We start from the raw sequence: 56029 nt of genomic DNA on the forward strand, positions 1-56029 counted from the left end.
CGAGCGCCGGGTGCTTGCCGAAGCGGTGCGGCTGTTCGTGGAAGAGCGGGTGCTGATGAACGGCAACCGCACGGTGATCTTCAGGGGCTGATCCAGCCCAGCGCCCGCAAATCTGCAATCCGGCTGCGGCTGACCGGGGCGGTGAGACCCCCAGCCAGCACAAGGTGCAGATCGCGGCCTGCGCGGCGCTGGCCCGTCACCGCGCTTGTCGCCACCCACCAGCTGCGATGCACCTGCGCGCCGCTGCCCTCGGGCATGAGCGCGGCGGCCTCGGTGAGCGGCATGAGCACCAGTACGCTCTTCGTCTCGGCGATGACGCGGACATAGTGGTCCTCTGCGCTGAGCGCGAGGATCGCAGGGAAGCCCGGCTCCAAGCGCTGGTGTAGCGCCGAAGCGGCCACCCCGGGGACGGGGGGTGCGGGAGAGGGCGGATCGGGCCGCGCCACAGAATCCACCGGCTCGGGCATGGGCGCGGGCTTGGGCGCGTGTTCGGCGCGGGCATAGAGCACGAAGAACAGCGCGAAGAACCCGGCGGCCACCACCAGCGCCTGCACCCACACCGCGCTGAACTGCGCGCCGAACATCGCGGCCCGACCGCCCACCAGCCCGAGCACACCATAGGCCACCGCCAGACCCACAAAGGGCACCGCCAGCGCATGGCCCCAATAGTCGGCAAGCCCCAGCAGCCGCGCCACCGCGATCCCGACCCGCGCGAGCACGAGATAGACCAGCCATGCCGCCAGAAATCCGGCAAGCCACAGCGCCAGCCGTGCGCCCAGCGCGACCTCGCCAACGGGGATGAAATCGAACACCGCCACCAGCACCGCGATCAGCGCCACCACGCCGGCCTCGGCCATCAGACGCTCGGCCCCGGATAGTCGCCGCGCGACCATTCACGAAGCCCGGCCGACCATCCGCGCATCGCCGCGACAGCCCGCGAATGGGGGCCTTGCGGGCAGGCGGAAGGGCTGGCTTTTCATGGCCATTCCTTAAATCGCAAAGGTCCCAGGAGGCAAGCATGAGCCAGCAGATGACCCACCCTACCACCGCCCCCACCCGTCCGCCGATCAGCCTTGCGGCAACGGCGGCGATCACCATCGGCATAACCGCCGCGCTGACGGTGGCCTCGATGCTGTTCGGTGGCTTCGGTTCGGGCAGTCCTGCCATGGCGCAGACCCGCGTCTTGTCGCTGCCGATCATGATCCATCTGGCAAGCGTGGTGCCTGCCTTCCTGCTCGGGCCGGTGGTGCTGTGGCGGCGCAAGGGCGATGCCACGCACCGGCTGCTGGGGCGGATCTGGGTCTGCCTGATGCTGGTGACCGCGATCAGTTCGGCCTTCATCCGCACGCCGGGGGCGGGGATTGCCGGGACTGGGTTCAGCTTCATCCACGCCTTCACGATCTGGACGCTGGTGAATGTGCCGCTGGCGGTGCGCGCGGCCCGGCGCGGGGAGATTGCGCGGCACCGCGGGATGATGACCGGGCTCTATGCCGGGCTGGTGATCGCAGGCGCTTTCTCCTTCCTGCCGGGCCGGTTGCTGGGCACCTTCGCGTTCGGCGCGCCGTGATGCATTTCGGCAGGTGCTCTCCGGCCGCTTTGATGGCATCCTCGCGCCCATGATCGTCCAGCGCCTCGACCATGTGAACATCATCACCGATCGGCTCGCCGAAACCGCGCGGTTCTATGCCGAGCTGCTCGATCTCGAGGAGCGCGACGCCCCGCCGCCGCTGACGCCGCAGAACGCGCGCTGGATGTATGATGCGGGCGGGCAGGCGATCCTGCATCTCAACGCGCTGGATTGCCCCCGCGCTTTTGAGCGCACGGTGTCACCGGGGGCGGAGACGGGCGCGATCCATCACGTGGCCCTGCGCTGCGCGGACTTCGCGGTGGTGAAGGCCCGGCTCGATGCGCGCGGAGCCGATTACGAGGTCAATGAGATTGCCGCGATCGGCCTCACGCAGATCTTTACGGCCGACCCGAACAACGTGCTGCTCGAGCTAAATTTCTTCGCCAGCTAGCGCGACAGTCGCTGGCCTGCACCTCGGTGCCGATGGCGGAGCGGCGCAGGCCAGCCCGGCGAACGCGGCGGGACCGCCTCGGTTCATCCGATGCGCCGCTTTGCCTGAGGCGCTAGCGGCGGGCGATCTTCTTTCCCGCCTCCAGCGCCTTGTCCTCGTTGGCACGCTTGATGACATAGGCGCGGATCGCTTCGATCTCGGCTTTCGACAAGGAACCGGCAAAACTCGCCATCCCGTTGTCCTTCAGCATCCCGCCATGGACCACCGCGGCCCAGGCCTGCGGGCTTTCGAGCGAGCCGGCGCGGCGCAGATCGGGCAGCACGGTCGAGCCGACCGCACCCGGCGCATGGCACACCGCGCAGTAACGGCCATATTTGGCCTTCCCCAGCGCGATCACCTCCGCCGAGGCGGTGCTCGGCGGCGGATCGAGCGGCAGCTCGGCCAGCGCCGGCTCGGGCGGCAGCTCGGCCTGCCCGCCGAGCTTGAACACCAGAAGCCGGCTGATGTTGCGCACCGGCGCCTTGCGCGCGATCAGATCGCCATCGACGCTCAGCGCATAGGCCCCGCCCCACCCGGCCAGCACCGCGACATATTGCTCGCCATTGACGCTGTAGGTGATCGGCGGTGCGACGATCCCGGTCTGCGCGGCGAAGCTCCACAACTTCTTGCCCGTGGCCGCGTCATAGGCGTTGAACTCGCTCCCCGCGGTGCCCTGGAAAACCAGGCCCCCGCCGGTCGCCAGCAGCCCGCCGTTCCAAGGCCCGGGATGCTCAACCGTCCAGCGCGCCTGCTGCGCCACCGGATCCCACGCCACCAGCATCCCGCGCAAGGATCCTGCGACCTGCCTGCGGAAGCCCTCATCCGGCGGCACGTCGCCCGCACCCAGGTTGAAACCGACATTGAAGCCGCGTGCGGTATCGGGCTTCCAGTCGGCTTCGGGCGCATAGAGCATCCCCGCCTCGAAGGCCGGAATATAGACGAGGTTCTCGCGCGGGTTGTAGGCCATCGGGTGCCAGTTGTGGCCGCCGAGCGCACCCGGTGTCACCAGCGCGGGCTGACCGGTCTTGTCGACGCGGGTCTGGGGGTTCTCGATCGGGCGGCCCGTCTTGGGATCGATGCCCGTCGCCCAGTTGACGCTGACATAGGGCTTGGCGCTGATGAACGCGCCCGTCTCGCGGTCGATCACGTAGAAAAAGCCGTTCTTGGGCGCCTGCATCAGCACCTTGCGGCGTTTCCCGTCGATCTCCATGTCGGCGAGGATGATGTGCTGGGTAGCGGTGAAGTCCCAGGTCTCGCCCGGCGTGGTCTGGTAGTGCCAGACATATTCGCCGGTCTTGGGCCGGATCGCGACGATGCTGGAAAGGTAGAGATTGTCCCCCTCCCCGCCGCTGCCGTCCTTGGCCGGCGAACGGTAGGCGCGGTTCCAGGGCGAACCATTGCCGACCCCGATGTAGAGCAGATCAAGCTCGGGGTCGTAGGCCATCGAATCCCACACCGTGCCGCCGCCGCCGATCGAATCGGATGCGCCCAGGACATCCATGTTCCACGTTTCGGCAGCCTTGCGGAGATAGGCCGGCGCATCCTTGGCATCGCCGCCCTCGGGCACGGTGTAGAAGCGCCACAGTTCCTTGCCGGTCTCGGCATCATAGGCCGCGACATAGCCGCGCACCCCGAACTCCGCGCCGCCATTGCCGATGATCACCTTGCCGTCGATCACCCGCGGCGCGCCGGTGATGGTGTAGCTCTTGGACTGATCGACCGTGACCTTCTCCCAGGCCACCTCGCCGGTTTCGCGGTCGAGCGCGATCAGGCGGCCATCGAGCGTGCCCAGGAACAGCTTGTCGCCCCATGCCGCCAGCCCGCGGTTGACGACGTCGCAGCACGCCTTGACCGCGGTTTCGCCCGGCACCTCGGGATCATATTCCCACAAGCGCTGGCCGGTTGCCGCGTCGAAGGCCTTCACCTTGCTCCACGCGGTGGTGAGATAGAGCTTGCCGTCGATCACCAGCGGGGTCGCTTCCTGCCCGCGCGCCGTGTCCATGTCGGCAAACCAGGCAAGGCCCAGATCGCCCACGGTCTCGCGATTGATGGCGTCGAGCGGGGAATAACGCTGTTCGGAATAGGTACGGCCATGACTGATCCAGTTGGCGCTGTCGCCATCCGCGCCCACCAGCATCGCGGCAGTAATGCCGCCCTCGGCCTCGCCGCTTGCGAAAATCTGGCTGCAATTGGCCAGCATCCCGACCGACAACAACAAGGCGGCACTGCCCGCCCAGCGCATGAGGTTCATGGATCCCGCTCTCCCGGTTGCATGGCCGGACTGTTCGGCCCTGTTTTCTTTTGCAACCCAATCTGCCGCGTCATTCGCGGCTTGTCCATGCCCAGGCGCCTTGCCTATCAAGAGTGGCAAAGGGCCGTACAGGAGCGTGTTCGATGTGCGATGAAGGCAAACTGGCCGAATGGGCCAAACAGGCGGTGAGCCGCCGCCAGTTCGGCGCGCTGACGGGCGCGGCCGTGCTGGCGACCTATGCGGCGGGCGGCACGGCTGCCGAAGGGCAGGGCACTGCCGAACTGAGCGAACGCGGCGTCACCTTCGCCACCCAGGACGGGACGATCGACGGGTTCATGGTGCAGCCCGCCCGCGGCAGGCATCCCGCAGTGATCCTGTGGCCCGACATAGCCGGCCTGCGTGAATCCAAGCGCGGCATCGCCCGCAAGCTGGCTCAGGCAGGCTATGCCGTGCTCGTGGTGAACCCCTATTACCGCGATGTCGCGGGCGAGCAGTTCGCCGATTTCGCGGCCTTCATCAGCAGCGGCGGCTTCCAGAAGGTCGGCCCATGGCGCGGCAAGCTCGATGCCGAGGCGGTGATGCGCGATACGGAGGCGATTGTCGGCTGGCTCGATCAGCAGCCGGGCATCGACACCGCGCGCGGGATCGGCACGCAGGGCTATTGCATGGGCGGGCCCTTCACGGTGTGGAGCGCAGCGGCCGTGCCTTCGCGCATCAAGGCGGCGGCGAGCTTCCACGGCGGCGGACTGGTGCGTCCCGGCAATCCGATGAGCCCGCACGCGCTGCTCGGCAAGGTCAAGGCCTCGCTGCTGGTCGCCGTGGCCCAGGACGATGACGCCAAGGCTCCGGCTGACAAGACCACCTTTGCCGAGTCCGCCAGGGCCGCGGGGGTTGCCGCCGAAGTCAAGGTCTATGCCGGTGATCACGGCTGGATGGTGTCCGACAGCCCGGCATGGAACGCGGCCGCTGCCGCCAGCGGCGAGGCCGATCTGCTGGCGCTCTACGAGCGCGCCCTCGGGTAGATCGCTTCCCCAATAGCATGGGCGGGGAATGGGCTGCCGCCCATGTCCTGCGCCCCGCCCCTTGCGCGCGATTGCACGGCCCGTCTGCAGGCTGTGTTGGTGCGCGCCTGCGGGGGCCGGATTTTTCGCTCCAGGACAGTGTCTCAAGTGTCTCCAACAGACAGCTTGAATGGCGCGAAGCTGAACGAACGGAGCTGCGCTGGCGCTGGCGCTAGCGCGCCTTGGCCCGCTCGTTGGCTGCGCCGAAGCGCCCATGCTTGCGGAAGCGCAGCATCCACTTGTCGAGAAACAGGCCGAGCGGCTTGGCCTCGATCCCAAGGTCGGCCAGCGTTCGCGCGCCTTCGGCGACGACATTGCCCGCCTTCAGCAGGGTCCATTGGTCACGGCTCATCGGGGTGCCGGGCAGGGCGGCAAAGATGGCCGACAGGCCGTCAGGCACGGCGAGGAAGATGCGCTTGCGCCCTTGCGCCGCGGCGATGCGCCGGTGGAGCTCCATCATCGTCAGCTGCTCCGGCCCGCCCAGCTCATAGGTCTGGCCGCCATGCGCTTCGGGATGCTCCAGCGCCACCGCAACCGCTTCAGCCACATCATCGGCATAGACCGGCTGGAGCTTGGCTTGCGCCCCGAAAACCGGGAGCACCGGCAAAAGCGCGATCATGGAACCGAAGAGGTTCAGGAAGTTGTCGTCCTTGCCGAACACGATCGAAGGCCGCAGGATCGTGGCCGTGGGGAAGGCGGCGAGCACGCGCGCCTCGCCCAGCGCCTTGGCCCGGGCATAGGCGGTGGGCGAAGCGGCATTGGCGCCGATCGCGCTGACATGCACCAGCGCCTTGACCCCATTGGCGCTGGCGATCCGTCCGATCGTGCCGGGCGCCTCGCCCATCAGCGCGTCGAGCTTGCCGCCGAAGGCGCCGACCAGGTTGACCGCGTGGCTCGCGCCCGCGAGCGCGGCGGCGACATGGCTCTCGCGGGTGATGTCGCAGGGCAGAAATTGCAGCTGGCCGAGATTGGCGAGCGGCTTGAGCGCTAGGCCCGACTGCGGATTGCGGCTGGCGATTCGCAGCCTTGCGCCGCGCTGAAGCAGGCTCTGAGCGACATAGTTGCCGATATAGCCGCTGCCGCCGAAGATCGTGACAAGTTGGCCGGAAAGCGGAGAGGGGGTGGGCATGGGTCAGGTGCTCTTGCTGGCTGTCCGTGGATCTGCGCTGCGCCATGCGGCAATGCGCGCCTGCGGGCAAGACCCGCGATGCGGCCAAATGGCGAATGGGGGATTTGAGGGCGCACGCAGACGTGGTGCCGAAATCGTGCAAGGTTTGCGTTGACACATGCCCCCCGCCCTCGCTAAAGGCGCGCCCCTACCCAGCTTCCCGGCAGCGATGACCGGCCGGCTATGTGCCCAGATGGCGGAATTGGTAGACGCACCGTCTTCAGGTGGCGGCGCTCGCAAGGGCGTGGAGGTTCGAGTCCTCTTCTGGGCACCAACACACTGTAAGATCCTGATCTTACTGAAAAATCATGAGAAAAGCCCGCCGACTGCACCACAAGAGTGCTACACAGGTCGACGATCTCATATTCAAGATCAGCAAGCGGAAAGGCTCGTCTCTGTGGCAGGTGCGCAAGCGCTGGCCGACCGACGTTGCCCCCATTCTCAAGGGCGAGTTCACCCGATCCACCGGCGAAAGCGATCGCAAGCTCGCCGAGGCGAAGCTACCGATCATCTCGGCGGAATATGTCGCGCTGGTGGAGGACGCCCGGCGACAGCAATATCGCCAACCTGGTCGACGAGGCGGGCAAGCCCTCTCGCACCGTCAATGACCTGATCGACGCCTTCGAGGAAGCCGAGAGCGAGCGTTGGGCCCTGTGCACGGTGCGGGCCAAGGAGCCCGTCAATCGGCTCCTCGATCCGGATTTCGACGATCCGCGACAGGCCGCTCACGCATTCTGGGAACGTGCCATGGAAATCAATTTCTTGGCTCAGTTGCGCGCGGCGTGAAACCTGTTGCCGTCGACGCTTGCCCGGGGGCAAGGGCACTGACTGCAAACTATATCAGCGGCCGCCCGCTGACGATGGTCGGCGGCTCAGTTTGCCACTCAACCAAACATGCCGCCATTGGTTTCGCCTATAGCCCAGCAGTCGCGCATCGCGATCGCGGCATCAGGGTCTTTTTCTGGCCCCGCGGGCAGTCGTGCCAGCCATGACGGATGGCACGGTATCGTTTGGTGCTGAACTCAATCGCGCCGCGACTTTTGACGCCGTAGTCGACGCCGCCTTCGCAGGCATGATCGCCAATCGGTTTCTCATTCTCTCGCACGGCGAGGTCAGTCAACACATGGGTCAGAAGGCGGAAGACCCTGATCGTTGGTTCACCGCAATGGCAAAGTTGCGGCGGCGCTATCCGCTGGACTCTTCCACTAGCATCGCGCACTTAGATTGTTGACAATTTAGTCATCATAGCTGATGGACGGGCAAAGCCATTCCGATCAACGAGGGTGGAACCTGGGAGGCGATTCATGAAGGCAAGTGCTTGGGCAGCGACCTTTGTGTCACTGATGGCGGGTGCGAGTGGGACGGCATTGGCGCAAACCGCGCCAGTCGAGGACGGTGTCACAGGAGCTGAGGCCGAGGCGAAGGTTAATGAAGGCGAAATCGTCGTGACCGCACGGCGTCGTGAAGAGCGCCTTCGTGATGTCCCCGTGTCAGCAACCGTCATCGATGCCCAATCGCTGATCGACCGTGGTTCGATAACGACCGTTCAGGCCATACTACAGAATGCGCCCGGTGTGCGGTTCTTCAACACCACAAGCCAGCTCAATTCTGAAACTTCGATCCGCGCCTCAAGTACGGCGCGCGGCACCAATGCCGAACCCTCGGTCGGTCTGTTTCGTAACGGCGTCTATATTGGCGGGGGTTTTCTAGGCGGACGCAACGCCACCGGTATCGACCTGTTTGATATCGGCCGGGTCGAGGTCCTGCGCGGTCCACAGGGCGCGTTATATGGCCGGAACGCGGTCGGTGGTGCGGTGAATTTTGTGACGGCTGAGCCCGCAATGCGCCGGGAGGGTTTCATCGATCTCAACTATGGCTTCGAAACCAACGCGATTCGCGCACAGGCAGTCTGGAATGAGCCGCTTACCGACACGCTCGCTGTGCGCGTGGGCGTTGACCGGATCGACCAGGATAAGGGCTTTTTCTACAATCCCAACAACGACATCTATTTCGATCGTCACAAGAGCACCGTGGTGCGCGGACAAATCCGCTACGCCACCGACAATCTGGACATTCGCTATCTTGGTGAATTCCAAGACGCCGAAATACCAGCCGTGACGTTTCGCGCCTTCGTTCGCCCAGGCGCAACGCCTGCTTTCCCGCTCGGGTATGTGCAGGACCCCTATGAATACCCTTGGAATACGCGGCCACGGGCGTTCCAGGATGTGCAGATGCATATCCTGTCGGCCGAAATCGACCTTGGCTTTGCGACGCTCACCAGCGTGTCAAGCTATCGCAGGCGCACCTCCTTTTTCCAGTTCGATCAGGACACGCTCGATCCAGCCACATTGGCGCAGCTCAATGCCCAAGGCCAGAATCGCGGCGCCAATCCGAATTTGTCGAGATCGGATTTCGATCGCACCCGCAACTGGTATCAGAACCTTTATCTTACAGGCAAGAAAAGCGGTGGTTTCAACTGGTTGCTGGGCTTGGAGTATCTCGACCAGAATACCAATTACGAGCAGTTGACCGGCACCGCGCTCAACGAGCCAATTCCCGGCACACGCACCGATGGCAAGCTCGAATACAACTCGATCGCGGCTTATGGTTCGGTGAGTTATGATTTCACCGACTGGTTCACCCTTGACGCCGAGCTGCGATACACGCGCGACGAGAAGGCGATTGATTCTGCGCAGTTCGATCGGATCACTGGCGCACTCGGACCGAGCCGGTTCATTCTCGACGACAGATTTGAAAACGATAACCTTGTCTGGGGCGCGACGCTTGGTTTCAAGCCCGGCGATGATTGGCTGCTGTTCGGAAAGGTGGGCACGGGATATCGCGTCGGTGGCTTCAACTTCAATCTCGGCGATCCGCGTCAACCGGTTCCGATCCCCGAATCCTATGGCAACGAGACAACGATCACCTATGAGATAGGTGCAAAGGGTAACATAGCCCCATGGCTTTACGTCAATCTTGCGGCCTATCGCACGAATTTTGACGATATCATCGTCGGCGCAGTGAATGGCTGCTCGCCGGGCTTTCCCGCCTGTCCGACTGCGTCCGTGCCCTTTCTGCTGAATGCAGGCACGGCACGGGCATGGGGGCTCGAGGCCGAGGCCGCCGCAAGCTGGAGGATGGGCAATGTCAAGGCCCGTTTGACCCTGTCCGGGTCGAGGCAGGACGGCAAGATCACGAGCGGACCATATGATGGCGCGCAACTTCCCCAGGTTCCCAACTGGATCGCAGCTGGAACATTCAATCTTCGCGCACCGGTGGCCGAAGGTACGACCTTGTTCCTCAATGCCAACTATCAGGGGGCTTGGGGCGGGGTGAACGAACTCACACCGGCCGGAACGCCCTTGCGCCAACCCGCCACCCGCGGCCCTTATCAATCGCCGATCGATACGATTTCGCTGCTTGACCTTCGGGCCGGCGCCGAATTCGAAAACCTTACCGTGGCGCTGTTTGCGAACAATGCCCTGCAATATCGATATGTCGTGTACGAACTCGTAAGCACGCAGCGGCTGAACCCGCGGCGCTTGATCGGTCTGGATGCGCGCTATCGCTTTTGACCGTCAACGCTGTGCGTACCAGCAGCCGAGGGCGCTAGCCTGGTGTGAAAGCGAACATAATGCCAAAAAAACCATTGCAGAAAGGTTTGCCATGCGCGGATTTGGCCGATTAAGCGACGAAGGGACCTGAACCTTGTGCGGCGAGACGAGATCGAAGCCCGGTTGTCCGGCGGCAAGCGCATTCGGGCAGGAACCATGACCCTTGCCGTTTCACACTTCGCCGCGCCTCGCCAAGGTCTCGGCAATCCGGACCGGGGTCACGTATTCGGGCTGCCGGCGCCGTGAATTCGATCCACAGCCGCAGCGCTGATTGTCTTGGCCCGAACATGAAGTCGTCTTTGCTCCAGCTCTTGAAAGCCACAAGATCATGACCGGAACCGCCAATAGTGCCTCTTCCACTACGCCGAAGCGGCGTGTTTCGGCTGAAGAAGTCGCAGAACAGGTCATGCGGTTGCTCGAATCCCGCGTCTTGCTGCCGGGTGATCGGTTGCGAGAACAGGATCTGGCGGATCGTTTCAAGGTCAGTCGCGGCCCGGTACGTGAGGCGCTGCGGATCCTGGAAGCGAGGTCGGTGGTTCACATCGAGCCGATGAAGGGCGCGACGATCACGCGGCTGTCCGATGACGAGGCCTTGGATGCCGTTGCCGCGAGCGCTGCACTTTTCGGCGTGGCGTGCCGTCTGGCCGCCATTCGATGCGCCGAGGCTGATCTCGCCAAGATCGATGAAAAGATCGCGAAACTGGAAGCCATGGTGAACGAGGGATACTCGCCGCGCGAGTTTTTCCTGCAAACGCTCAGAATCGGCCGAGCGGTAGGACAGGCAGCGCGCAGCCCTCGGTTGATGCGGATGGTGGAGGACATTCGTTTTGGCGCGCCGGACTATTTCGGGCCGCTGGGCTTTACCAGCGACAAGCTGCGTCAAGAAGCCTTGAACAGCTGGAAAGCGATGCGCACGGCTTTGGCTGAGCGCGACGCGGCAAGTGCGGAAGCACTCGGCCGCAAGGTTCATGATGACGCGCTTGCGGCTGCGCTTCTGGTCGTCGCGTGATGCTGCCGCTGCTTGGCCTTGGGAGCGCGCTGGCACTCATGGTGGCAGGCCCCGCGGGCTGGCCCGTACGCCATGCGGACCCAACCAATAGCGACCACGTCGAAGGCCTTGCGCCAGACCATCTGGAGCCTGCCTGGTTCCATGGTCCCGATGTACCGATCGGCACCTTCGTCGCAATCGACGGTGAACTGCTTTTGACGCACAGCTACAACACCGACACCAAGCCGGACGGGGCCTATCGCGGCTGCCATCTCTGGGCGCTCGACGCCAAGACCGGGGCAGTGCGCTGGTGTAGCGGCAAAGTCGGTGCTGCACTCACCTCGCTGGCTGTCGATGGCAGGGGCGGCATCTTTGTTGCCGACACAAAGCGGCTCTTCCGGTTCGATCGGACGGGAAAGCTTGTCTGGCGGCGCTCCATCCCGTCGGAGACTTCTGCCCTGACATGGAGCCTCGATGGCGGCCTTTTGGTGGCCGACTATGCTGGCAACGTGCGGATCTATGACCCGGCGACGGGGCGATTGCGCACAAGGCCCTTCACTTTGCCAGCAGCACCCTATCCACGCGGGCCGATCACACCGGCCGAGGCGCCTGGACAACTCGAGGCGGGGGTTGGCGCTGACTATCTGCCCCGTCTGATCGATAACTTTTTCGGTTACGGCATCGTCATCAAGGATGTTCCGGCGGTGGTGCCGCAAAGCGGCCGGATCTTCATTGCCGGCAATAGCCGCGATGGCAGAACCGGCTCGCTCTATGGTCTCGACCTCGATCAGCGGAGCCGTTTGCGCATCGCCTGCGAGACCGAGATCGGCGCCAACAGCGATACAAGTCCCGCTATATCGGCGGACGGCACCTCGCTGTACATCGCAGCGGCCGGCGAACTGTTCGCAATCGACACTGCCAGTTGCAAGATCCGATGGCGCCTCAGGCGCGATGGCGTGGCAGCGGCCTCGCCGCTGGTTTTTCCCGATGGACGCATCGTGTTAATGGCGGGCGGGAATGTGTCGGCCTTTCAGGACCGCGGGACGACGGGAGAACTGTTGTGGCAGCGCACGGGCGACGAAATCGCCGCTGCGGAAGGCTTTGCGCAAGGCGTCTTCGACAGTGTCGCTATCGGCGCAGCATCGCGGCGAGTCTATGTCACCGCGACCTATGGGCCGAGGCTGGAAGGTATCCCCTTCCCGCAGGCGCACCGCCTGATCGTGCTCGATGCTGCTAACGGCAGGCTTGTTTCCACTGCGCCGCTCGGTGCGGAGAGCGACTCCACTCCCTCCATCTCGCACGACGGATGGGTCTATGTGCCGACAAAGAGCCTCGCCCATGCGCACTGGATCAGCGAACGCAAGCTGGGCCGCCTGCCCGAGCAGTTTCGGCAGCTTCCGCTGCCCCGTCCGCGCAACGGGGTCTATGCTTTCCGGCCAGTATGGAAGGAAAGCAGGTGATCGACCGACGAACGCTGCTTGGCGGGCTTGCTGCGTCGCTCGCCATGCCCGCGTGGGCGAGGAATGAGAATGGTGGTCGTGCCCGCGCGGCGTTTGAAGCGGCTCTCTTCGCATTCTCGATCGGGGAAATGGCACGCCTTGCGGCAGCTGCTCCTGCGCGCAACCGGTTTGGTCACCGCCGAAAGCTGAGCGATCACAGCAATCGTGGGGTCACGATGCCGAACAATGATACGCTCTACTCGTCCTGCTGGCTCGATCTTGCTGGCGGTGCGCATGCCGATGTCGATGTCCCGGTCAATGCCGGGCGCTACGTCAGCGCGGCGCTTATGGGCATGGATAGCGACGTCTTGGCGGTCGAAAGCTCGACCGGCCGTTCGGCCGCGACCGGGCGGTTGCGGATCGTGGGGCCCGACTGGCGCGGCACACCGCCATCGGATCGCCGCCTGCTGCGCCTGCCCGGTTGCGACGCTTGGCTGCTGGTACGGGTAGGAGTTGACGGGGCCGAAGACCTCGCCGCGGCGCAGGCCGTGCAGGCGCAGATTGGCCTTAATGTCGTGGGTGCGGGCCAGATCCCCTCTCCCCTGCTCGGCACCCAGAATACCACGCAAGGCTTGCGCGCTGTGGTCAACGCGGTGCTGTCGCGCACGGCGGCAAATGCGCCGATGCTGCGTCGCGCCCGGCATCATCGCCGCTTCGGCATCGGCACCGCGATTGCGCCCAGGCCCGACGCCGAGACTGCCTGGTCGCAGGCGGTGACCATGCTCGATGCTGCGCATATCGGCGACATTACCGCTCATGGCCGGATCGCGAATGGTTGGCATTGGCCCGATCGGACCATCGCACGCTTTGGCGCCAACGAGCGGTTCCGCGCAGCTGTGGCATTATCCGGACTCGGGGCTTTGCCGGAAACTGAAGCGATTTACCTCACCGCCATGAAGGATGCGACGGGCGCCCCGCTTGCGCCCGGGCGAGGCTATCGTATCGACTTTGCCACGCCGCCACCGGTCGATGCATTCTGGTCGCTCAGTGCCTATCGCGGCGAGCCAGATGGTCGTTACTTCTTTGTCGCGAATCCGCTGCACCGTTTTGCCGTCGGAAGCACTACGCCAGGGTTGCGCAATGGCGGCACAGTGATCGTCGCGCCGACGCAACCGGCCAGCGGCGGCGGGGTTTGGCTTCCCATCGTCGATGGCCCGTTCCGCTTGGTCCTGCGCGCTTATCGCCCACAAGCGACGCTGCTTGATCGACGCTGGCGCCCTCCTGTGATCACTCCGCTCGATTGAGAAGCCTAGGGTGCAAACGCAATCATCCTCTTGAAAATCAGCGTACGCGTCGATTTAAGGAGCCTGCGCTGAAGCAGGAGGTGACGAATTCCCCAGCTTCCCCCCAGCTCGGATTAGAGCCGAGCGGTTGTTTTGCACATCGACGCGGTTGAAGCTCTCGACACAGCCATTCTGCATCGGCCTGCGCGGTGCGATGTAATGCCGCTCCACTCCGATCTCGCCGCACCACATGAACCGATCAGAACGCGGGCGATTGAAACAGCGCAGGATCAACCTCACCATTCACCCGCGTTTCGCGCCAGAACACCGAATTGGCGATGATCCCGTCATACAGCAAAGTCACGCGTCTGGCCTGCACCCAGCCATTGGCGAGCCGGACGAAATCGCCATAGAACCGCTCGTGAAAGCCGCGCGGGGTGGTAAAGGCCATGTAGGTGACAAACCCGCTTTCCCGATCGAAACCGAACAGGGTCTGCGCGCCCTTGGGATCGACGATCCGTACGATATCGCTCTGCCGCCCGGCAATCTCGCGCGGCGGCGCGTGGTGGAGGGCAAAGCCATCTTCCAAGGCGCTGCGAATGATCCCAAAGCCAAAATTGCTGGCCCAATAGGCATCAGCCTCTGCGCGCGGCATGATGCCGCGTTCGGTCCAGGTGGTCTGGCCGTCATAGCCGACCTCGAAGATCACCTTCTCGCCCGCCTTGGCGATGATCCGCACTTTCCCGGAGGCCTCGTGCGCAGCGGTGCGTCCTTCCTCGAAGGTGCGCCACATGCGGTAGTCGTCAGCCACAAAACGCACTGCGCCGGTGGCGGGATCGTAGAAGGTCGCGGTGCCGGCAAGTTCGAGCGTCACCGGATCGAGCCATACCGCGCCGCCATGCGCCGCAACCGCGCGTTCGACGATGGCGCGCGGGGTGGGTTCGACGGTCTCAGCCAAGAGAGGTGCGCCTGCCACACAAAAGGCGATGATCATCGCCTTGAGGATGCTGCGCATGATGACCCTCCAGCGCACAATTTGTCCGGACTGCTTTTCAACCACGCCGCCATGCGATAGGCAAGCGCAATGCGCGCCCTTTGTATCACCGCCTTCGCCTCGCTTATCGCCCTGCCCCATGCGGTGCACGCCGAAGATCGTCTTGCGCCTGGCATCTGGACCAATACCGAGGATGCCTATTTCGCCGAGGAGGAAGGGCGCGAACGCCCCGAACCGGTGCTGATCGAGGTTGGCGCTGATCGACGTTGGCGGCCGATCGACGCTTACGGCATGGCGCGGGGCGACTGGCAGGAGGGCGCAATCCCCGGTCTGTCTGTGCGCAAGGACGGGGCGGGCTGGCAGATCGGCACCAGCGAAATCCGCCGCGCGCGGCCCTTCTCCTGCTGGGTTTCGGTCCGCAAATTCGCGGCGAAACCCGACGGCACGCCCGACTGGACCTTTGCGGGCAACCTGACGAGCTTCGATCAGGGTGGGCGCATAACCATTTCCGGCAAGGGAGAGGCGCCTGATGTCTCGATCCGCCTGCGCAACGTCACCTGGGCGAAGGGCAGCCGCAACAAGCCCGCGCTGGTGCTCTATGTCCACAAGGACGACCCCGAGCGTGCCGAAAGCTACAGCTGGGCCTCGCCCGATGCCTCGCTGGTGGGAATCAACCTGCGCTGGATGCAGGGCAGCTGCACCCGTACGGGAGACTAAGCGTCGGCCCGCTTCCACGCTGCGCCGCCAACCCAGTCCCCGGCGACCGCGCGGAACTCCTCGCAAGTGATCGTGGCCCAGACCCCGGCAGCAAAATAAGGATCGGCCTCCAACCGCGCGCGCGCCTCACCCGCGTTATCCGCCTTGATGACCAGCAGCGAACCCACGGTGCGCTCGCCTTCCTTCAGCGGTCCGGCGACGGCGTAATCGTCGATATGCGCCTCGACATGAGCCAGATGCGCCGCGAGCGCCGCCTCCCGCAGCGCTGCGCTGTCCTCAACATCGCGGCAGCAAAAAGCAAACAGCTTCATCCGCCGACCTCGACACATTCGACCAGCTCGCCCGCCGCGCCGATGGCGGTGGCCACGCGGCGACTTTCGTAAAGCGCCCCTTCGCGTCTGGCGGGTGGCGTAATCCACTCCGCAGTGCAGGCATCAAGATCGCGCACCGCCAGCGTCACCAGCGCATTGCCCGGCGGCAGCATGTCCGCGTGCCGCGCCCGGGGCGTCGCCGCGGCGGGGTAATCATCGACCTCGATGATCGGCATGCGCGCGTGCTTTATCATGGTAATGGTGGTCTGGGTGTCAGGTGGCAGGGCGAAGGCCTTGTTGATCATCGAATAGGGCAAGGTGTAGTCGACACCGCGTTCCAGCCCGAGCCTTTCAGAATACCAGGCTATCGCCGCCTGACGGTCGGGCGCGGCGAGCACCGCGATGAAGATCCGGTCGACCGGCGAGCCAGCGCGGGGCAGATCGGTATCGGCCAAGTCGGCCAGCACCTGATTGAGATAGACCATCTCGCGCCCCGGCCCCAGGGCCTGCATCGGGATGAAAGCGGGGGCAACATTTTCGAGCTTCTTCGGCGGGCCGACAATGGTGAAGAGATCGGGCGGCAAGGCCTCGGGCCAGCGCCACACATCCTCGACCGTGGTTTCGAAGGCGGCCCAGCCATAGGTGGTGGTGGGTTGGAAGGCGGGGTGATCGGGCTGTTCGACCAGCCGGAACCAACAAGGCGCACCGCTTGTCGGGCGCAATACCGCGTAAGGCGAGCCCGCATTGCCCGGGCAGCCCCAGCTCGCCGCGAGGCCTTCCGGCAGCATTCCGCGCTCGATCAGATCGAGGCCCAGCACGCCCTGATAGGCAGCAAGCGCGCGGGAGAGATCGGAGACGGTCGACAGCCCGCTCATGATGGTGCCGTGAGCGATGCTCATGACTTGAACTCCGGCTTGCGTTTCTCGACGAAGGCCGCTGTCCCTTCGGCAAAGTCCGCGCTTTTGAAGGCGGCTGCGAAGATCGCCAGAGTCTCGGCGTCGTCGGCCACCTGCCCGTCGAGCACGCGGCGCACGAAGCCTTTGATCGCCCGTGCGCTGCTGCCCGAGGCGGCGACGATCTGCGCGGTCAGCGTGTCGCTGCTTTCCGCGACGAGTTCGACCAGCCCGATCCGCTGTGCCTCGGCGGCGGGGAGCAGTTCGCCGGTGTAAAGCATCCGCTTTGCCTGCCCCGGGCCGACCAGATCGACCAGCAGCTTCACGTCGTGTAGCGGATAGACAAGGCCCAGCCTTGCCGGCGTGATCCCGAAGCGCGCCGCCGGGGTAGCCACCCGGATATCGCAGGCCATGGCAATTCCGCATCCCCCGCCCACGCAATCGCCCTCGACAAAGGCGATGGTCGGGATGTCGGCACGGGCGAGTTCATATTGCGCGCGGTTGATCGCCTTCTGGTTGGCGGCGCGCCAATCGGCGTCATCCTTGTTGGCGAGCAGTTCGCGAATGTCTGCTCCCGCACAAAAGGCCGCGCCCGGCTGCGCCGCGCGCACTTCCAGCACCCTGGCTGCCGGATCGGCCACCGCCTCGGCGACCAGCCCGGGCAGCGCCTCCCACATCGCCATGTCGAAGGCATTGCGCTTGTCCGCGCGGTCGATCAGCAGGCGCGCCACCGCGCCTTCGCGGGTCAGGCGCAAGGTCATGCCGGGTGCAGCGTCATGAAGTGATCGGCGATCGCCTTGCGGGTGGTGACCCAGACACCCTCGTGCGCGCGAACGTGGCGGAAGAACTCCTCAAGCGCCCAGATCCGCCCGGGCCGCCCGATGATGCGCAGGTGCAGGCCAAGGCTCATCATCTTCGGATTGCCCTCTTCGCCCTCGCGATAGATCTGATCAAAGTTCGCTTTCGCATAGTCAAGCCACTGGTGCGGGGTCAGCGCCGGATCGGTCCACATCTTCATGTCATTGCTGTCGAGCTGATAGGGCACGATGCACATCGGCTTGCCGGGGACCGTGTTTCGATCCCAATACGGCACGTCGCCGGAGTAATCGTCCATGTGATAGGTAAAGCCCTCCTCGAACAGCAGCCGTCGGGTGTTGTCGGTGAGCAGGTAGCGCGACAGCCAGCCATAGGGCCGCACGCCGCAGGTGCGCTCGATGCTGGTGACGGCCTTGCGGATGAAGTCGCGCTCCGTCTCCTCGTCCATCTTGAACTGGTGAACCCAGCGCCAGCCGTGGCTGACGGGTTCATGGCCCAGATCGACAATCGCCTCGGCGATTTCAGGATGGTTCTCCAGGCTCATCGCTGCCACGGTCCAGCTGGCCATGATGTCGTAGCGCTTCAGCAATTTGACGATCCGCGGCGCGCCCGCCTTTATGCCATAAAGATAGTTGGATTCATTGGAATAATTCCGCATCTTCGACTTGACGAAGACGCCCAGCTCGTCAACCGGCTCCATCCCGCGGTCGCCGCGGGCGATGGTCATCTCGCTGCCTTCCTCGACATTGACGACGACGGATAGCGCCATCTTCGCGCCGCCGGGCCAATCGATGCGTTCTTCAGTAAGCGCCATCAGTGCATCTCCTCCCCGCCCGAGACGTTGAGCGCCTCGCCCGTGACGTAGAACGCCGCGTCGCTCGCCAGCCACAGGCAGGCAGCAGCGGTGTCCGAGGGCAGGCCCGGGCGGCCCATCGGGTTCTTGGCGGCCATATTGGCGAGGTAATCTTCGACAGTGGCAAAGCCGAGCAGCTTGCTGAAATAGGCGTTCTGCTGCGCGCCGAGGCCGGTGGTGACGTGATTGGGGCAGACGGCATTGACGGTAATGCCATGCTTGCCAAGCTCCAGAGCGCTCGCGCGGGTCAGCCCGACCATGCCATGCTTGGACGAGACATAGGCGGGCAAGTGAGGAAAGCCCGTCTTGGCCGCCTGCGAGGCGATGTTGATGATCCGTCCGCCCTTGCCGGCCTCGACCATCGCCCGCGCCGCTGCCTGCGTGCAATAAAACGCCCCCGACAGGTTGACGGCAATGACCTGATCCCATTCGTCGGCCGTATCGACCTCGAGCAGCGGCTTCATCTTGAAGCCGATCCCGGCATTGTTCACGAGGATGTCGAGCCCGCCGAAGCGTTCAACCGCCTGCGCCACCAGCGCGCGGCACTGGTCGACCTTCGACACGTCGCAGGCGATCAGCGCAACCTCGGCTCCGCGGGTACGCAGCTCTTCAGCGACGGATTCGGCCTCGGCATCGATCAGGTAGTCGGAAACCACGCAGTTCGCGCCCTCATCGGCAAAGGCCTGCAGGATACCCTGCCCCAACCCCCTTTGCTTGCCCGACCCGGTGACCACGATGGTCTTGCCCGCAAACGCGCCCGCCATCTTACAGATCCTCGGTCAGGATGAATTGCGGCGCGTCGGCAAAGCCCTGGAAGGGTGCCGCGGCAGCCTGGAAATCCGTGGTCGAGATGTCGGCAATGAAGGCATCCATGCCGGTGATGTCGATGATCTCGATATACTGATAGGCGGGGGTGGCGGCATCATCGCCGAACACGCCCGTGGCCTTGTGGACGGTGAAGGAGGTGACCGAGCCAAGGCCGTTCACAGTCGGAATGTCGCGGGTCTTTGCCCATTCCTCGTATTCGGCAATGCTGGCATCGGGCTTCAGATTGAACAGGCAGATGATGCGCATCGGTCAGGCTCCCTGGCTGGGCGGGCGATAGGCCCGCAGATTCTCGTCGAGTTGGCGCGCGAGCGCGAACAGGCTGCTTTCTGCGCCGGCGTTGCCCACCAGTTGAACCCCGATCGGCAACCCGTCGGCGGTCCATCCCGCCGGTATGCTGATGGCTGGAAGACCGGCGATATTCGCAAGGCAGGTGAAATCGGCCTGTGCAGGCGGTTCAGGATCGCTGTGCGGGAATGGCGGATTGGGCACGGTCGGCAGAATCAGGAAGCCATGCTCCGCGACCAGCGCCAGCACTTCGGCACGCGTGCGGGCGAGGATCGCGCGATCCTCGGCCCAGTCGGCAAGGCTGCGGCGTGGACCGTAGCCGAGCAACTTCGCCAGCTTGTCGGAGGTAGCAACCCCGCGCAGGTGCGCCGCCATCGCGCGCGACACGCCGATGAACCCGGCAAAGCGGATGCGCGATTGCGGGTGCGTCAGTGCAACTGACGCGGGCGGCACCGGCAGCGCAGCGCGCGCCGCGGCGAAAGAGCGGGCGACTTCCGGATGCAGATCAACCCCATGCCTATCCAAGGTCGCACCCGTTCCCTCCAGCGGATCATCACCGAAGTCCGAGATCACCCGCGCCACCTCCTCCAGCACGTCAAGATCGCGCGCCAGTGGACCAATGGCATCAAGCGAAAGGTCGGCCGGCTCCAGCCCCTCTTGACTGACGCTTGCGGTGGCGGGCTTGAAGCCATAGACGCCGCAATGGCTTGCCGGGATGCGCACCGAGCCCATGGTGTCGGTGCCCAATGCTGCGTCGCACAGCCCCGCCGCCACCGCCGCCCCGCTGCCGCCGGAGGATCCGCCGGGCGAATAGCCCAGGCGGTGCGGATTTTGAACCGGGCCGAAATGGGGGTTGTTGCTCTTGGCGCCGAGCGCCCCTTCCTCCATGTTGAGCACGCCGATGATCGCTGCTCCGGCCTGCCTGAGCAGCGCCACCGTGTCAGCGTCACGCTCTGCCAGACGGTTCTTGAAGGCAGCAAGCCCGGCGTGCCAAGGCATCCCAGCAACCGCGATATTGGCCTTGACCCCGATGGTCATTCCGGCAAGCGGCCCCTCGCCGAAGGTAGCCGAGCGATCGAAGTCGCTGAAGGCGTTGACCGGGGCGTTGGCCTGTTCGAGGGCGTCGAAATCGATCATCCGCGCTCTCGCAGCCCGCGTTTGTCGATCAGCCGCAAGGGCTTCTGGCGGGTGTCGATCTCGGTCGCAGCGGCGGTTGCGCCCGGCTCCACCAGCGCCACCTCGACCTCCACGCCAAGCCCGCGGCGTAGCAGTTCGGCAAGCTCGCGCGGATCGCTTCCGCCCCTGCTTTCGAGCGTTACGGTCATGTGGTCTCTCTGGTTCGCATCGCGTTCCAGATAGCAGACGTATTCGCCTGTCAGATCGGGTCGGTTCTCGATGATGGCCCCGATCGCATGGGGAAAGACATTGATCCCGCGCAGTTTGACCATATTGTCACTGCGGCCCTTGAACCCGGCGATGCGCTTGAACACGATCTCCCCGCGACCGTCCAGTTCGTGGGTGATGTCGTGGGTGTTGAAGCGGATGCAGGGGGCAACGTCGTCCTTGTAGAGGCAGGTCACAACCATATCGCCGGTCTCGCCCCGCGCCACTGGCTGGCCGGTGTCGATATCGAGCAATTCGAGATATTGCGCGTCTTCCCAGACATACATGCCGTCACGCTCCGGCCCCTCGCCTGCGATGCTGCCGGTATCGCCCACACCATACCAGTCATAGGCCTTCGCACCGTGCCATGCGGCCTCGGTCGAAGCGCGATCTTCGGTGCCGAGATGGCCGATGATCATGCGGATGTCGATCTTGTCGAACAGCCCTTCGGCTTCGGCAGTCTCGGCCAGTTTCCTGATGTAGTCGACGAAGCCGACGATCACGGTGACGCCAAATTCCGCCATCAGGCGCACCTGATTGACCGAGCGGGTCTCGATTCCCGTCCCCGCCGAGAGGAACACCGAATTGGTGAAGTGCGTAACCGCCTCGCGGATATAGTGCCCGCCGTTGATCATCCCGTGTCCATAGACCGAGTGGACGACATCGGTCGGCTGGAGCCCCATCCAGCGATACATGCGACCCACTAGCAGATTGCCGACCTCGCGTCCCTTGGGGCCGAAGATCAGCGTCTGCGGCTTGCCGGTGGTGCCGCTGGTGGTGTGGAAGATGCTCGGCGCGCGGGTCTCGGGCGCGCCCATGCCGTGAAAATCGCCAAAGGGGGGATGCTCGGCAATCGAGGCCATCAGGTCGCTCTTATCATAGACAGGGAGCTTGGTGATGTCCTCCAGCCCGCGAATGTCGCCCGGCTCGATCCCTTTGGCGCCCCACAGGCGCTGGTAGAACGGCACCTGCCAGCCGCGCACCATCAGCCGCCGGAACTGCGCGTCCTGAAGCGCGTACAATTCATCGCGGCTCATGCCCGCATAGCGCGCGGTGAAGGCTTCGCCGATGGGGTAATCGGCGAGGATCTGCTGGTGGTCGAAGGCTTCGAAATAGGTCGGATAGGTCATCAGGGATTCGCCATGTACAAAAGGGGATCATCGAAGATGCGCGGATCGGCGGCGGGGCCGGCCAGCCTGCGGCACAAATCATACTTGGCGGCGGACTGGGCGGGGCTCATTGGCGCGGCAGGACTGCCGAGATTGGCGGGGATCACGCGCTCGATCACGCCGCCATCACGCCGGGTGACGACCAGCCGCTGCGGCGCCATCGCATTGCTGTCGGGGTTGCCATCGTGGCTCACCACAATCTTGCTGGCCAGCGCCACCAACTCGGGCGCATGGAGCGCGTCGCGATTGAACAAATCGGGGTCGATCACCCCGTCGCGGAGCATCAACGGCGCGAGGATTGCGAGACACAGCCGGGCATAGGCAGGGGTCATGTCGGCACGATAGGGCCGCCCGACGAGCCGCTCGATCAGCGGGGGCGCGTAAAGTTCGATGCGCGCCACATCGCAGAGCCGCAGGCCTTCGCGGTAAAGCGCCTCGAGTTCGCCGAGCGCGCCGTGGCTCGCCCGGCCCGAAGGGAACGGCTTGATCGCGACCTCGCTGATTCGCCAGACCTTGCCGAGATCGGCGGTATAGCGTGACAGGTCGAGCGGCTCGATCAGGCGGGAATAGCCGAAAGCCCCTTCGAGCACGTCATGCGGGCCGCTCATCCCGCTCTCGACCAGCGCCACCGCCGTGATCGCTGCGCGCGCGGCATTGGCGATCTGGAGGGGCAGCGCGATCGATGCCTCGACATGGGCCTGCATCGTTCCGCTGGCGAAGGAATAGGCAAGGCCCATCACATCGGCAAACCGGTCGGCGGGAATATGGGCAAGCCGCGCTGCCGCCAAGGCCGCGCCGATCACCCCTGCTGTTGCCGGGCGGAAAAAGGCCATTGGCCCGGTTGCCGCCAGGCCCAGCCCGCTGGCAATATCGACCCCGACAGCGATGGCGGCAAGAACGTGGTCTTCCTCAGCCCCGCCCTTGTCATGCGCCTGCGCCATCACCGCCGCACTCACCACCGAGAGCGCGTGAACGACCGCGCCTTCGTGAACGGGGTCCCATTCGAGGCAATGGATCGCAAATCCGTTGAAGAAGGCCGCTGCCGCCGCAGGCGCCTTCCCGCCGCACAGCAAGCGCGCACGGGGATCGGTGCCAAAGGCCCGGGCAGCGCTTTTCAGCTTCTGCGCCTCGGGTGACTGCGCTCCCGCAACGCCGCCAGCCAAGGTGTCGGCGATCAGCCGCAGGGTGTCGGCGCGCACAGGCGCGGGAAGCCGGTGGTCGGCCGCGGCGAAATCGAGCATCGCGCTGGTCGCGTTCACCCGGTCCAAGCCTCCAGCAGGGCGTCGATCGCCGCGCCGTCATCGCTCTCCAGCGCCAGCCGAACCGCGCGTTCCGCCTCGCCCGCGGCCAGACTGCCCCAGCGCGCGAGCGTGTGCATCTTGGCGACGATGTGTTCCTCGCTTACTGGCCGCTCGGGATCACCCAGCGTGTCGTGCAGCTCCAGCCCATTGACCCGCGCACCGAAATGGCCGGGGTAACGGGCGGTGAAGCCCGGATCCTCGGCGACGCGCACCAGCGCGCGCAAAGGCGCAAGCGCGGCAATGGCCTGTGGGGTGAAGTCTTCCGGCTCGGCCTTGCGCCCGTCCGCCACCACCGCGACGGCGTGCTGGAGCGAGAACTTCGCCTCTAGTTCGTTTTGGGGATCGGCCCGGTCGCAGAAGGTCAGCGCATCGGCGTAGGTTTCGACCTTGAAAGGTGGATCAAGTCGGCCCTGGGCACGCAGCTCCATCGCCGCGTCGATGGCGGGATGGGCATGGCGGCAGGCAGCGAAGGGCTTGAAGCTGACTTGATGGATCAGCCATCCGCCATCGCGGCCCGCAATCTCGCCGGGCGTCTGTGTCATCGCCGCAAACAGGCCTTGCGGCCCTTCCAGCAATGCCAAAGCTCCGGTCGCGCCATGATGCACGTGGATAGCCGCATCGCGACCCGTGCGCACCGCGTGATGGATGTGCCACTGCTTGGTCAGCACTCCGGGTGCGTGACGCATGTGCCAAAGCCCACCCGCGACCGATCCGGCATTGGCGAGCGCGTGGGCATAATCGACTGCGGCAAAACCAATCAGTGAGCCGACCGCCGCCGCCGCGCCGAAACCCCCCATGGTCGCGGTCGGGTGCCATCGCGCATAGTGATGCGCATCGCAGGCTGCGCCGATCGCGATCATGGCCTCGTAGCCGCGCACGGCGGCATCGAGCCGCGCATCCATATCCCGCGATGCCATGCTCAGGGCCGCGGGCCACACCACCGGACCGGGGTGGAGCAGTGCCGTGCGGTGGACATCGTCCATCTCCAGCACGTTGCCAAGGTAGCTCGCCCGCTCCCAGCCGTGGGGAGAAATCTTCGCTCCTAGCGCCGCTGCTTGGCTCTGCCGCGCGCCCGCAACGCAGGCCAGCCAGTCGAGCAGATGCAGCCGCGCACGCTGGCGCTCGCCTTTTGTCACCGGGCGCGCTAACCTTTTGCCAAGTTGGGTCAGCAGTGGTTCGCTCATCGCGCACCGCCTGCCAGACCATTGGAGAATTGGAGCTTATCGTGGCCACTGAAGCCCAAGAGGCAAAGCCGCAGCGCATCCCGCGCTACCTGCAGTTGGCAGGCGAATTGCGTCAAGCGATCATGCAGGGCGAGTTTGCGAGCGGGCGGCAGTTTCCGACCGAAACCGTGCTTTGCCGCAAATACGACGTCAGCCGCTACACCATCCGCGAGGCGCTGCGGCGGCTGGAAGCGGAGGGGCTGATCCAGCGCCGGCGCGGGTCGGGCACGACGGTCCAGCCTGCGGCCGCCCGCGGCGGCGCGCTGCACCAGCCGCTGTCCAATGTCGGCGAGCTGCTGCAATATGCGCAAGGCAGCAAGGTGACCTATGCCTTCGTGGGCCGCGGCAATCTGCCCGGCGACATTGCGGTGCAACTCGCCGAACCGACGCAGGGTGAATGGATTGCCTTCAGCGGCGTGCGCCGTCACGCGGGCGATGTGCTGCCGATCGCAGTGACCGACGCCTATTTCCACGAACATCTCGGGGATGCTGTGGCTGCGCTCGATCTCGGGGCAGGCACGCTGTTCAGCCAGATCGAACAGCTTGCCGGTGTCCAGATCGGCAAGGTCACGCAGGACATTCAGGCGATCGCCGCCGACGCGCGGATCGCCCGCGAGCTGGAGGTCGAGGAAGGCAGCCCGGTGTTGCGCATCCTGCGGTGCTATTTCGATCCCAATGGCCGGATCTTCGAGATCTCGGTGAGCTACCACCCGGGTGACCGTTTCGCCTACGCAATGCATATCGACGTCGAGGCTTAGGCCGCAGGTCATTCGCTGCCTTTCCCCAGCCCCGGTACCCGGCCCGGCGCCCAGTCCTCACCGGCAAAGCGGATGGCAGGGGCGATATGCCGGCCCCCGCCCTCGCCCGCGACCAGCAGGCCGCGCTCGGCGATGTGGGGCGCATCAAGCGCTTCACGGAAATCGAGCACGGGGGCGAAAGCGACGTCCTTGTCTGCGAACCATTCCACCCATTCCGCGCGGGTGCGGGTGACAAAAGTTTCCCGCAGGAAAGCCATGAGCTCGCCTTGCTGGCCGGCAGGGGCATCGGCGAGGGGATAGAGGTCCATCCGGCCCAGTGCCTCAAGCAGGTTGCGCGCGAACTTCAACTCGCGCCCGCCGAGCACGACATGGGCGTCATCGGCGGTGCGATAGACCTGATAGAACGCCGCCCCGCCGAGGCTGCGCTGTTCCGACGAGCGCGGGGCCGGCCCACCTGCAATCGCGCTGCCGGCGGTGTGCACGCACCATGGCAGCAGGCTGTCGAACATCGCGCAGTCGATATAGGCGCCCTCGCCGGACCGCTCGCGCCCGACCAGCGCCATCAGCACCGCCGAAAGCCCGGTCAGGCCCGCGGCCAGATCGGCGCTCGGCGCACCCGGCACCACCGGCGTGCCGTCCGGCCCGTCATTGACCGAGAGAAATCCGGCGAGCGCCTGTACCGCCATGTCGTGCGCGGGATGATGCGAAAGCGCGCCATGCTGGCCGAAGGCGGAGATCGAGCAATAGACAATATCCGGCCGGATCGCCTTGACGCTTTCGTAATCGAATCCCAGCCGCGCCATCACCCCGGGACGGAAGCTTTCGACGAAGACATCGGCTCCGGCGACCAGTTCGCGCAAGGACGCCTTGCCCGCCTCGCTCTTGAGATCGAGCACCACGCTTTTCTTGCCGCGGTTGAGATTGGCGAACCACACCGAATGCTGCGCGCCGTCATAGGTGTCGAACGGCGCTTGGGCGCGCGCCGGATCGCCCGCCTCCGGCTCGACCTTGATGACCTCGGCACCCTGATCGGCCATCATCACGGTCAGCATCGGTCCGGGCAGGAACTGCGAGAGATCGATCACCCGAATGCCGCTGAGCTTGCCCATCGCGCTGCCTTGGCCCTCCGTTTCGCGCTTCAAACGATACCGCCCGCGCGCAGGCGGGCGATCTCGTCAGGATCGTATCCGAGCCCGGCGAGAATATCCTCGCTATCGGCCCCTAACAGCGGCGCGGCCCGATTGGGCAGGCGTTTGCCGTCAAATTTGATGGGGCTTTTGAGAACCTGCAATTCCGGCGCATCGGGATGCGCGATGGTATCGCGCATCCCGATCTCCTCGAGCCAGGGATTGTCGAGCGCCGCGCCCAGTTTGTAGACGGGGGCAACCGGCACATGCCCGCCGAGCAGCTCCTGCCAATAGGCCATCGGGTGCTTGACGAATTCCTCGTCGAGCACGCTGGTCAGCAGGTCGCGATGCGCCAGCCGGTCGGCATTGGTCGCAAAGCGCGGATCGGCAAGGAGGTCTTCGCGCCCGATGCGGGTGACGAGGATGTCCCAGAACTTGGGCAACTGACACATCACGAACATCCAGCCGTCCGCGGCGCGGAACATCTGGCTGGGAGTGGCGGTGGGGTGCGCGCTGCGCGGCGTGCGTTGCGTCTCGTCGCGATTGTTCATGTACCACAGCGCGGGATAGCTCGTCTGATGCACCGCCGCTGAGAGCAGGTCGGTATCGACATCGCGCCCCAAGCCGCTGCGCTGCGCATCGAGCAGCGCACCCAGCAAGCCGATGCAAAATATCGTGCCGGTGATGAAATCGACCATCGACAGGCCCATCCGCTGCGGTTCGCCGCCGGGTTCTCCGGTCAACTCACAATAGCCCGCCTCGGCCTGCATCAGATAGTCGTAACCCGGCCACTTGGCGCGCGCATTGTCCCGCCCGTAGGCGGACAGATGGGCGCAGACAATCGCCGGATTGATCTTGCCAAGCGCAGCGTAATCAAGCCCCAGCCGCGCGGGCAGATCGCCGCGCAGATTGTTGGCAGCCGCATGGCTCGATGCAACCAGCCGATGCAATACTTCCTGGCCTGCGTCGGTGCCGAGATCGAGCGTGAGCGACCGCTTGTTGAGGTTGAAGGCCTGGAAATAGACGCTTTCACCCGGCCGCAGGAAATGCGGTCCGACCGCGCGCGCGGTGTCGCCGCCACCGTGCCGCTGGCCATCGGGCCCGGCCTTGCCGGGAGGCTCGATCTTGATGACCTCGGCGCCCATCTGGGCGAGGAACATCGTGCCGTATGGCCCGGCGCCATATTGCTCGGCACTGATGATCCGGAAGCCCCGGAGCGGAAGGTCTCTTGCCGGTTCCATCGCGCGCTTCCTGCTCAGGCCGGATTTTCCTTGAGGTGCTGCTTGGCGATGATAATCCGCTGCATCTCGTTGGTGCCTTCACCGATGCACATCAGCAGGCTGTCGCGATAATAGCGTTCGATGTCATATTCCTTGGAATAGGAATAGCCGCCGTAGATGCGCATCGCTTCCTGACTGTTTTCGACCGCGGCTTCGCTGGCAAAATACTTGGCCATCCCCGCCTCCTTGTCACAGCGCTCGCCCCGGTCGTAGGCCTCCGAGGCATCGAGGGTCAGCAAGCGGGCGGCACGCGCACGGGTGACCATCTCACCGAGCTTCAACTGGATTGCCTGATGCTCGGCAATCGGCTTACCCATGGTGTAGCGTTGCTGGGCGTATTCGGTGGCGAGGCGCAGGCTGCCTTCAGCCAGTCCGACCCCGCGCGCGGCGACATTGATGCGGCCGAGTTCGAGGCCGCCGGTCGCCTGGAAAAACCCCTGCCCCTCGACACCGCCGATCAGCTGGTCGGCGGGGATCCGGTAGTCTTGCATGATGAGTTCGGCACTGTCGATCGACTTGTAGCCGAGCTTGTCGAACTTCTTGCCGGTGGTAAGCCCCTCGCGCTTGTCGGCGATGAACAGGCTCATGCCCTTGTAGCGCGGTTCGGCAGCCGGATCGGTCTTGGCCAGCAGCGCGAAACATTGGCCGTTCAGCGCATTGGAAATCCAGGTCTTGGTGCCATTGAGGATATAGTCCCCGTTCTCATCCTTGCGCGCCACGGTACGGATCGCCTGAAGGTCGGTGCCGGCATTCGGCTCGGTCAGCGCCAGCCCACCCCGAATCTCCCCGGTGGCAAACTTGGGGAGCCACTTGGCCTTCTGCTGCGCCGTGCCGAACCGCTCGACCGCAGCGGCCATAATGAGATGCGAATTGAAGATCCCGGTGATCGCCATCCAATAGCTGGAAATGCGCATCACGATCTTGGCATAGGTCGTCGCGGGCAGGCCGAGACCGCCATATTCCCGCCCGATGGTCGCACCGAAAAGGCCCATCTCGGCCATCTGTTCGACCAGTTCCGCAGGCCACAGATCATTGTGATCGTGATGCTTTATCACCGGAATGACCTCGCGTTCGAGCCAGCGGTCGATTGCGTCCATGAAGGCGCGCTCCTCGTCCGGATCGATGCTGCGGGTCTGGTTCGCGATAGCTGCGGCAGTGGCCATGAGTATGATCCTTGCGGTCTGTCTGATTAGTTGTCGAGCGCGCCAAAACCGCGCTTCCACACCAGCACGGTGCGTTTGAAATGAGCGACGATATCCCCGTGCTGGTTCTTGGCGATGGTCTTGATGGTGACGATCCCCTGTTCCGGCCGGCTCTTGCTCTCGCGCTTTTCGAGCACCTCGCTCTCGCAATAGAGCGTGTCCCCGACGAACAACGGCTTCGTCATGCGCACCTCGTCCCAGCCGAGATTGGCGATCGCCTTGCCGCTGGTATCGGACACGCTCATCCCGGTCATCAGTGCGATCGTGAGCGGGCTCACCACCAGCGGCTTGCCGAATTCGGTGTGCTTGGACAGCTCGTAATCGAAATGCGCCGGATGGGTGTTCATCGTCAGCAGCGTGAACCACACATTGTCGGCATCGGTGATGGTGCGGCCGGGGCGATGTTCATAGATGTGGCCTACGACAAAATCCTCGAAATAGCGCCCCTGCACCTCGCGAAAGCGGCCAGGGGATACTTCTATGTAAGAATCACGCATTGCTAAGCTCCTCGTGGCGCGCCAGCAGCGCGCGATAACGGATGATGAATGGCGCTTCGAGCATCCGGCCACGGAACCGGATCGCGCGCCCGCCGCCAGCCTCATAGGCGGCCAGCGCCTCGCGCGCTTCAGCAAGCTCGTCCTGCGAGGGCAGGAATGCGGCGTGGATGGCAGGCAGCTGCGCGGGATGGATCGCCGCCTTGGCAAAAAAGCCGATCGCGCGGGCGCGCGCCGCTTCCGCGGCGAGACCAGCTGCATCCTCGAGCCTGGTGAAGGGCACGTCGATTGCGGGTTTCCTCGCCTCGGCGCAGGCCAGCACAAGCTGCTGCCGCGCAGCGAGCAGCGGCTCCCAGGACAGTTCCACACCCAGTTCACCGGAAAAATCGCCCCCGCCAAACATCACCGCCGACACGCGCGCATGCCCGGCAATGGCGAGCGCATGGCGCAAGCCCTGCGGCGTTTCGATGAGCGGGATCAGCGATGGACACTTCTCCCCCAGCGCGCCTGCGACGACCGCTAGGTCGCCCGCATCCTCGACCATCGGCACCAGCAACACCTCGGGCAGGACCGGCGCATCGATCAATGCGGCCAGATCGCGAATCCCTGACGCTGTGCGCACCGCGTTGATGCGGATTGCCCAGCCTCCCGGTGCATCGCGCACCTGATTGAGCGCGGCGGCGCGCGCGCTGTCCTTATCGGCAGCGGCGACTGCATCCTCGAGGTCGATGACCGTCAGTCCCGCCCCGGCGGCACGCGCCTTGGCAAAGCGATCGGGGCGCGATCCGGGAACGAACAGCAGGCTGGCAGCGACAAACACGATTGCTTCATGGTCCTTTTGACGTGGATGGCACCCGTCAGAATTGAGGCTTCACAATTTGTCCGGACAAATCTAAAGTCAAGGAGGAATTGTTCGATTGTCCGGACAACGGCCAATTATGCCGCTGGTGTGGAGGGAAATGATGACATCGGGAAAATTCGGTCTTCTGGCTACAGGTCTGGCCGCCTGCGCCATGCTGGCGAACGTGCCGGCCGGGGCACGCACACTCGACCCGGCAAACCCACAGGACGCGCTGGAAATCTCCAAGCGCCTGCAATGCGGCGTGTCGGAGGATCAGCCGGCGGTCTATCACTGGTCGGGCAACATCTATGGCCGCAGCCCCGGGATCCGGGACAAGCTGCTGTTCAAAGGCGAAGGCATGAACATCCGGCGCTGCGTCGAAGTCAATGACCCGGTGCGTGGCAAGGGGTGGCGGCTGATCAGTCGCGAAGTCATGCTGATGCTTGATCCCAAGACCGGCGAAGTGCTCAGAAAATGGGAAAATCCCTACACCGGCGAGACCGTGGACGTGATGCATATCCACAATGATCCGGTCAATGGCCGCCCGAATTTCCCGGTCAGCGCCGATGGCAAGCCGCTCACGCTGGACAACATGCGCGATGCCGGCCCCTTCGTGTTCATGCCGTTCGAAGCGCCGCTGTTCTATCCGAACCCGCTGGCGGGCGACTATCAGGAGTATATCGGCGGCGAATATCACGCGATGGAGATCTTCGACTTCGCCGCGCTCAAACGCGATCTGTTCGATAGCACCACTCCGACCGCCTATCCCACGGTCAGCTGGGTGCGGATTTCGGGCTGGGCACCTTGGATGAAGATGGGCAGCCGTCCGGGACAGATGGTGTTCAACGCGATGGGCCGCAAGCTGCCCGGCGGGTTCGAGGAACTGCCGGCGGTGCTCAAGAACGAGATCCGGGCCAATTACCCGATCTATCAGGATGCGCCGCCCAAGAACGATATGCGCCCGAATGAAACCACCTGGACCAAGTTCAAACTGCTCACCGACCGCGCCCGCGAAGCTGCGGCAACCGGCGGCAAGAAAGAGGCAGGCCATTGATCGCGGCCTCGCGGCGCACGTTCCTAGCCGGAGGCAGCGCCGCAATTCTGGCAGGGGCGGCACCCGCACTGGCCCGCGGCAAGACCGAGGCCGATGTGGCGATCATCGGCGCCGGACTTGCCGGGCTTGCGGCCGCGCGGGCCTGCGAGGCGGCAGGGCTGCGGGTGGTCGTGCTCGAGGGCGAGAAACGGATCGGCGGGCGGCTTCATACCCTCAGGCACTTGCCCGGTGCGCCGGAGGCGGGCGGCATCCAGATCGGCGCAGGTTACACCCGGCTGCGCAAGATCGCGGATGAAGTTGGCGTCGCACTTGCCAGCGGCGGCGGCGCGGGAGCCGGGATCGCCGATGCGCCGGGCAATCTCTACGTCGTCAACAGCGTGACGGCCACGCCTCAAGAATGGCCGACCAGCCCCGGCAACCGGCTTGCCGAATCCGAGCGCCATGTCGAACCGGCCGCACTGCTGCGCCACTATGCCCGTGCCTTTACGCGACTTGCCGGCCCTGACGCCTGGCGCGCCGTGATGCCCGAGTCCGACATTTCCGTGCTCGCAGCCTTGCGCCAAGCGGGGGCAAGCCAAGAGGCGCTGCGGCTGATCGCAGCCAATTTCAACGGCAACAGCCTTGCAGGCATGTCGCAAATCGGTTTGGCCCGGATGTTCGCGATCTTCGCGAGCCAGCCCGGCCCGGTGGCAACCGTCACCGGCGGATCGCAGCGGCTGCCCGAGGCGATGGCGGGGAGCCTGCGCGGCGACGTGCGTCTCGGCCAAACCGTCCGTGCGCTGCGCGAGGAACCGGACGGCGTGACCTTGTACCTTGCCAAAGGCATGCTGCGCGCCGCCCACGCCATCTGCACCATACCCCTTGCCGCCTTGCGCCACATCCCGATGGAATGCGCGATGCCGCCCGCGCTGGCGCGGATGATCGCCGAGCTGCCCTACACCCGGGCAAGCTTCGCCTATCTCCTTGCCAGCGAGCCGTTCTGGGAGGCTGACGGACTGCCGCACACCTTATGGACGGACGATCCGCTGATAGGGCGCGTCTTCGTGCTCGGCTCGGAACCGCCGATGCTCAAGCTGTGGACCACCGGTGCGGGAGCCGATCTGCTCGACCGGCTGGCGCCCCAGGATGCAGAACGGATGATCGTCGATCGCTTGGCCGCGATGCGCCCCTCCTCACGTGGAAAGCTGCGTGTGCTGCACCTTCACAGCTGGCAGAAGGCCCCGGGCGCGCGCGGCATCTACCACCACATCGGGACAGGCATGGTCGGCGATCTTGCCGCGGCAATATCGCATCAGGGCGCGCGCCTGCATTTTGCCGGCGAACACTTCGGGCGCACGGCAAGCGGGATGGAGGCCGCAGTCGAAAGCGGTGAGGCCGCCGCGCAAAGCCTGCTAGCACGCATCTGACAGGGGCGCAAAAATCAAGGGGCGGGAGCATTGTGCCCCCGCCCCTGATCATCCGACCAGCACACTATGGCCTGTCAGAAGCGCACCTCCGCGATGACCCCGAAGCGACGCGGCGGCCGCAATCCGGCGATGAAATTGCGGCGCAGGTCGCGATTGGCATCGGCATAGCGGATCAGCTGATTGACCGTGGTTTCGTCGAACAGGTTGCGCACATAGAACTGCAGCCGGAGGTTGTCGTTCTGTGCGCCCAAGCGGACATCGGAGACCACCGAGTCTCCGGTCTCGGCGAGATTGTGGACTTGCGCGTAACTGCTCGAGAGCAGATAGGCGTTGATGCCCCCGAAAACCTGCCAGCCCGAATTGCCGATATCGCGGCGATAATCGAGATCGACGAACACCGTGTGATTGGGCGCACGCGGCAGGCTCTTGCCGGTGATGTCGCCAAACAGCGATTGGCAACCGGGGATATTGGGCAGCTGATCGCCGGTCGAGCAATTGACAAGCCCATCATCCGCCACGTCGTTGAGCACGCCCTGATTTTCGTCGCTGCCTCTGCGGAAGCGGCTGTCGGCATAGGCGTAATTCGCAGTGAGTGTGATTTCGGGCGATGGCCGGGCGACGAGCTCGAACTCGAAGCCGTTGATCCGAACATCGCCGGCGTTGTTGATCGCGCTCACCTGCTGGGGGGCAGCGGGCGGGTTGATCACCTCGACCGGCTGCGTCAGCTGATAGCCCTCGATCTGGTTGTGGAACAGCGCAAGGTTGACCAGCAGCGCGCCGTCGAAGAAGGTATTTTTCGAGCCGATTTCGTAGGACTTTACATCTTCGGCCCCAAAGGTGGCGCGGCCCACCGAGATCGCCGCCGGCCCGTTGAAGCCGCCGGGCTTCTGCCCTTCGGCATAGACGGCATAAAGCAGATTGTCCGGGGTAACCTGATAGTCGAGCGTTACCCGCGGCAAGAATTCACGGAAGGTCGCCTCGCCGCGAACAGCAGGCCCGATATTGCCCGCCGCCACCGTTGCCGTCTGTGCCAGCGTGCGGATGCGTTCTTCCTGATAGCGGGCTTCGGCGCTGATCGAGAGCTCATCGGTCAGGTCGAAGCTGACCGAGCCGAACACCGCAAGGTTACGGATTTCGTCTTTCGAATTGTTGCGGCTTTCCGAAAGCGTGCCCAGGGCGTTGAAGGGCGGGAACGGCGCAGGGGCGCGGCACCGCGGATCCTGGGCGCAGAACGCCAGCCGCGCGGCGCGCATATTGGCATCGGCCTCGGCCTGCGCGCCGGGCGGCAGATTCCGGTTATCCGCACTGGTGCTATCCTGTTCCCAGTAGAACCCACCAAGGAGGAAACGCGCACGATCGGTGGTGTATTGCAGGCGCAGCTCCTGCTGCCAATCGCTCCGGTCGGACTGGTTGGAGAAGGAGAAGTCGGTTTGAGAGCTGGCGAAGCCGAAGAAAGCGGGCGGGGCGCCCAGCGGGAAGCCGGCAAAAATCACGCCTTGAAAACGATTGGGCGAATAGTCTCCGTCGGTGCGCTGCACGGCTTCGCGGCTGTTATAGCCGGTAAGCGATGTCAGCGTCAGATTGTCCGTCAGGTCGATGCTGACATTGAGGCCGACGTTCCACGTGTCGATCGCGTTGCCGACAAACTCGCCTTCGAACTGCTCGGAGTAATCGGAGCTGACGGGGCGCGGCCGGATGACGCCGCAGAAATAGCGTCGCTGCCCGCGATAGAGCCCGCCGTTGTCGGGCAGGCAGTTATTGTCATTGGCATCGGTGGCGAAAATGGCAGGCTGGCCGTCGCGGGTGCGGGTATAGTTGCCGCGCAGGCTCACGCGCAGCGCCCCGCCATCGTCGTACTTGAGCATCGCGAAGCCAGAACTTGTTTCCTGCACGCCGATCGGGCTGCCATCGAACTGGTTGGTGAAGAAGCCCTCGTTCTTGAAATAGCGCCCGCCGACGATCAGGCCGAGACCGGATGCCAGCGGCCCGCTCACCGAGCCGCTGATGTCATACGTCATGCCTTCGGACACGTCGGCCTGCAACCGCCCGCTCCAGCGGTCTGCGGGCGACTTGGTGATGATGTTGATCGCGCCCGAATAGGTGTTGCGACCATAGAGCGCGCTCTGCGGCCCCTTCACCACTTCGATGCGGGCGATCGAATCGATGTCGTAATCAGCGATCGAGCCGTTGAAATAGATCCCGTCGATGAAGAAGGCGACGCCCGAATCCCCGAGAATATTGGCTTGGCCACGGATCACCGGGCGGTTGGCATCGCGCCCGAAACTGTCGTCAAAGACAAGGCCGGCGGTGGCGCGCGTGAGGTCGGTTACGCTGTTGAAGCCGAGCCGGTCGATGCCGTCGGCAGTCACCACTGCGACCGCGAGCGGCGCTTCCTGCAGCCGTTCCTCGGTCTTGCGCGCGGTAACGACGATCTCGTTGCCCGAGATAACCGGCCCCCGCTTTTCGCTATCACCCCCGTCCTCGGCAACGGTCTGCGCCATCAGCGCGCTCGGCGTCAGCATTGTCGCTGTCAACAAGATGCTGCGAACAAGCTTTTTCATGATCCTGTCTTCTCCCCTGGAAATGCGCCCGACCGGGCGTCCCGAAATTTCCCCGCGGTTATTTCTGCCAAGGCCCCGGAATTTGTCCAGACAAATTTAGCAATGGCGCGCGCACAGCGCGTTGCGGCGCAGACCTGTGCCATTCTTGCCGCACCTTGAGCCACAGGCTCAGCCCGGCTTCACATTGCCCAGAAACGCAGTCACGAGGAGCAGGAGATAGACCGTCCACACCCAGATGCGGGTGCGATCCATGGTGCGGCGCAGGGGGATTTCGGTGGCATCGCTCGATCCTTCGGTGAGCACGGCAGCAAGCTGGCCGCCGACCGGCTTGAAGGTGACGTCGATCATGATAGCAGCGATGAAGATACAGCCGAACAGCAGTGCCTTGGTGGCCAGCCATTCAGGCGCCAGCGGCGCGCCCGCAAGAAGGCTCTGCACGCCGAGCCATAGGTAGAAACCGCCGATGGCCCAGCGCAGCACCCCCTCGATCCGGCGGTTGCGCACCGCACGCGGGGTCTGGTCATGGGCATGGGAATCCCACACCAGCCACAACCAGAACAACCCAACTGCCCAAGCACCCGCGAGCAGCCAGGTCGGCACGTCCCACCACCCGCCCGCAGCGACCACGCTCAGCGACAGCGGCACCATCAGTGCCCATGCACTGCGCGGCACCATGTCGACCTCGACCAGCAATGTCAGCAGCGCGATGCGTTGATCGAGCGACCATTTGTCCCGCTTGCGAAAATGCTGGCCGAGCAGGAACACGCCCACATCTGCGCCAAGCCAGAGCACGAACAGCAGGAGATGCGCATAGACGAGCATCGGGTAGATGAGACCAGACATGTCCAAGGCGGGGTTCCTTCGGTTAGACTGTTGCGCAAAAGGCACGCTGCACGCAATTTCTCGTGCCATTTGTCCGGACAAATGGCATGTCCGTGCTTGACAAGCAAGCTTTTGTCCGGACAAATCCGCATCGCAGGATGGAGACAATCTTGACCGTCAACAGGCGGCCAGCCGTGGAACAGGTAAGGAGCCCAACCGATGAAATCCCGATTCTCGCTGACTCCGGCGCTGGCCGGCATGACTTCTGCGATTGCACTGCTTGCAACCCACGCCCCGGCGATGGCTCAGGCTGACGACACCGCTGACCCGAGCGCCGATCAGGGCGGCGTGAGCGACATCATCGTCACGGCCCAGCGCCGTCAGGAGAGTGTCCAGGACGTTCCGATCGCAATCACGGCCTTCGGTCAGGAGGAACTCGAACAGCGCGGCATCGTCAGCGCGCTCGACGTGGCGCAGTTTGTGCCGAACCTCGTCGGTCTCAACAACACCGGGCTTGGCACCGCCAATGCTTATTATCTGCGCGGAATCGGCAACTCCGAATCGATCGCGACCTTCGATCCGCCGATCGGCACCTACGTCGACGACATCTACCTTTCCCGCCAGAATGCCAACAACCTCTCGCTGTTCGACGTCAACCGCATCGAGGTGCTGCGCGGGCCGCAGGGCACGCTGTTCGGTCGCAACACCACCGGCGGGGCGATCAACGTCTACATGAACGAACCGGGCGACGATTTCGCGGGCTATGCCGAGATCGGTTACGGCAGCTACGACCAGAAACTCGCCCGCGCCTCGCTCGATCTGCCGCTGGCCGAAAGCTTCGCGATCAAGGTTTCGGGTTACTGGCAGGATGATGATGGCTACACCATTAACACCACCACCGGCGAGCGAGACAACCAGAGCGACGGATGGGGTGTGCGGCTGGGCCTGCGCGGCGAATTGTCCGATAGCGCGCGCTGGACAGGCTCCTACATCAAGACCTCATCGAGCGCGGGCAACACGCTGAATTTCGATTGCGACCCGGCTAACCCGGCCAATTGCGACGGTCGCTTCGCCACGACCGGCATGACCTTGGGCGGCAATTTCATCAGTCCTACGCTCGGGCCGCTGCTGAGCGGTCGGAAGGCCAATTTCGGACTCGGCAACGAAGCGACAATGGACTTCATCTCGTCCAACTTAGAATTCGATCTTGGCGACGATTGGACCGTCAACATCATCACTGGCTTCGTTGATCTCAATCAAGACTTTGCGATCGACTTTGCCGACGGGCGCGGCCTCCCGTCGCTGGCCGCCCCCGTGCCTGCGGTGCGCGGCTTCCCCTTCGGCGGGTTCACCATCGTCAATCAAGGCGAGCACACCCAGTTCACGCAGGAAATCAAGTTCACCGGTTCGATTGGGGATGGACTGATCGACGTGGTGGGCGGGGTGTTCTACTTCCACGAGGACAACCGCACCGACTTCGGCGACATCTTCACGCTCGGCAACGCCTTCCCGCTGGTGCTGGCCGACCGCGTGATCGACAACAAGGCCGAGGCATGGGCGGGCTATGTGCAGGCCGATCTCAACCTCACCGACCAGCTGACGGTGACAGCGGGCATCCGCTACACCGACGAGGAAAAGACCTTCGCGATCCGCGACAACCGTCCGCGGCTTGCCAGCGGGCTGTGTCAGGCGGCGGCGCAGTTCGGGCCGTCGACCTGCATCGACACCGCCAACCTCATCGCTCCCAACGGGCTTGCCATCCCGACCCGCCAGTCGATCGATCTGTTCACCCCGCGCTTTGCAGTGAACTATAAGGCTAGCGACGATGTTCTGCTGTTCGCTTCAGCCACTCGCGGCTTCAAGTCGGGTGGCTGGAATGCGCGCGGTACCAGTCCGCGCGAGTTGCTTCCGTTCGGCCCGGAAACTGCATGGAGCTATGAGGCCGGGGCCAAGACCGACCTGTTCAACCGGCTGGTACGGCTCAACGTCACGGCCTTCTGGCTCGACGTGTCCGATCTCCAGACCCCGTCGGCCTTCGTGCGGGGGGACGGATCGCTCGCCTTCCTGGTGCGCAACTTCGCCGATTACCGCAACAAGGGGGTCGAAGTGGAATTCACCACCGTGCCGGTCGAGGGGCTGAACCTTTTCGCCTCGCTCGGCTATCAGGACGATGAATACCGCATCAACCCCAATGCCCCGGCGCTGGACGAATACGGGGTGCAATCGGTCGCAGCGCAGCGCGCGACCTGTCTGGCGCAGCTTGCCGCGGGCCTCCTGCCCAATGCGAGCGGCGCCAGCAATGCGCCCGCCTGCGGGGTCGGCATCGTCGCGCCTGACGGTTCGATTGCCGAGCCGGTGCGCACGCCCGAATTCACCATCGCACTGGGCGGCAGCTACGACATCGCGCTTGGCGATGTGACGCTGACCCCCTCGGTCAACGCCAATTGGCGCAGTTCGAGCGAAGTCGGCACCAGCAACGTGACCTTCTACGATCAAGACGTGACCGGACCGACCGGAACGGTGTTCCCGTCAAACACGCTGGGGCTGGGCAATCTGATCGATCCGATCACCGGCTCGTTCAGCCAGGATCGCTTGATCCTCAACGCCAGCCTCACCCTCAGTCACGTCGGCGGCTGGGCACTGGTTGCAGAATGTCGCAACTGTCTCGATGAAGAGGCGGTCGAAAGCTCGCTCGCCAATTTCAGCTATCTCAACCCGCCGCGCACCTGGGTGCTGCGGGCGAAGTACGATTTCTGACGATCCTCGCAGTGCAGAAGGGGCGCCTCGGGCCGTCATGATGCGTCTGACCGCTGCTCCTGCCCTGCCCGCCGCGATGCTGACCGTGGCGGCGGCTCTCCTCCCCAGCCTTGCCGCCGCCGCTGACGCACCCGCGCCGAGGGCGGCGGCCGATTTCGGGGTCGCGCCGTGGAGAGAGGCAGTGGTGAGTGTCGCCGATCTCGACGCGAGCGCGGCATGGCTCGTCAGCGACGGCGGCTGGCGCGAGATCGTGCGCGGCCAGTTGTCGCACGGGGAGCTTGATTACTGGGGCTTGCCCGCAGCGGTATCGGGTGCCTTCCTGCTGATCTGCGCCCCCGAGGCCGATAGTGGCTGCATCCGCTATGTCCGCTTCGACAATGCTGAAGGACAGCGCCCGATCCGCCTTGCCGCGCGGCCATGGGACACCGGCGGAATCTTCTCGATCATGCTGCGCAGCGATGACGTGCAGGCCATGTTCGATGCCGCCATTGCGCGCGGATGGTGGGCGGAAAGCCCACCCTATGCTTTCAGCTTCGGCGGCTCGGAGCTCGTCAATGTCGTGATCCGCGGTCCGCATGGCGTCAATTATGCGCTTTATCAAAGAGCTGCTCCCCCGTTCGACGGGTTTCCCGTGGGACGCCTCAGCCAGGCCTTCAACACCATGCGGATGGTGCAGGATCAGGCCAGGGCGCTCGCCTTTTTCCGCGACGGCTTGGGCTTCGGCGTGCTCTTCGATGCGCCATTTACCGATCCCGAACCGCGTTCGAACAATTTTTCGATCCCGGCCAACCTCGCAACGACGCTTGTGCGACGTGCGGCTGTTGCCCAACCGGCGCTGCCGGGTGAGGATGGGCGGGTCGAGGTCATGGCGTTCGAAGGCTTTGCAGGCCGCGATCTTGCCGAACACGCATCGCCGCCGAACTGGGGCATTATCTCGGTGCGCTATCCGGTCACCGATCTGGCTGGCTATCGCGCCTTTCTTGCCGCCAGGGGCGTGACGCCGGTCCATGAAGCCAAGGGGGTCGCGATTTCCGGCATCGGCACCGCCGATATCCTCGCGGTGCGCGATCCTGACGGCAGCCTCACGGAATTCTACCATGCCCGCTGATGCCGCCCGCCAGCCCCCGCGCGACTTCGTGCTAGTGCACGGCGCATGGCATGGCGGGTGGTGCTGGGATCCGGTGCGCGCACGCCTCGAGGCAGCGGGCCACCGCGTCCACACCCCGACCTTGCCGGGCCTCGCCGAGCGAGCGGGCGAGCTGACCGCTGACACCTCTCTCGCCGATCACATTGCCGATCTGGCGCAGTTCATCACCGCGCGCGATCTGTCCGGCTTCGTGCTGGTGGGCCATTCCTATGGCGGGATGGTGATCACTGGCGTGGCCGACGTGCTCAAGGACAGGATCGCCCATATCCTCTATCTCGACGCCGCTCTGCCCCGCGATGGCGAGAGCATGATCTCGTATGGTGCGCCGCGCCCGGCAGAAGCGATTGCCGCTGCCGAGGCCGGATTGCGCGGCCTTGCACCTGACGGGATCGCGATGGCGCCCTTCCCGCCGGCGATGCTCGGGATTCCACCGGGCCATCCGCAGCACGATCGCGTGGCCGCGCTGCTGACCCCGCATCCGCTGAAGACCTGGCTCGACCCGATCCGGCTGGCGCATGACGGCCCGGCGGGGATCCCGCGCACCTATGTCCATTGCATCGCCCCGGCGCTGACAGGGACGCAGTTTCCCTACCTCGCCCGCATGGCCGCTGCCGATCCCGAGTGGCGCTATGCCGAACTCGCCACAGGACACGAAGCGATGCTGACCAGCCCCGAGGCCACTGCGCGGCTGTTGCTGGACACGCTCGCGCACCTGCGTCACTTTCCCGCAGCCGGCATAACCGATCATCCGTCACCACAGGAGCCAGTGTGACCTCCGACCAGATCGATACCGCAGACAAGCGCAGCGAATTTGCCAAGGGCTGGAAAGTCCTGCTGGCCGGGGTGCTGGGGGTGATGTGCGGTGCCTCGCCAATACCCTACAACATCATCGGCTTCACGGTCGGCCCGCTGCGCGAGGAATTCGGCTGGACCCAGACCGAGGCCGTGCTGCCGATCACGCTGTTCGGCGTGATCGCCAGCGTGCTCGCCCCGGTATTCGGCTGGATGGCCGACCGCTTTGGCGTGCGCCCGGTCGCGCTGTGGTCGCTGTTGGCTTTCGCACTGTCCTTCGCCGCCGTGGCGCTGACACCGACGGGCGACGCGCGCGGGGCGCTGCATTTCTATTACGGTCTGTGGGCGGTGATCGGCCTTGTCGGAATCGGTTCTACGCCGGTGACTTGGAGCCGCGCGATCAATCTGTGGTTTTACAAGAACCGCGGCCTCGCGCTCGGCATACTCCTGCTCGGCACCAGTCTTGCCGCGATGATCGTGCCGCGCCTTGCGGTCGAGGTGATCGAGGCGCTGGGTTGGCGGGCAATGTTCGCGGCGGTGGCGCTGCTCCCGCTGGCGGCGCTGGTTGTCGCCTTTTTCCTGTTCCGCGAGCCCCGGGCCGACGAACGCCCCCGCGCCATCGAAAGCGAAAGCGGGCGGCTTACCGGCGTCACCCTGGGCAAGGCGCTGACGGATTATCGTTTCTGGATCATCTGGCTGTCGGTCGGCTGCATTGCCACCGCTTTCGGGGGAGCCTTCATCAACATGCCGACAATGCTCGCGTTGCGCGGGGTCGATGCCAAGGCCGCGGCGAGCGTCATGGGCATTCTCGGTATCGGCATCTTCGCCGGACGGATCATTACGGGCGCCTTGCTCGATCGCTTCTGGCAGGGCTTCGTCGCCTTCCCGCTGCTCTGCCTGCCGGCTGCCTCGGCATGGATTCTGCTGGGGGATTCGATTACCTTTCCGCTGGCCGCGCTGGCGGGCTTCCTGCTCGGTTTCGCTGCCGGAGCAGAGAGCGATCTCATTGCCTATCTGGCGGGCCGCTATTTCGGCATGGCGAATTACGGGCGGATTTACGGGATGCTCTACATGCCTTTCGGGCTGGGTTCTGCCGCCTCGCCGGTGATCTATGCGCAGGTGTTCGATCGCTCGGGTAGCTATGATCCGGTGCTGACGCTGGCAATCGGCGCCTTCATCGCCGGGGGTGCGCTGCTGCTCCTGCTTGGCCGCTATCCGGAAACCTTGCCCGAGGCCGGTAGCGATGATGCGCCGGCTGCATCGACGATGGAGGCCGCGTGATGGCAAGCATCGCGCAGGACCAACCGCTCGCCCCGGTCAGGAAAGCGGTCAGCGCCGCAGCCCTGCTGACCGATGATGCCGCACTGTCGCTCTACAGCCATGACGTCCTGAGCAGCGGGGCCCGCCCGCTCGCAGTGTTCCGGCCGGCAAGCGTCGCAGAACTCGCTGCCGGGATCGGTGCGGCGACAGCAGCGGGCATCGCGATTGTCCCGCGCGGCGGGGGCATGAGCTACACCGGCGGTTATCTCTATGACGGCGGGCCGTTTCTGCTGGTCGACACCGAAGCGCTTGATGCGATCATCGCGATTGACGAAACCGACATGGTGGCAACGGTGGAGGCGGGCATCAGCTGGGACAAGCTCCACCGCGCGCTTTCACCCCGCGGCCTGCGGGTGCTGGCCTGGGGGACGCTTTCAGGTATCCGCGCCACCGTGGGTGGTGGCATGAGCCAGAACGGCATCTTCTGGGGCGCTCGCAACGGCAGCGTGGTCGATAGCGCGGTGAGCTTTGACGTGGTGCTCGCCGATGGGACGATCATCACCACCGGCTCGGAGTTCTTCCGACCCTATGGCCCGGACCTGACCGGTCTGTTTGCCGCCGATTGCGGTGCCTTGGGGGTCAAGGCGCGGGTGCGGCTGAAACTGGTGCGCGAGGCCACCGCCTTTGCCTACGGCTCTTTCAGTTTCGAACGCCATGATGCGCTGCTGCGCGCCATGAGCGCCATTGCCCGGGCCGAACTCGCCTCTGAAAGCTTCGCCTTCGATCCCTTTCTCCAGGCGCAGCGGATGAGGCGGGATTCGCTGGTCAAGGATGCCAAGCAGTTCGGCAACTTCCTCAAGGCCGAAGCCAAGGTAGGCGGAATCCTCAAGGCGATGAAGGAGGGCGCGAAGGTTGCGCTTGCGGGGCGCTCGTTCCTCGATGGGGTGCCCTTCAGCCTGCATTGCATCGCCGAGGGACGCCACCAGGGCGCGGTCGACGCCGACATGCGCGCGATCGAGGCGATCGTGCGCGAAATTGGCGGGGGCGTGGTGGAAAACTCGATTCCCAAGATCCTGCGCGCCAACCCCTTCCCGCCGCCCAATTCGATGCTCGGCCCGGGCGGAGAACGCTGGGTGCCGGTGCACGGCTTTCTGCCTCACTCCCGGCTGATCGAGGCATGGGAGAGGTTGCAGAGCCTGTGGGAGGCCAATGCCGAGGAAATGGCCCGCCTCAAGGTCGAAACCGGGGCGCTTATCGCGGCGACGGGGCGCTCCTCCTGCCTGATCGAGCCGGTGTTTTACTGGCCGGGTGCGCACAATCCGCTTCATGCCCATGCAGTCGAGGCCGATCACCTCGCGCGGCTTCCCAAGCTGGCCGACAGCCCCGAAGCAACCGCGCTGGTCGAAAAGCTCAAGGGCGAGGTGATCGCGATTTTCCAAAGCCTCGGGGCAATCCATCTGCAGATCGCGCGCACCTATCCGCTCGGCACTCGCCACGATCCGGCCGGATGGGAGATCCTGCGCGCGCTCAAGCGGCAGGTCGACCCGCGCGGCCTGATGAACCCCGGCGTGCTCGGACTGGGCACGGATGCCGCTGGTTGACCGCCGCCGCACGCTTGCCGCGGGCTTGGGTGCCGCCGCCCTCGCCCGCACGCCGTTTGCCTTCGCTCAAGGAGACACCGTGACCGAGCCTGCCACATTTTCCGCGATGGCCATGCAATTGACCGCGCGTTCGCTCGAACGCCTGCCCGATGCCGCCGCCGCGCGCGCGGCGATCCTCGCGCACATTGCCGAACTCGAAGGCCAGATCCGCACCAGCGCGATCTTCGTGGCGCAATATTCGGGCAGGCCCGTCAAGCTGGTGGTGCTGCCGGAATATCTCTTCACCTCCTATCCCGGACGCATTGCGATCCCGGATTTCGCCGCGCGGGTCGGTTTTGCCGTCGATGGCCCCGAATATGCAGCGCTGGGCGGGATGGCCGAAAGGCTCGGGATATTCCTTGCCGGCAATGCCTACGAAACCGACGCGGCCTTCCCCGATTTCTACTTCCAGACCAGTTTCATCATCGATCCTTCCGGGGCGGTGGTGCTACGTTACCGGCGGCTGCTGTCGATGTTCGCGCCGTCCCCGCATGACGTGTGGGAGGCCTATCTCGACAAATATGGCCTTGAAGGCGTGTTTCCCGTAGCGCGCACGGCCATCGGCAATCTTGCCTGCATTGCAAGCGAGGAGATCCTCTATCCCGAAATCGCCCGGTCTCTGGCGCTCCGCGGGGCCGAGGTATTCTGCCATTCCTCGTCGGAAATCGGCTCGCCGCGCGCCACCCACAAGGACATCGCCAAGCAGGCCCGCGCCTTTGAAAACCTCGCCTATGTCGTCTCGGCCAACACGGCAGGGATTTCCGGCACGGCGATGCCGCTCGCCTCTGCTGACGGGAACAGCCAGGTGGTCGACTGGAAAGGGCGCGTCGTGGCGCAATCGGGCGACGGGGAAACCTTCACGGCCTTTGCCGCGCTTGACCTGGCCGGTTTGCGCGAGGCGCGGCGCACCCCGGCGATGACCAACTATCTCGCCCGCCAGCGCCCGGCGCTGTTTGCGCAAAGCTATGCCGCCGCAGCCGAGCCCTTCCGCGGCCCCGATGGGATGATGGAGAACGGCAAGCCCGTCATCCCCGACCGCGACCACTTCCAGCGCGCGCAGGCCGAGGTAATCGAACGTCTGATCAAGGCAGGAGTGATTTGATGCAGCACCGGAACGTGAGAGGGCGGATCAGCTACACCTCGCTCAAGCGCGATTGGGAGGGGCGCGAGCGCGGCCGAGAATGGTTCAACTTCTCGCACCACGCCGACGGCTCGGTGGTGATGAGCGCGCAGTGCGAGATCGAGGAGCCCGATCCCACGGTGCTGCGCAACGTCACCTATCACATCGGCCCGGGCATGGTGCCGCAGAACCTTTTGGTGCATCTGATGGTGGGCGATGAATTTCTCGGATCGGGCTGGATGCGCCACGATGCTGCCGCCGGGACGCTGTCATGCGAGAGCTTCGGGCCGTCGATCGGCCGCAATTCGGAACTGCGCGAGAATATCGGTGCCTTCGACGGCTTCGGCACCCACCCGATTGCGGGCGACGGGTTCCTGACGCGGATCATGGATGTCAGCAAGGGGCCGCACAAGCGCCGCCTCAGGGTGTTCCTGCCTTCGCCCGATCATCGCGGCGCCACCCCGCCGCAAATCGCCGAGGTGTTCATCACGCTCGAATATGTCGGCGAAGAGGAAAGGACCGTTGCTGCCGGCACCTTCGCCTGCCGCCACTTCCGCTTCGTCGACGACAGCGACGAAGGCATGGGCGGCAAGACCCATCCCGATTACGACATGTGGGTGACAGCGGACGCGGACTCGGTGCTGGTCTATGGCGCAATCGACGGTTACATGATGAACCGCTACGAACTGGTTGAGCTGATCCGCTAGATCCGGATCACGATCTTGCTGAAATGTCCTGCGCTCTCGAGAGACGCAAAGGCTGCGGGGGCATCGGCGAAGGCGAATTCGTGATCGACCGGGATGAGGATCCCGTGCTCGGCGACCACGCCAAGCGCCTTTTGCAGCATGGCGCGGCTGCCGCTGGCGATCCCCTTGATCGCGATGTTCTTGCCGATCAGCGCCCCCTGACTCGCACCGGCGATGTCCTGCGGCGAACCCGCCAGCGCGCCGAGCGTGCCGATCCGCGCGTTGGGTGCGCAGGCGGCGATCGTCTCGCCCAGCGCGGAAAGGCCGAGCGTATCGACCACCACATCCGCTCCGCGCCCGCCGGTAGCCTCGAGCAGCGCGGCGCTCCAGTCCGGCCGCGCGCGGTAGTTGACGGTGTAGTCTGCACCCAGGGCGCGCGCCCGCTCGAGCTTGTTGTCGCTCGACGAGGTGATCGCGAATTGCGCCCCCATGGCCTTGGCCAGCAGCAGCGCGAAGACCGAAACCCCGCCGGTGCCCTGCGCCAGCACGAGACTGCCCGCCCCTGCGCCGCCAAAGGCGACCATCGCGTGCCATACCGTCGCACCAACCACGGCAAGGCTGGCGGCGGTCAGGTCGCCAAGGCGCGCGGGCACCTTGAGCGCTGCCGCTGCGGGCAGCACGATCCGCTCGGCCAACCAGCCGTCCGCGGTCACCCCCATGTCGGCCGCAAAGACCGCGGGCGAATAGGCCGCATCATCGCGCCAGGTCAGAAAATGGGGGGCAATGACGCGGTCGCCCAGCGCCAGATCCGTTACCCCCTCGCCCAGCGCAACCACCTCCCCGACGCCATCCGACAGCGGCACGCGGGTCTCGGGCAGGGCTGCTCCATATTGGCCGCGCAGCACCATCAGATCGCGATAGTTGAGACCGGCGGCGATCACCCGCACCAAAACTTCGCCCGGCCCCGGCTCAGGCTCTGCACGCTCCGCAAGGCGCAAGCCGCCGATCCCGCGCAGCGCTTCATCCCGCGGGCCTATCTCCCAAGCCTTCAACGCTCTGCTCCAACGGTTGGTGCATCGGGAACCGGCGTGCCAACCTGCGCGATCCCATCCGCGGGAAAATCGGCAAGATAACGGTTGTCCCCGACCCGGCCGATCATGTCCTCGCGCAACGGTGCCTCGGCGAATACCGCCACGGTATAATCTCCCGCGCTGTCCGGCACGGTGCGCAGCGGCAGGATGTCCTCGCGATAGGTTCGGCTGTTCCAGAAAGCGCGCGCGTTCTCGATACAGGGAAAGCGCACGGTGAGATTGACGTAGTCGGGCGGAACCTCACCCTCGAACACCGCGATCGGGCGCGGCAGGGTGATGTAGTAGCCGCCAAGTTCCTGGTAGAGACGGCTTGCCGCGATCGCCTCGCCATACCTTATCATGCGCTCGCGATCACGGGTGCGCCCTTGAACCACCATGTAGACCGGCGAATCGCATGTCGATTGCGGCGGCGGTGCGATTGCCGCCGGGGTGGCAGCCTCAGCCAGAAGGGCGGTGACTAGGGTGAAGATCATGGGGCAGGGATCCTGTGCTCGTCGCACAATGTGCGCTTCCATGGCCGCCCATCCCTGAACCACTGCCAGGTGCGGGCGCGCGTCTGCCGGTCGGGCGCGATCGCAATCATTTCGAGGTAATAAGCCCCCGGCACATCAAGCCGGTCGAGCTTGAGCATCAGGAGATCCTCGGCGGTCTGCCAGCCATAGCCGGTAAACCGGTCAGTCTGCCAGAACAGCCGATCTCCCTCCAATCGCCCGCCGAATTCATAGGTGGCCTCGCGTCCGTCATCCCAGGTCAGCCAGTTGTGCTGGACATAATGCCAGGGGCCGCGATCCGGGAATTCGCAAAAGGTCCTGACCCGGTGCGCGTCGAGCAGGCTGCCATCGCCATCGAAGTGGCGATACCACCCGTCCCACCAGCCTTCATGCTGGAGCATCGCCGGCATCGCCGCGACAAGAGCCGCACGGTTGCTCACGATTGTGGCCTTTCGGCATAGGCGTCGATGGTCAGCGCGCTTCCGGTCTGGCAGATCAGCGCCTGTTCGCGCAGGAAGCGCAACATGCCCGAATCTCCCATCCGGCTCGGCCCCAGCCCACTGCCCTTGCGCGAGAGGTTGGTGGCATCGCCGACCATGCTGGTGAGCGCCCCATCCTGGAGCGACACTGCGCCGACATCGAGCAGCGGCGCAATGCGCACGGCTTCGTCGAGCGAACCCGCCAGCACCGCCGCCGAAAGGCCATAGGCACTGTCATTGGCAAGCGCGATCGCCTCATCGATGGTGTCGAACAGCGTCACCGGGAGAACCGGGCCGAAAGTCTCCTCGCGCATCACCGCCATGGCGGGCGTGACGTCGACCAGTATCGTTGGCCGGAGATAGGCCCCGCCCTCCAACCGCTCGACCGTCCCGCCGGCGAGCACACGCGCGCCGGCAGCCACGGCAGCGTCGATCTGGGCCTGCACCTTGTTTGCCTGTTCGGGCAAGATGAAGGGGCCGAGGTGCCCGCTGGCGGGATCGGGATGGGTCAGCCGCACCGCCCTCGCGCCCGCGACGAGCGCGGCAAGGAACGGTTCGGCAATCGCGCGCGCGACATAGATCCGTTCGATCGACTGGCACGCCTGACCGGTGGCGAGGATCGAGGCACGCAGGGCGACACGCGCAGCCCATTCAGGCTCGGCACTGGCGGTGATGATCATGGGATCCTTGCCGCCCAGTTCCAGATTGGCCGGGATCAGCCGCCGCGCCGCCGCCTCGGCGACCTTGCGCCCGGTCGCGGTCGAGCCGGTGAAGCAGACATAGTCCACCTCCTCGATCAGCGCCTGCCCCACGTCCGCCCCGCCCATCACATAGGCCAACGGCAGCTCTGGCACCTCAGCCAGCACTGCGCGCATCGGCGCGACGAAGCGCGGCGTGACTTCCGAAGGCTTCACCAGCGCTGCCGATCCCGCCATCAGCGCAGGCACCGCGTCGATATGGCTGAGGATCACCGGAAAGTTCCACGGAGCGATTGCGCCGAACAACGGGAAAGCGCTGTAGCGGGTGAGCAATTCGATGCCGGGGGTGAGCGAGGGCTTCGGCCCCTGATCGAGCGCCTGGAAGAGTTCCGGTCCACGCTGTGCCCAGCGCCGGATATTGGCGATCAAGCCCTGCACCTCGATCGCGGCGATGGTTCGCCTTCCCGTATCGACCGCCAGTGCCGGGGTGATCCTGTCAGCGGCGGCATCGACTGCCGCGGCAAAGCGCAGCAGCACGCTGGCGCGCCCCTCCGGCCCGAGCGCCTCCCACGCCGGCTGCATCCCGCGCAGCCGCGCGGCCTCGGCCGCGGTCTGTGCCCGTGTCGTCTCGGCGAAGTCGTAATCCGGCTCGCCGGTGCGCGGATTGGTGGCTTTCATGTCTGCGCCTTCCAAGCCCCGACGATCTCATCCCCCCGGGCAAACCATGCCTCCGGGCGCCGTGTGAGTTCGGCCAGCAGTTCCTCCAACGCTGCAATGCGGTAGGGCAGGCCCATGATATAGGGCGTAAGGTGGATCGGCAGCATCCTTGCGCCGCCGCTCGTTGCTGCCTCACGCGCCAGCCAGTCGAACGCGTCGCGCATGCTTTCGGCCCAGCTTGCGGCACTTTTCTGCTGGACGGTGATAATCTGCCGATCGGACAGCTCGTGGTTGAGCGGCAGGTTGATCAGGCCGTTGGCAAAGCGATAGGGCAGTTCATCATTGACCCAGTCGCAGCAATAGGTGAGGCCCTGTTCCTTGAGGATACCGGGCGTGGAAAAGCTCTGCTGGCGCGCGATCGAAAGCCAGCCCGTGGGGCGCACGCCGCTGGCCCGTTCGATCCGCTCAATCGCCTCGGCCACCAGTGCGGCTTCAGCTTCAGCAGCTAGGGTGGAATCGATCGTGCCGTTCATGTCGGTGGAATGGGCGATGATCTCGTGCCCCCCGGCGATCACCGCCGCGACCAATTCGGGATAGCGCTCGGCGATCGCGGCATTGGTGGCAAAGCTGGCCTTTACCCCGGCCTTCTCGAAGGCGTCGAGAAAACGCCAAGCGCCGACCCGGTTGCCGTAATCGCGGGCGGTGTAGTGGCGGTAGTCGGGATAGGCGGTGACCATGTGGCCAGGGGCGGTGAACGGCCCTCCGGGCAGGATCGGGAACCATTCAAGGCTGACACAGAGCCACACGGCAACCGACCCTTGCGGCCAGGTGACGGGCGGGCGGGCATGCATGTTCGACCATGCATAGAGATCATGATCATAGCCCTCGCGACGGTGCGGATACTCGAGATAGCTTGGCGCGAGCGTGCTCATTGCTGCGCCCTCCATGCATCGACGATCTCGCCTGCTCTCGCAATCCAGGCCCGGCCATCGCTCGCGATGTGGCGCAGCGCCTCCTCGAACGGCCCGATCCGGTGCGGCTGGCCGATCAGATAGGCGTGCAAGGGGATGCACATCACCGTCCCCGACTTTTCGCCCTCGCTTGCCAGCCGCTCGAACTGGCGGATCAGCGTCTCGGCATATTCGCGCCCGCTCATGTTATAGACGAAGAAGCCGTAGTGGTCGTTGACTTCGAGGCTGTAAGGGATCGAGGCGAGCCGGCCCTTTGCCACCTTCACCTCCTGCACCTGATCGTCGTGATAGAGGTCGCAGGTGTAATCGAACCCGTATTCGGCAAGCAGATCGAGCGTGCGCGGGGTGTGGGTCAGCGCCGGGGCAAGCCAGCCGCGGATCGTCTGCCCGGTCGCTGCGCGCACCGTGGCAATCGAATCCTCTATGATCGCGCGCTCCTGTTCCTCTGTCATGTCATAGCAATAGCGGGTGTTGTAGATGCCATGGCTGAAGAACTCCCATCCGCGCGCTACTGCATCGGCAACCACTTCGGGGTGGTGCTGGCAGAGTGCAACCGAGAGGCTGACGGAACCGGGGAAGCCGTGGCGGCTCATCACCTCGGTCATGCGCCAGTGACTCACCCGGTTGGAATGATCGCGGTGGGCGTATCCTACCACATCAGGATGCACACGGCCCCACGGCTTGCGCTTGGGATGGACCGGCGGATCAATCTCGTAATATTCGAGATTGGGCGCAACCCACACCGCCACCGTCTTGCCACCCGGCCAGACGATCCTCGGCCGAGCGTTGTAGGGGTGATAGTCGTAAAGCCCCGGATCGCTTGCGCCTTCCCGCATCAACGCGCCTCCAGCCAGTCAATTACCGTCTGCACCGGCTCAACATCGGCATATTTGAGCTGAAGATCGGTGAGATTGGCGAAGTGATAGCTTTCGTGCTTGTCGGCGCAGGTTTCGATCGGGACGATGGTCCGATACCCATGGCTCAGCGCATCAACCGCAGTCGCCCGCACGCAGCCCGATGTGCTACCCCCCGTCACCACCACCGTATCGACCCGGTGAAAGGTGAGGTAGCTGGCAAGCGGAGTCTCGAAGAAGGCGCTCGGCATGCGTTTCGTGAATTGCAGATCGTCGTCGTCAATCTCGCAACGCGGGTCGAAGGCGTGGCGTTCGCTGCCATATTTGATGTTCTGCAGGCTGTCTTCGGTATCCGTGCGCGTGCCCCAGACCCCCGCATCCCCGGCATCGGCCTTGTAGGCCACGCGGCTCCAGATCACCGGCATCCCGCGCTTGCGCGCCAAACGACTGATCGTGTTGATGTATTCGATCTGGCGCGGGTCGGTTTCATAGGCGGTCTTGAACATATCCAGCCGGGTATAGGCCTGCTGCAGATCGACATTGACGATGGCGAGCTTGCTGCCGAAGCCGAATTTGCGGCGCGCCGGATTGGCCATCACCTCCTCGAACAGCTGGCGCGCGGTCCTGCCGTCCGAAACCATCCTCGTCCCGACTAGCTCTGCCATGATCTGCCTTTACCCATCTGCTGGATCGATTCCGCTTTGACAGCGGACAATAAACGCGCGTAGAGGCTTGTCGAGTGAAATTTGTCCGGACAACTTTGGCAAAATGATCACGCGGCATATCCTCACCATTCCCGGCAGCGGCAGGCGCGTGCATTACCGCCGCTGCGGCAAGGGGCCGGCGCTGCTGATGGTGCACCAGAGCCCGCGTTCGTCGGCCGAATATGAACCGCTGATGCGCAAATGGGGCAAGCACTTCACCTGCATCGCGCCCGACACGCCCGGCTTCGGCCAGTCCGATCCGCTGCCCGGCACCCCCGAGATCGCTGATTTCGCAGACGCGCTGTGCGAGACGATGGACGCGCTCGGAATCGGTCCCTGCCCGGCATATGGGTTCCATTCAGGCGGGATCATCCTCGTCACCGCGATCAAGCGCCAGCCGCACCGCTTCAAGGCGCTGGCAATCGGTGGCTATGCGATCTGGAACGCCGAAGAGATGCGCATATTCGGCGAACGCTACCTCCCGGAATTTCGCCCCTCTCCCTATGGCGAGCACCTCGCCTGGCTGTGGCACCGGATGCTCGAACAGAGCTGGGTCTTCCCGTGGTTCGACACGCGTGAGGAGGCGCGCCTGCCGGTTGCCCATGCCGACGTATCGCGGGTGGCGCAGGCGGTGATGGAGATGCTCGAATCCGGCGATGCCTATCGTGCAGGCTACGGCGCGGTGCTGCGCGCACCGCGCGACATTCCGGCAGTCGATGCCGCGATGCCCCCATGCCTCATCAGCGCTTATGACGGTGATCCGCTGCAGGCCCATATCGACCGGCTCGGCGCAATGCCCGCCGGCTGGGAAGCAAGGAAAGTTGCAACCCCCGCAGAGCATCAGGACGCAAGCCTTGCCTTCCTGCGCCGGCATGGCGGCGATGCGTCCTGTCCGCCGCTCGCGCAAGACAAGAACGAAGGCTGGATCGCGCTGCAAGACGGGCTGATCCACTGGAAGGGCACACCAGGAGCAGGCAAGCTCGTGCTTCATGCGCCGGCGGGCGAACTGGCAGAACCGGACAAAGACACCCTCGTCATCGATGTCCCCGGCCACGGCCAGTCCGATGATTTCGAGGATCCGCGCGCGGCCGTAGAGGAGGCGGCACTGGCTCTGGGGGCAGAAAGGGTGCTTTGGCCTGCACCGCCGCCGGGCGTGCCTGACAGGCTCTATCCCGACATGGCGCCCGACCGTTTCGGAAGCTACCTCCAGCGCGCTTGGGCGATCGCCCGCGCGGAGGCCTTTTTCGCGCCCTGGTACGAAGCCGGCACGCAGCATGCAATCCCGCTCCGGCCCGAAGTGCTCGACCCGCAAGCCCTCCAGCGCCGCGCCCGCGCGCGGATCATCGCGGGCAATGCCGCACGCCGTTGGCACGACACACTCAGCACCATCAAGGGAGAGACCCGATGAACGATTTTGCCAAAGCCATGCCGCTGCTCGCCCGCCACGAAGGGGTGTGGGACGGCACCTATTCCTATTTCAACGCGAAGAACGAGAAGATCGACGAGCACGCCAGCCGGCTTCTGTGCCGTATCACCGGCGACCCGGAGGTGCCCTATCACCAGACCAACCACTATCGCTGGCCCGACGGTCGCACTGAAATCCGCGATTTCCCGGCAACCTATCGTGATGGCCGCATCTGGTGGGATAACGATCTCATCCAGGGCTGGGCTGCCGAAGTGCCGCTCGACGAATATAATCGCACCATGATGCTCTACTGGCAGCGCACCGGCGATCCCTCGCTTTATCTCTACGAGCAGATCCAGATTTCCGATTGCGGCCAGCATCGCTGCCGCACGTGGCATTGGATCAGGAACGGCATCCTGGAAACGCGCACAGCGATCCAGGAACGCTTGGTGACGAAGGACTGGCGCGCGGTAGATGCCGAAATGCAGGCGAAGGCAGCAGGCTGACAGCAAACCGATGGGACAGACCCTGTTCGCCAAGATCTGGGACGCGCACCGCATTGCCGACACGGCGGGCGGAACGCAGCTGATCGCGATCGATCGGGTGTTCCTTCACGAACGCACCGGCTCGGCGGCATTGCGACGCATGGCAGAGACGGGGCGCGAAGTGCTCGATCCGGCCCGCGTGTTTGCGGTCATGGATCACATCGTCGACACCCGTCCCGGGCGCGGTGACGGTACGCTGATGCCGGGCGGCGAGGGGTTCATCGCCCAAACCCGCGCGGCAACGCTTGCGGCGGGCATCACCCTGTTCGACGTCAACGACCGCGATCAGGGGATCATCCATGTAATATCGCCCGAACAGGGGATTGTCCTGCCTGGTCTCACCCTCGTCGCGCCCGACAGCCATACCTGCACGCAAGGGGCCTTTGGCGCGCTGGCCTGGGGTATCGGCAGCAGCGAGGCCGAGCATGCGATGGTTACCGGCACGCTCCGGATGGAGCGGCCCATGACGATGCGCGTAACCTTCACCGGCACGCTCGCCCCCGGCGTGACCGCAAAGGACATGGCCCTTGCCCTGATCGCGGAGCATGGCGCGGGCGGCGGCGCGGGCCATGCGGTGGAGTTTGCCGGGGAAGCCGTGGGTGCGCTCGACATGGAAGGGCGCATGACGCTGTGCAACATGGCGACCGAGTTCAGCGCGATGACCGGGATCATTGCCCCCGATGCAAAGACCTTCGCCTATCTGGCGAACCGACCCTACGCACCGACCCGCTTCGACGATCCCTTCTGGGCAACCCTGCGTTCGGACGATGACGCGCGCTTCGACCGCGAAATCGTGATCGACTCGGCCGCCCTCGCCCCGATGGTAAGCTGGGGCACCAGCCCAGAACACACCATTCCCGTGAACACCACCGTGCCGCAAGGGCCAGAACGGGCGCACGCCTATATCGGTCTTGCGCCGGGTGCGCCGATCGAGGGAACACCGGTCGATGCTGCCTTCATCGGCAGCTGCACCAACAGCCGCATCACGGATCTGCGCCGCGCCGCCGCGCTGCTCAAGGGCCGCCGCATCGCGCCCGGCATCCGCAAGGCGCTGGTCGTTCCCGGCTCGCTCGCGGTCAAGCGGCAGGCCGAGGCCGAGGGGCTCGACAAGATCTTCGAGGCAGCCGGGTTCGAATGGCGCATGAGCGGCTGCTCGCTGTGTTTCTACGCCGGCGGCGAGGGTTTCCCCGAAGGCTCGCGGGTTATCTCCAGCACCAACCGCAATTTCGAAGGACGGCAAGGCCCCGGCATTCGTACCCATATCGCCTCGCCCGAAACGGTGGCGGCCAGCGCCATCGCTGGGGCCATTGCCGACCCGCGCAAAGTGCTCGGCAAGGGAGCGCCCGCATGAAACCGGTTACCACCATCACCAGCCGCGGCGTGCCGTTGCTGCGCGACAATATCGACACCGACACGATCATCCCGAGCCGCGAGATGAAGACCACCGGGCGCACCGGCCTTGCCGAAGGACTATTCGCGCCCTGGCGCTACACCAATGCGGTCGATCGCCTTGCTGATCCCGCCTTCGCGCTGAACCAGCCCGAGGCGGCTGGCGCGCGCGTGCTGCTGGCAGGCGCGAATTTCGGGTGCGGATCAAGCCGCGAACATGCCGTGTGGGCGCTGGTGGAGTTCGGCATCGAAGCGATCATCGCGCCCTCTTTCGCGCCGATCTTCAGGAACAATTGCCTCCGCAACGGGCTACTGCCGGTCGAACTGCCCGCCGACGTGGTGCGCGATCTGGCGTGGCAGACGGTTCGCATCGACCTACCTTCGCAAACCGTCAGCGCCGGGGACCAAAGCTGGCCTTTCGACATCGACCCCGAAGCAAAGCAGATGCTGGCCGAAGGGCTTGATGCCATCGATCTGACGCTCAAGCTGAAAGACACGATCAGGCGCTGGCTGGACGCCGACCGGCGGACGCGGCCCTGGGTTTATCTGGAGAAATCCACGTGACGGAAATCCTCGTATCCGAAGTTGGCCCGCGCGACGGGTTGCAGTCGATCAAGCGGATCATGCCGCTCGAGGCCAAAAAGCGCTGGATCGCGGCCGAGGCCGCAGCGGGCGTGCGCGAGATCGAGGTGGGAAGCTTCGTGCCGCCCAGCCTCTTGCCGCAGATGGCGGACACCGCCGATCTGGTCGCCTTCGCGCGCGGCATCGAGGGCCTCAAGGTCGTCGCACTGGTACCCAACGCCAAGGGAGCGGCCCGCGCCGCCGAGGCGGGCGTCCACGCCATGAGCATTCCCTTTTCGATGAGCGAGACCCACAGCCTCAAGAACCTGCGCAAGGACCATCCCGCGATGCTGGCCGAAATCGCCGCCGTGGCAGAGATCGCACGCGAAGCAGGCATCCATTTCGCGGTCGGCCTCTCGACCGCCTTCGGCTGCACCATGGAAGGGGCAATTAGCGAGGACAAGGTGGTGCGCCTTGCCGAGCAGGCGGCAGAAGCAGGCGCACAGGAGTTCTCGCTCTCGGACACGACCGGTTACGCCGACCCAGCGCAGGTGCGGCGGCTGGTACGCAAGGTGCGTGCGGCCGTGGGCGCGGACAAGATGA

Annotated in this window: 54 protein-coding genes, 1 tRNA gene and 2 pseudogenes (2 of these 57 cut by a window edge); 27 read left to right on the top strand and 30 right to left on the bottom strand. The window is 64.9% G+C overall.

All coding sequences use genetic code 11. The features are described 5' to 3' along the window. On the top strand, nucleotides 1–91 hold the final stretch of the coding sequence (purU, locus tag BZF61_RS05260; protein ID WP_086617587.1) for a formyltetrahydrofolate deformylase. It extends 776 nt beyond the left edge of the window; the window shows 91 of its 867 coding nt (coding positions 777–867); its start codon lies off the left edge, out of view; the stop codon is at nucleotides 89–91. Here purU and BZF61_RS05265 read toward each other — a convergent pair. Further along, nucleotides 81–893, bottom strand: coding sequence for a LytTR family DNA-binding domain-containing protein (locus BZF61_RS05265; protein WP_086617588.1), 813 nt, complete (start codon nucleotides 891–893; stop codon nucleotides 81–83). The genes purU and BZF61_RS05265 overlap by 11 nt on opposite strands. Before the next feature lie 125 nt (nucleotides 894–1018). Between BZF61_RS05265 and BZF61_RS05270 the strand changes: the two genes are divergently transcribed. Further along, a complete protein-coding gene (locus tag BZF61_RS05270; RefSeq protein ID WP_158094059.1) occupies nucleotides 1019–1567 on the top strand; it encodes a DUF2306 domain-containing protein in 549 nt (182 codons plus the stop codon). Between the two features lie 49 nt (nucleotides 1568–1616). Further along, entirely contained in the window at nucleotides 1617–2018 is a 402-nt protein-coding gene (locus BZF61_RS05275; protein ID WP_086617688.1) for a VOC family protein, read from the top strand. 112 nt (nucleotides 2019–2130) lie between these two features. Here BZF61_RS05275 and BZF61_RS05280 read toward each other — a convergent pair whose 3' ends face one another. Further along, on the bottom strand, nucleotides 2131–4308 hold the full coding sequence (locus BZF61_RS05280; protein ID WP_425429601.1) for a PQQ-dependent dehydrogenase, methanol/ethanol family: 2178 nt from the start codon (nucleotides 4306–4308) through the stop codon (nucleotides 2131–2133). A 143-nt stretch (nucleotides 4309–4451) separates the two neighbouring features. Here BZF61_RS05280 and BZF61_RS05285 point away from each other — a divergent pair, with 143 nt between their 5' ends. After that, nucleotides 4452–5330: a dienelactone hydrolase family protein gene (locus BZF61_RS05285; RefSeq protein ID WP_086617590.1), complete on the top strand. Its 879-nt coding sequence runs from the start codon at nucleotides 4452–4454 to the stop codon at nucleotides 5328–5330. Nucleotides 5331–5541: 211 nt separating this feature from the next. Here BZF61_RS05285 and BZF61_RS05290 read toward each other — a convergent pair whose 3' ends face one another. Then, nucleotides 5542–6498, bottom strand: a complete 957-nt coding sequence (locus tag BZF61_RS05290) for a complex I NDUFA9 subunit family protein (protein ID WP_086617591.1) — start codon at nucleotides 6496–6498, stop codon at nucleotides 5542–5544. A gap of 226 nt (nucleotides 6499–6724) precedes the next feature. Here BZF61_RS05290 and BZF61_RS05295 point away from each other — a divergent pair. The 6 genes and pseudogenes from BZF61_RS05295 to BZF61_RS05320 form a co-directional block, all read left to right on the top strand. Then, a tRNA-Leu gene (locus BZF61_RS05295) sits at nucleotides 6725–6811 on the top strand. Between the two features lie 248 nt (nucleotides 6812–7059). Beyond that, nucleotides 7060–7323, top strand: coding sequence for a hypothetical protein (locus tag BZF61_RS05300; protein ID WP_086617592.1), 264 nt, complete (start codon nucleotides 7060–7062; stop codon nucleotides 7321–7323). A 202-nt stretch (nucleotides 7324–7525) separates the two neighbouring features. Next, complete coding sequence (locus BZF61_RS05305; protein ID WP_086617593.1) at nucleotides 7526–7768, top strand: hypothetical protein; 243 nt, start codon at nucleotides 7526–7528, stop codon at nucleotides 7766–7768. A gap of 73 nt (nucleotides 7769–7841) precedes the next feature. Then, nucleotides 7842–10112: a TonB-dependent receptor gene (locus BZF61_RS05310; RefSeq protein WP_086617594.1), complete on the top strand. Its 2271-nt coding sequence runs from the start codon at nucleotides 7842–7844 to the stop codon at nucleotides 10110–10112. Nucleotides 10113–10479: 367 nt separating this feature from the next. Further along, nucleotides 10480–11160, top strand: a complete 681-nt coding sequence (locus BZF61_RS05315; RefSeq protein ID WP_086617595.1) for a GntR family transcriptional regulator — start codon at nucleotides 10480–10482, stop codon at nucleotides 11158–11160. 38 nt (nucleotides 11161–11198) lie between these two features. Beyond that, nucleotides 11199–12404, top strand: a pseudogene (locus tag BZF61_RS05320) (outer membrane protein assembly factor BamB family protein); the annotation flags it as partial. Nucleotides 12405–12562: 158 nt separating this feature from the next. Here BZF61_RS05320 and BZF61_RS15975 read toward each other — a convergent pair. Then, nucleotides 12563–12874: a hypothetical protein gene (locus BZF61_RS15975; protein WP_245804523.1), complete on the bottom strand. Its 312-nt coding sequence runs from the start codon at nucleotides 12872–12874 to the stop codon at nucleotides 12563–12565. Here BZF61_RS15975 and BZF61_RS05325 point away from each other — a divergent pair. Then, entirely contained in the window at nucleotides 12815–13882 is a 1068-nt protein-coding gene (locus BZF61_RS05325; protein ID WP_245804514.1) for a DUF1254 domain-containing protein, read from the top strand. The genes BZF61_RS15975 and BZF61_RS05325 overlap by 60 nt on opposite strands. A 147-nt stretch (nucleotides 13883–14029) precedes the next feature. Here BZF61_RS05325 and BZF61_RS15550 read toward each other — a convergent pair. Continuing rightward, nucleotides 14030–14110: pseudogene (locus BZF61_RS15550) on the bottom strand (integrase core domain-containing protein); the annotation flags it as partial. Between the two features lie 10 nt (nucleotides 14111–14120). Further along, complete coding sequence (locus BZF61_RS05335; protein WP_086617599.1) at nucleotides 14121–14876, bottom strand: hypothetical protein; 756 nt, start codon at nucleotides 14874–14876, stop codon at nucleotides 14121–14123. A gap of 69 nt (nucleotides 14877–14945) precedes the next feature. Here BZF61_RS05335 and BZF61_RS05340 point away from each other — a divergent pair, with 69 nt between their 5' ends. Beyond that, nucleotides 14946–15572: a hypothetical protein gene (locus BZF61_RS05340; protein WP_086617600.1), complete on the top strand. Its 627-nt coding sequence runs from the start codon at nucleotides 14946–14948 to the stop codon at nucleotides 15570–15572. Here BZF61_RS05340 and BZF61_RS05345 read toward each other — a convergent pair. From BZF61_RS05345 to BZF61_RS05390, 10 genes are read right to left on the bottom strand one after another with little or no spacing between them, the layout of a single operon-like run. Continuing rightward, a complete protein-coding gene (locus BZF61_RS05345; protein ID WP_158094061.1) occupies nucleotides 15569–15883 on the bottom strand; it encodes a YciI family protein in 315 nt (104 codons plus the stop codon). The genes BZF61_RS05340 and BZF61_RS05345 overlap by 4 nt on opposite strands. After that, entirely contained in the window at nucleotides 15880–16782 is a 903-nt protein-coding gene (locus BZF61_RS05350) for a VOC family protein (protein WP_086617602.1), read from the bottom strand. Before BZF61_RS05350 ends, BZF61_RS05345 begins: the two co-directional genes overlap by 4 nt. Continuing rightward, the gene (locus BZF61_RS05355) at nucleotides 16779–17537 is read right to left on the bottom strand and encodes an enoyl-CoA hydratase/isomerase family protein (protein WP_086617603.1); all 759 of its coding nucleotides are present in this window, start codon (nucleotides 17535–17537) and stop codon (nucleotides 16779–16781) included. The genes BZF61_RS05350 and BZF61_RS05355 overlap by 4 nt, the downstream gene beginning before the upstream one ends. Further along, nucleotides 17534–18406 carry a polysaccharide deacetylase family protein gene (locus tag BZF61_RS05360; protein ID WP_086617604.1) on the bottom strand — a complete coding sequence of 291 codons (873 nt, stop codon included), beginning with the start codon at nucleotides 18404–18406 and terminating at the stop codon, nucleotides 17534–17536. Before BZF61_RS05360 ends, BZF61_RS05355 begins: the two co-directional genes overlap by 4 nt. Then, the gene (locus BZF61_RS05365; protein WP_086617605.1) at nucleotides 18406–19209 is read right to left on the bottom strand and encodes an SDR family NAD(P)-dependent oxidoreductase; all 804 of its coding nucleotides are present in this window, start codon (nucleotides 19207–19209) and stop codon (nucleotides 18406–18408) included. Before BZF61_RS05365 ends, BZF61_RS05360 begins: the two co-directional genes overlap by 1 nt. A gap of 1 nt (nucleotide 19210) precedes the next feature. Beyond that, nucleotides 19211–19519: an REDY-like protein HapK gene (locus tag BZF61_RS05370; RefSeq protein WP_086617606.1), complete on the bottom strand. Its 309-nt coding sequence runs from the start codon at nucleotides 19517–19519 to the stop codon at nucleotides 19211–19213. 3 nt (nucleotides 19520–19522) lie between these two features. Then, nucleotides 19523–20695 (bottom strand): amidase, encoded by a 1173-nt coding sequence (locus tag BZF61_RS05375; protein ID WP_086617607.1) that lies wholly within the window; start codon nucleotides 20693–20695, stop codon nucleotides 19523–19525. After that, nucleotides 20692–22071, bottom strand: a complete 1380-nt coding sequence (locus BZF61_RS05380; protein WP_086617608.1) for a phenylacetate--CoA ligase family protein — start codon at nucleotides 22069–22071, stop codon at nucleotides 20692–20694. Before BZF61_RS05380 ends, BZF61_RS05375 begins: the two co-directional genes overlap by 4 nt. Continuing rightward, complete coding sequence (locus BZF61_RS05385; RefSeq protein ID WP_086617609.1) at nucleotides 22071–23369, bottom strand: MmgE/PrpD family protein; 1299 nt, start codon at nucleotides 23367–23369, stop codon at nucleotides 22071–22073. The genes BZF61_RS05380 and BZF61_RS05385 overlap by 1 nt, the downstream gene beginning before the upstream one ends. Then, nucleotides 23366–24595, bottom strand: a complete 1230-nt coding sequence (locus tag BZF61_RS05390; RefSeq protein ID WP_086617610.1) for an MmgE/PrpD family protein — start codon at nucleotides 24593–24595, stop codon at nucleotides 23366–23368. The genes BZF61_RS05385 and BZF61_RS05390 overlap by 4 nt, the downstream gene beginning before the upstream one ends. Before the next feature lie 41 nt (nucleotides 24596–24636). On the opposite strand from BZF61_RS05390, the gene BZF61_RS05395 reads away from it, so the two are divergent. After that, complete coding sequence (locus BZF61_RS05395) at nucleotides 24637–25392, top strand: GntR family transcriptional regulator (RefSeq protein ID WP_245804515.1); 756 nt, start codon at nucleotides 24637–24639, stop codon at nucleotides 25390–25392. Nucleotides 25393–25400: 8 nt separating this feature from the next. Here the strand turns inward: BZF61_RS05395 and BZF61_RS05400 are convergent, their stop codons facing one another. From BZF61_RS05400 to BZF61_RS05420, 5 genes are read right to left on the bottom strand one after another with little or no spacing between them, the layout of a single operon-like run. Next, on the bottom strand, nucleotides 25401–26501 hold the full coding sequence (locus tag BZF61_RS05400; RefSeq protein ID WP_086617691.1) for a CaiB/BaiF CoA transferase family protein: 1101 nt from the start codon (nucleotides 26499–26501) through the stop codon (nucleotides 25401–25403). A gap of 29 nt (nucleotides 26502–26530) precedes the next feature. Next, complete coding sequence (locus BZF61_RS05405) at nucleotides 26531–27760, bottom strand: CaiB/BaiF CoA transferase family protein (RefSeq protein WP_086617611.1); 1230 nt, start codon at nucleotides 27758–27760, stop codon at nucleotides 26531–26533. 14 nt (nucleotides 27761–27774) lie between these two features. Then, nucleotides 27775–28962, bottom strand: coding sequence for an acyl-CoA dehydrogenase family protein (locus BZF61_RS05410; protein ID WP_086617612.1), 1188 nt, complete (start codon nucleotides 28960–28962; stop codon nucleotides 27775–27777). A 26-nt stretch (nucleotides 28963–28988) separates the two neighbouring features. Next, nucleotides 28989–29498 (bottom strand): MaoC family dehydratase, encoded by a 510-nt coding sequence (locus BZF61_RS05415; RefSeq protein ID WP_086617613.1) that lies wholly within the window; start codon nucleotides 29496–29498, stop codon nucleotides 28989–28991. Then, nucleotides 29491–30315 (bottom strand): HpcH/HpaI aldolase/citrate lyase family protein, encoded by an 825-nt coding sequence (locus tag BZF61_RS05420; RefSeq protein ID WP_245804516.1) that lies wholly within the window; start codon nucleotides 30313–30315, stop codon nucleotides 29491–29493. The genes BZF61_RS05415 and BZF61_RS05420 overlap by 8 nt, the downstream gene beginning before the upstream one ends. A 142-nt stretch (nucleotides 30316–30457) precedes the next feature. Here BZF61_RS05420 and BZF61_RS05425 point away from each other — a divergent pair, with 142 nt between their 5' ends. Both BZF61_RS05425 and BZF61_RS05430 read left to right on the top strand, forming a co-directional pair. Beyond that, nucleotides 30458–31390 (top strand): DUF1838 family protein, encoded by a 933-nt coding sequence (locus BZF61_RS05425; protein WP_158094063.1) that lies wholly within the window; start codon nucleotides 30458–30460, stop codon nucleotides 31388–31390. Continuing rightward, nucleotides 31387–32796 (top strand): flavin monoamine oxidase family protein, encoded by a 1410-nt coding sequence (locus BZF61_RS05430; RefSeq protein WP_158094064.1) that lies wholly within the window; start codon nucleotides 31387–31389, stop codon nucleotides 32794–32796. Before BZF61_RS05425 ends, BZF61_RS05430 begins: the two co-directional genes overlap by 4 nt. A gap of 74 nt (nucleotides 32797–32870) precedes the next feature. On the opposite strand, the gene BZF61_RS05435 is transcribed toward BZF61_RS05430, so the two are convergent. Together BZF61_RS05435 and BZF61_RS05440 are read right to left on the bottom strand one after the other, a co-directional pair. Continuing rightward, nucleotides 32871–35318, bottom strand: coding sequence for a TonB-dependent receptor (locus BZF61_RS05435; RefSeq protein ID WP_158094065.1), 2448 nt, complete (start codon nucleotides 35316–35318; stop codon nucleotides 32871–32873). A gap of 207 nt (nucleotides 35319–35525) precedes the next feature. Next, a complete protein-coding gene (locus BZF61_RS05440; RefSeq protein WP_245804517.1) occupies nucleotides 35526–36200 on the bottom strand; it encodes a hypothetical protein in 675 nt (224 codons plus the stop codon). 198 nt (nucleotides 36201–36398) lie between these two features. Between BZF61_RS05440 and BZF61_RS05445 the strand changes: the two genes are divergently transcribed. The 7 genes from BZF61_RS05445 (at nucleotide 36399) to BZF61_RS05475 (ending at nucleotide 45602) form a co-directional block, all read left to right on the top strand. Next, complete coding sequence (locus tag BZF61_RS05445; protein WP_245804518.1) at nucleotides 36399–38936, top strand: TonB-dependent receptor; 2538 nt, start codon at nucleotides 36399–36401, stop codon at nucleotides 38934–38936. Nucleotides 38937–38973: 37 nt separating this feature from the next. Continuing rightward, nucleotides 38974–40044, top strand: coding sequence for a VOC family protein (locus BZF61_RS05450; RefSeq protein WP_086617620.1), 1071 nt, complete (start codon nucleotides 38974–38976; stop codon nucleotides 40042–40044). Then, nucleotides 40034–40855, top strand: a complete 822-nt coding sequence (locus BZF61_RS05455; protein WP_158094066.1) for an alpha/beta fold hydrolase — start codon at nucleotides 40034–40036, stop codon at nucleotides 40853–40855. Before BZF61_RS05450 ends, BZF61_RS05455 begins: the two co-directional genes overlap by 11 nt. Continuing rightward, a complete protein-coding gene (locus BZF61_RS05460) occupies nucleotides 40852–42156 on the top strand; it encodes an MFS transporter (RefSeq protein WP_245804519.1) in 1305 nt (434 codons plus the stop codon). The genes BZF61_RS05455 and BZF61_RS05460 overlap by 4 nt, the downstream gene beginning before the upstream one ends. Next, a complete protein-coding gene (locus tag BZF61_RS05465; RefSeq protein ID WP_086617622.1) occupies nucleotides 42156–43736 on the top strand; it encodes an FAD-binding oxidoreductase in 1581 nt (526 codons plus the stop codon). The genes BZF61_RS05460 and BZF61_RS05465 overlap by 1 nt, the downstream gene beginning before the upstream one ends. A 79-nt stretch (nucleotides 43737–43815) precedes the next feature. Continuing rightward, nucleotides 43816–44877, top strand: coding sequence for a nitrilase-related carbon-nitrogen hydrolase (locus tag BZF61_RS05470; protein WP_245804520.1), 1062 nt, complete (start codon nucleotides 43816–43818; stop codon nucleotides 44875–44877). Then, a complete protein-coding gene (locus tag BZF61_RS05475; RefSeq protein WP_086617624.1) occupies nucleotides 44877–45602 on the top strand; it encodes a DUF3108 domain-containing protein in 726 nt (241 codons plus the stop codon). Before BZF61_RS05470 ends, BZF61_RS05475 begins: the two co-directional genes overlap by 1 nt. On the opposite strand, the gene BZF61_RS05480 is transcribed toward BZF61_RS05475, so the two are convergent. The 7 genes from BZF61_RS05480 to BZF61_RS05510 are packed head-to-tail and all read right to left on the bottom strand — an operon-like array spanning nucleotide 45599 to nucleotide 51487. Continuing rightward, entirely contained in the window at nucleotides 45599–46633 is a 1035-nt protein-coding gene (locus tag BZF61_RS05480) for a zinc-dependent alcohol dehydrogenase family protein (protein WP_086617625.1), read from the bottom strand. The genes BZF61_RS05475 and BZF61_RS05480 overlap by 4 nt on opposite strands. After that, the gene (locus BZF61_RS05485) at nucleotides 46630–47145 is read right to left on the bottom strand and encodes a DUF1330 domain-containing protein (RefSeq protein WP_158094067.1); all 516 of its coding nucleotides are present in this window, start codon (nucleotides 47143–47145) and stop codon (nucleotides 46630–46632) included. Before BZF61_RS05485 ends, BZF61_RS05480 begins: the two co-directional genes overlap by 4 nt. Then, complete coding sequence (locus BZF61_RS05490; RefSeq protein WP_245804521.1) at nucleotides 47142–47603, bottom strand: hypothetical protein; 462 nt, start codon at nucleotides 47601–47603, stop codon at nucleotides 47142–47144. The genes BZF61_RS05485 and BZF61_RS05490 overlap by 4 nt, the downstream gene beginning before the upstream one ends. Further along, nucleotides 47600–49018 carry an aldehyde dehydrogenase family protein gene (locus tag BZF61_RS05495; RefSeq protein WP_086617694.1) on the bottom strand — a complete coding sequence of 473 codons (1419 nt, stop codon included), beginning with the start codon at nucleotides 49016–49018 and terminating at the stop codon, nucleotides 47600–47602. Before BZF61_RS05495 ends, BZF61_RS05490 begins: the two co-directional genes overlap by 4 nt. After that, the gene (locus BZF61_RS05500) at nucleotides 49015–49929 is read right to left on the bottom strand and encodes a polysaccharide deacetylase family protein (RefSeq protein ID WP_086617695.1); all 915 of its coding nucleotides are present in this window, start codon (nucleotides 49927–49929) and stop codon (nucleotides 49015–49017) included. The genes BZF61_RS05495 and BZF61_RS05500 overlap by 4 nt, the downstream gene beginning before the upstream one ends. Next, the gene (locus BZF61_RS05505) at nucleotides 49926–50804 is read right to left on the bottom strand and encodes a polysaccharide deacetylase family protein (RefSeq protein ID WP_086617627.1); all 879 of its coding nucleotides are present in this window, start codon (nucleotides 50802–50804) and stop codon (nucleotides 49926–49928) included. The genes BZF61_RS05500 and BZF61_RS05505 overlap by 4 nt, the downstream gene beginning before the upstream one ends. After that, the gene (locus BZF61_RS05510) at nucleotides 50804–51487 is read right to left on the bottom strand and encodes an isochorismatase family protein (RefSeq protein ID WP_211276719.1); all 684 of its coding nucleotides are present in this window, start codon (nucleotides 51485–51487) and stop codon (nucleotides 50804–50806) included. Before BZF61_RS05510 ends, BZF61_RS05505 begins: the two co-directional genes overlap by 1 nt. Nucleotides 51488–51590: 103 nt before the next feature. Between BZF61_RS05510 and BZF61_RS05515 the strand changes: the two genes are divergently transcribed. The 5 genes in view from BZF61_RS05515 to BZF61_RS05535 are tightly spaced (at most 10 nt apart) and all read left to right on the top strand, a layout consistent with a single transcriptional unit that may run on beyond the window. Next, entirely contained in the window at nucleotides 51591–52934 is a 1344-nt protein-coding gene (locus tag BZF61_RS05515; protein WP_086617629.1) for an alpha/beta fold hydrolase, read from the top strand. Beyond that, nucleotides 52931–53437, top strand: coding sequence for a DUF3598 domain-containing protein (locus BZF61_RS05520; protein ID WP_086617630.1), 507 nt, complete (start codon nucleotides 52931–52933; stop codon nucleotides 53435–53437). The genes BZF61_RS05515 and BZF61_RS05520 overlap by 4 nt, the downstream gene beginning before the upstream one ends. A gap of 10 nt (nucleotides 53438–53447) precedes the next feature. After that, complete coding sequence (locus BZF61_RS05525) at nucleotides 53448–54827, top strand: 3-isopropylmalate dehydratase large subunit (RefSeq protein WP_086617631.1); 1380 nt, start codon at nucleotides 53448–53450, stop codon at nucleotides 54825–54827. Next, nucleotides 54824–55429 (top strand): 3-isopropylmalate dehydratase small subunit, encoded by a 606-nt coding sequence (leuD, locus tag BZF61_RS05530; RefSeq protein WP_086617632.1) that lies wholly within the window; start codon nucleotides 54824–54826, stop codon nucleotides 55427–55429. The genes BZF61_RS05525 and leuD overlap by 4 nt, the downstream gene beginning before the upstream one ends. Next, a protein-coding gene (locus tag BZF61_RS05535) for a hydroxymethylglutaryl-CoA lyase (RefSeq protein WP_211276720.1) crosses the window boundary here: on the top strand, nucleotides 55426–56029 show its 5' portion. It continues 317 nt past the right edge of the window; the window shows 604 of its 921 coding nt (coding positions 1–604); its start codon is at nucleotides 55426–55428; the stop codon falls past the right edge of the window. The genes leuD and BZF61_RS05535 overlap by 4 nt, the downstream gene beginning before the upstream one ends.

The sequence above is a fragment of the Erythrobacter tepidarius genome (assembly GCF_002155695.1).
GTDB classification, from domain to species: Bacteria; Pseudomonadota; Alphaproteobacteria; order Sphingomonadales; family Sphingomonadaceae; genus Erythrobacter; species Erythrobacter tepidarius.

Bases quoted from the DNA above. Each gene is read 5' to 3' on its own strand.
- BZF61_RS05380 (WP_086617608.1), bottom strand. From the start codon at position 22,071: ATGACCTATCCGACCTATTTCGAAGCCTTCGACCACCAGCAGATCCTC.
- BZF61_RS05325 (WP_245804514.1), top strand. From the start codon at position 12,815: ATGCCGAACAATGATACGCTCTACTCGTCCTGCTGGCTCGATCTTGCT.
- BZF61_RS05495 (WP_086617694.1), bottom strand. From the start codon at position 49,018: ATGAAAGCCACCAATCCGCGCACCGGCGAGCCGGATTACGACTTCGCC.
- BZF61_RS05280 (WP_425429601.1), bottom strand. From the start codon at position 4,308: ATGAACCTCATGCGCTGGGCGGGCAGTGCCGCCTTGTTGTTGTCGGTC.
- BZF61_RS05355 (WP_086617603.1), bottom strand. From the start codon at position 17,537: ATGACCTTGCGCCTGACCCGCGAAGGCGCGGTGGCGCGCCTGCTGATC.
- BZF61_RS05525 (WP_086617631.1), top strand. From the start codon at position 53,448: ATGGGACAGACCCTGTTCGCCAAGATCTGGGACGCGCACCGCATTGCC.
- BZF61_RS05475 (WP_086617624.1), top strand. From the start codon at position 44,877: ATGCAGCACCGGAACGTGAGAGGGCGGATCAGCTACACCTCGCTCAAG.
- BZF61_RS05415 (WP_086617613.1), bottom strand. From the start codon at position 29,498: ATGCGTGATTCTTACATAGAAGTATCCCCTGGCCGCTTTCGCGAGGTG.
- BZF61_RS05500 (WP_086617695.1), bottom strand. From the start codon at position 49,929: ATGAGCACGCTCGCGCCAAGCTATCTCGAGTATCCGCACCGTCGCGAG.
- BZF61_RS05335 (WP_086617599.1), bottom strand. From the start codon at position 14,876: ATGCGCAGCATCCTCAAGGCGATGATCATCGCCTTTTGTGTGGCAGGC.
- BZF61_RS05375 (WP_086617607.1), bottom strand. From the start codon at position 20,695: ATGATCGATTTCGACGCCCTCGAACAGGCCAACGCCCCGGTCAACGCC.
- BZF61_RS05485 (WP_158094067.1), bottom strand. From the start codon at position 47,145: ATGATCTTCACCCTAGTCACCGCCCTTCTGGCTGAGGCTGCCACCCCG.
- BZF61_RS05345 (WP_158094061.1), bottom strand. From the start codon at position 15,883: ATGAAGCTGTTTGCTTTTTGCTGCCGCGATGTTGAGGACAGCGCAGCG.
- leuD (WP_086617632.1), top strand. From the start codon at position 54,824: ATGAAACCGGTTACCACCATCACCAGCCGCGGCGTGCCGTTGCTGCGC.
- BZF61_RS05410 (WP_086617612.1), bottom strand. From the start codon at position 28,962: ATGGCCACTGCCGCAGCTATCGCGAACCAGACCCGCAGCATCGATCCG.
- BZF61_RS05275 (WP_086617688.1), top strand. From the start codon at position 1,617: ATGATCGTCCAGCGCCTCGACCATGTGAACATCATCACCGATCGGCTC.
- BZF61_RS05455 (WP_158094066.1), top strand. From the start codon at position 40,034: ATGCCCGCTGATGCCGCCCGCCAGCCCCCGCGCGACTTCGTGCTAGTG.
- BZF61_RS05305 (WP_086617593.1), top strand. From the start codon at position 7,526: ATGACGGATGGCACGGTATCGTTTGGTGCTGAACTCAATCGCGCCGCG.
- BZF61_RS05505 (WP_086617627.1), bottom strand. From the start codon at position 50,804: ATGCGGGAAGGCGCAAGCGATCCGGGGCTTTACGACTATCACCCCTAC.
- BZF61_RS05435 (WP_158094065.1), bottom strand. From the start codon at position 35,318: ATGCTGACGCCGAGCGCGCTGATGGCGCAGACCGTTGCCGAGGACGGG.
- BZF61_RS05310 (WP_086617594.1), top strand. From the start codon at position 7,842: ATGAAGGCAAGTGCTTGGGCAGCGACCTTTGTGTCACTGATGGCGGGT.
- BZF61_RS05425 (WP_158094063.1), top strand. From the start codon at position 30,458: ATGACATCGGGAAAATTCGGTCTTCTGGCTACAGGTCTGGCCGCCTGC.
- BZF61_RS05450 (WP_086617620.1), top strand. From the start codon at position 38,974: ATGATGCGTCTGACCGCTGCTCCTGCCCTGCCCGCCGCGATGCTGACC.
- BZF61_RS05285 (WP_086617590.1), top strand. From the start codon at position 4,452: ATGTGCGATGAAGGCAAACTGGCCGAATGGGCCAAACAGGCGGTGAGC.
- BZF61_RS05390 (WP_086617610.1), bottom strand. From the start codon at position 24,595: ATGAGCGAACCACTGCTGACCCAACTTGGCAAAAGGTTAGCGCGCCCG.
- BZF61_RS05445 (WP_245804518.1), top strand. From the start codon at position 36,399: ATGAAATCCCGATTCTCGCTGACTCCGGCGCTGGCCGGCATGACTTCT.
- BZF61_RS05290 (WP_086617591.1), bottom strand. From the start codon at position 6,498: ATGCCCACCCCCTCTCCGCTTTCCGGCCAACTTGTCACGATCTTCGGC.
- BZF61_RS05465 (WP_086617622.1), top strand. From the start codon at position 42,156: ATGGCAAGCATCGCGCAGGACCAACCGCTCGCCCCGGTCAGGAAAGCG.
- BZF61_RS05440 (WP_245804517.1), bottom strand. From the start codon at position 36,200: ATGTCTGGTCTCATCTACCCGATGCTCGTCTATGCGCATCTCCTGCTG.
- BZF61_RS05515 (WP_086617629.1), top strand. From the start codon at position 51,591: ATGATCACGCGGCATATCCTCACCATTCCCGGCAGCGGCAGGCGCGTG.
- BZF61_RS05370 (WP_086617606.1), bottom strand. From the start codon at position 19,519: ATGCGCATCATCTGCCTGTTCAATCTGAAGCCCGATGCCAGCATTGCC.
- BZF61_RS05340 (WP_086617600.1), top strand. From the start codon at position 14,946: ATGCGCGCCCTTTGTATCACCGCCTTCGCCTCGCTTATCGCCCTGCCC.
- BZF61_RS05520 (WP_086617630.1), top strand. From the start codon at position 52,931: ATGAACGATTTTGCCAAAGCCATGCCGCTGCTCGCCCGCCACGAAGGG.
- BZF61_RS15975 (WP_245804523.1), bottom strand. From the start codon at position 12,874: ATGCGCACCGCCAGCAAGATCGAGCCAGCAGGACGAGTAGAGCGTATC.
- BZF61_RS05265 (WP_086617588.1), bottom strand. From the start codon at position 893: ATGGTCGCGCGGCGACTATCCGGGGCCGAGCGTCTGATGGCCGAGGCC.
- BZF61_RS05365 (WP_086617605.1), bottom strand. From the start codon at position 19,209: ATGGCGGGCGCGTTTGCGGGCAAGACCATCGTGGTCACCGGGTCGGGC.
- BZF61_RS05360 (WP_086617604.1), bottom strand. From the start codon at position 18,406: ATGGCGCTTACTGAAGAACGCATCGATTGGCCCGGCGGCGCGAAGATG.
- BZF61_RS05270 (WP_158094059.1), top strand. From the start codon at position 1,019: ATGAGCCAGCAGATGACCCACCCTACCACCGCCCCCACCCGTCCGCCG.
- BZF61_RS05400 (WP_086617691.1), bottom strand. From the start codon at position 26,501: ATGGGCAAGCTCAGCGGCATTCGGGTGATCGATCTCTCGCAGTTCCTG.
- BZF61_RS05315 (WP_086617595.1), top strand. From the start codon at position 10,480: ATGACCGGAACCGCCAATAGTGCCTCTTCCACTACGCCGAAGCGGCGT.
- BZF61_RS05350 (WP_086617602.1), bottom strand. From the start codon at position 16,782: ATGAGCATCGCTCACGGCACCATCATGAGCGGGCTGTCGACCGTCTCC.
- BZF61_RS05300 (WP_086617592.1), top strand. From the start codon at position 7,060: ATGTCGCGCTGGTGGAGGACGCCCGGCGACAGCAATATCGCCAACCTG.
- BZF61_RS05510 (WP_211276719.1), bottom strand. From the start codon at position 51,487: ATGGCAGAGCTAGTCGGGACGAGGATGGTTTCGGACGGCAGGACCGCG.
- BZF61_RS05405 (WP_086617611.1), bottom strand. From the start codon at position 27,760: ATGGAACCGGCAAGAGACCTTCCGCTCCGGGGCTTCCGGATCATCAGT.